This is a genomic window from Candidatus Binatia bacterium, from assembly GCA_029243485.1.
Classification (GTDB): Bacteria; Desulfobacterota; Binatia; order UBA12015; family UBA12015; genus VGTG01.
Genome location: JAQWRY010000028.1, coordinates 224223 through 269199 on the forward strand (window position 1 = coordinate 224223; position 44977 = coordinate 269199).

Genomic DNA, 44977 nt, shown 5'->3' on the forward strand with positions numbered 1-44977 from the left:
TTCCTTCTCGACCCACGCATACGATAGCTCTTCGTTCTGCCGGCCGTCCACGAGCTGACCGACGCCGATGTAGGCGTGGTAGAGATCCGGGCGGCGTTGCGCGGCGAGAGCGCCGACGAGGCTTCCCCAGGAGTGACCCAGGAGGAAGATCTTGCCGTCGTCCCCGAAGCGCGCCGCGAGGATCTCGCTCAGCTCGATGGTCTCGGTGACGATACCGTCGAGGCTGATCGTGTCCCACTCGGCGCCTTCGCATGACGCGCCTGCGCCGCTCTGATCCCAGTGGACGACGACGAACTCGTCCTCGAGCAGCTCCGAGTAGGTGCGGGCGATCGGAAGGTGTCCGGTGCCGGGCCCGCCGTGGACGTAGAGGAGGACCGGCGCCGCGGTATCCCGGCCGCGCACGAGGATCGCTTGCTCGACGCCGCCGAGGTGCACCCGTTCGATTGTCGCGATAGAGCTCGGTCCGTCGATGGCCGGGGTCGACGGTGGGAGGAGTGCCCAGATCACGAGCGCGACCGCGAGGCCGGCCACGAGAAGGCCGACCCCCTGAGCGATTCGTTTGAGAAGCTTCATCGGGCTCACTCGTTCGAGGGGCGCTTCCTCGCACGTCTACTGGGCGCGGTCGCCCGCCCGGGGCTCAGCGTTCGACCGAGTGTGTCCCCATGCAGCCCGTGATCATCGGAAGATCGAGATAGGTCTTGATCCCCGGATCGTGGGCTTCGCAGACGAGGGGCACCGCGTTCACCAGGTGGTATCCGGTGGTGGAGAGTCCTTCCTTTACGCGCTGTTCCTGTGGCATGCCGGGCGGGAAGTCTACGTCGATGACCAGGTTCGGATCGCCCTCGATGTTGATGCGCCAGCCCGACGAGCGGGGCAGGTCGTACTTCGATTCGAGCCGGTTCTGCTCGAAATCGTCCATGTACCAGATCTGTTCCTGGACGATCTCCGTTCCCTCTTTGGTCGTGCCGACGTGCTTGTAGTGGTTCAGCGCGATCGTTCCCTTCTCGATGATGCCGACCGCCGTCTCGATGTCTTCCTTCGCGAGGATCCAGTCGTTGAAGCCTTCGTAAGACACGACCTCGGAGCCGAGGCCCTCTGCGATCATGTCGATGGGCTCGTGCCAGCTGTTCGCGAGGTGCTCGAAGATCGGATTGTTCTCCGCTTCCTTCGGAGTCTTGCCGAGGTTCATCACTTCGCGAATGACCCCGGGGGATTGGTAGGCGCGGCAGTCCCCGCACTCGGTCATCGTGATGCGGTCGATCCGATTGCACCAACCGGAGAACGTCAGCGGGAAGCGCTCGGCGATGCCGCCGGGGTTGCAGCCGGACGCGTGGAAGTTGGCACCGCCTTTCTTGCAGGCTTCGGTAATCTGCGCTGCCGAGCTCGGGTTCTGAATGAAGGGGAACCAGTAGGGGCAGGGCGTCACCACGTGCTTGCCGGCTTCGAGGAGTCGACACATTTCGTCGAGGTCCCAGGGCATCGGGCAGTAGAGGATACAGTCCGACTCGAGTGCGAGGATAGCGTCCACGTCGCGGGTGGCGAGGATGCCGGTCTTGTCGATGCCGACGATGTCGCCGGCGTCCTTGCCTTCCTTCTCCTCGCTGTAGACCTTCACTCCGACGAGCTCGAGGCGGGGATGACGGACGGTGGCGCGGAGCGCGGCGCTGCCCACGACACCGGTCGCCCACTGGATAACCTTATACGTCTGACTCATCGGGATCTCCTACTTGCTGGTTGAAATGCTGGTTCAGGATTCGAGGCGTCGTAGTCGGTAGACGCGAATGTTTCGTTCGGTTCTGGTTTCGTAGATCACCATTTGGGGGATGGCCTGCTTTACGTCATCCCAGATACGGTCCTTCTCCTGATCGGTCAGAGCCTCGGCCCGAGCGGTGAACCTCTCGCCGACCGCCTGAACCCGAACCTCGGGATTCGCTTCGATGTTGTACCTCCAGGCGGGGTGTTTCTTCTGTCCCATCGCGCTGGCGACCACGTGGAGGTCGCCAGCGTGTTCCACGGACGCGAGGTGGACGGAGTGGGGCCGCCCCGACCGGCGGCCCAGGGTCGTGAGGGTCACCATCGGCATCGTCGGCGGGCCGAACGTCGTAAGGCGCCCGTTTGTCGCCTTGAATAGCACGGGGTCCAAGCGTGCCGCGACGTTCCTGATCCACCACGTGAAAGCGGGGGAGGTCGAAACCTTGACGATTCGGTCATCCATAGCAGTGCTCTCAGTCGTAGACGATGACCTGCCGGGCGACCTGCCCGCTGCGCATCTTGTCGAACGCGTCGTTCACCTGTTCGAGCGGGATGCGCGACGAGATCATCTCGTCGAGGTGCAAGCGGCCGTCGAGATAGAACTCGATATACTTCGGCATGTCGAAGCGGAACCGGTTCGAGCCCATAAACGAGCCGGTAATCTTCTTCTCCTGAAGCGTGAGGTCCGCGGCGGAGAAGGCCACCATCTCGGTCATCGGCACGACGCCGACGAGAACTGTCGTGCCTCCGCGTCCGGTCATCGCGATGGCCTGCTGCACGGTGGGCACGAGGCCGATGCACTCGAACACGAAATCGGCGCCGCCGCCGGTGAGTTCATGCACGGCCGCGACGGCGTCCTCCTCTTTCGCATTCACGGTGTGGGATGCGCCGAACGCCTTTGCGATCTCGAACTTCCATGGCTGAGCGTCGATCGCGATGATCTTGCCGGCTCCAACGATGCGGGCACCCTGGAGCGCGGCGAGTCCGACACCGCCGAGGCCGATGATGACGACGCTCGCGCCGGCGGGGATGTTGACCGTGTTGAGTGCGGCACCGAGGCCGGTGGTGACCCCACAGCCGATCAAGGAGGCGCGGTCCAGCGGCATGTCGTCGCGGATCTTCACGAGCGACCGCTCTGGACACAGCATCTTCTCGGCGAAGGAGGAGAGGTTGGCGAACTGGCCGAGCGGCGAGCCGTCGCCGGCGGTGAGCCGCGGCGCGGAACCCTCCTGTCGGCCCAGGAACTGCGTCAGACAGAGATAGGGTCGACCTTCCGTGCAGAACTTGCAGACGCCGCACCAGCTGTTCAGGCAGCCGATCACGTGGTCCCCCGGAGCGAAGTCGGTCACGCCGGCGCCGACCTCCTCGACGATTCCGGCCGGCTCGTGCCCGAGGATGCAGGGCGGCGGGAAGGGGAGGCCGCCTTCGATCACCGTCAGGTCACTGTGGCAGATCCCCGATGCGGCGGTCTTGAGGAGGACTTCGCCCGGGCCGGGGCTGTCGATTTGAACGTCTTCGATCTCGAGAGGGGCGTTGTTCGCCCGCATGACGGCTGCCTTCATGGTGTGATCCTTTCGCTACTGGTTCGGTATCTAGTGCACCGCCGTCGACAACGCGTCAACGGTGATGGACTCGCTAGCGGTTTGGCGAGGTTTTCAAATCGAACCCATCCGGGGTGGCAAGGCCGTATAGATTCACTGTGTTACGCCAGGTCATGTCATCGGTAGAGTCCTGGGGTACGCCGGCGAACTGCGTCTCCAGGACCTCCCGTGACTTCGGGTACGTGCCCTCGGGGTGCGGATAGTCAGAGCCCCAGAAGAGGCACGCATCGCCGGTCGTCGCTCGGTTCGTGATTCCGACGGCGTCGCGTTGGAACGTGACGCCGCCCTGCCGACGGAAGTACGCACTGGGTAGCTCGGCGAGCTTCGGCTTCACGAACATCTCGTGCTCGAGATAGGCCTCATCCATCGCATCGAGGGCCCACGCGAGCCAGCCGGCACCGCATTCCACCATCATCACGCGGAGCTTGGGGTGTCGTTCGAGCACGCCGGACGCGCAGAGGAGCGTCGCCGTTTCGATGGGACCGGAGAGCGTGACGACATAATTCGTGACGGCGCCGCCGGGCCCTCGGACCGGTGCCTGGTGACGACCGGAGCCGGCGTGAAAGGAGAGACTTATGCCGAGCCCCGCCGCGGTCTCCCAGAGCGGTTCCCACTCGGGAAGGTTGTACGGCAGCGCGTCGGAATGGGCTGGAAGGAGCCCCGCCACGACCCCGCGCGGTGCGAGGCGTTCGAGTTCTCGGGCGCAGACGTCGGGCTGCGCGGACGGGAGCATCGCGACGGGTACGAAGTGCGGGTCCTGAAATGCGTCCACGAGCCAGTCGTTGTAGACCTCGCATACGGCGGTCTGGAGGAGCCGGTCTTCGATGGAATAGGCCGTGAAGAAGGCGATCGTGGGGTAGAGCACTTCTCCGGACACGCCGTCGCTCGCCAAGGCCTCGAGGCGGGACGCCGGTTCGTTCTGGCCCCACGCGGCGAGGTCGGCGAGGCTCCCCTCGGCCATGCCGTCGGGTGCTTTCGCGAGCTTCCGGAGCAACCGGTTCTCGACGACCATCGAGATCATGCCCTCGCGGACTTCGACGCGGGGGCCCTGTTCGCGCAGGGAGGGGGTCAGGTTGGCGCTCCACAGGTCCGCGGGTTCGCTGATGTGGCCGTCGGCGGAGATGGCTAGTCGGATCATTTCAGTTCCTCATCGGGTGAGTGCGACGACCGCGATGTCGGCGTTGAGGTTGGGGTCGGTTTCGATCTCGCGGCCGGATTTCGAATCGACGTAAATGGCTTCCACGATGCGAATGTTCCTTCCCTCGCAGAGTTCCTGGAAGTCGAGGATCGAAGGGAAGCGTCGGTTCGGGGTGTCGTGCCAGTCGTACGCGTACAGGCCTTCTTCCTTGGGGAGCCGGCCTTGCTTCATGAACATGTCGCGCAGCGGCGCATGCGCGAAGTTTGGAAAGCTCACGATCGCGCGCCCGCCGATCCGAACGAGTTCGTCGAGGACACCGGCGACATCGACGATCGATTGTAGGGTCTGCGAGAGCAGGGCGACATCGAACCTCTGGTTCGGCACCGCCGCGATCCCCTGATCGACGTCGGCGTGGATGACGTCCAGGCCGCGGGCGATGCACTTGGCTACCTCGCGCTGATCACGTTCGACGCCGAGGAGCGAGGTGTGGCCCCGCTCGCGCAGGATGGATAGGAGTTCGCCGTCGCCGCAGCCGAGGTCCACGACGCTCGCCCCGCGGGGTAGGAGGCGCAGGATCATCTCGTAGTCGAGTCGGTCCGCGTAGAAGATGCTGGTCGGCTCCTCGACCCGCCGCTCATCCGGGCTGGACGTGGGCGTTACAGCTGCTGGCTCGCTTGCGAGGAACGAGGCCACCATGCGACCGCCCAACTCCATGGGCTGCGGGAGGAGGAACGAGTCGTGACCGGCGGGGCTGGTGATCTCGCAGCTGCTCACGGACTTGGATTGGCCGACCAGGGTGTCGCTTAGCTGCCGGGATGCAGAGGGAGGGTACAGCCAATCGCTGGAGAAGCTGAGGAACAGCCAGCGGCACGTCGACGGGGCCAGGCGTGCCTGCCTCGTCTCTTGTGTGTCGCCGAGGTCGAACAGGTCCATTGCGGTGGAGAGCGTGATGTAGCTGTTGGCGTCGAATCGTTCGACGAATCGATCGCCCTGGTGGGCGAGGTACGAGCCGACCGAGAAGGTGCTCTCGAATGCGCTGTCGACGGCGCGCGGCTGCAGGCGGGTGGGGTCGAACTTGGCCCGCATGGACTCGTCGGAGAGATACGTGATGTGTGCGAGCATCCGAGCGAGAGCGAGACCGGCTTCGGGTGCTTCGGAACCGTAGTACTGGCCCTCGGCGAAGTTTGCGTCCTGGCGGATTGCGTTTCGCCCTACGATGTCGAAGGCGATTCCCTGGCTGCTGAGGCGGGGGGCCGCGGCGATCACGATCGCGGACGCGACCCGGTCGGGGTGGCCGGCCGCCCAGGTGAGTGCCTGCAAGCCCCCGAGGGATCCGCCGACGACGCAGCGGAGCCGCTCGACTCCGAGGGAGTCGACGAGCTGGCGTTGGAGCTCGACCATGTCGGCTACGGTGATGACAGGGAAGTCGGCGCCGTACGGGCGGCCCGAGGCCGGGTCCACGAAGTTCGGGCCCGTGGTCCCTCGGCAACCGCCGAGGACATTCGCGCAGATCACGAAGTACCGCGACGTGTCGATCGGCTTCCCGGGCCCGACGAGGAGGTCCCACCAGCCGGGATCGTCGTCCGCATGGTGACGCGCGACGTGGGAGTCGCCGCTCACGGCGTGGCAGATCAGGACCGCGTTGTCGGCCGTAGGATTGAGAGTGCCCCAGGTCTCGAAACACACGCTCGGCTCCGGTAGCCGAGCGCCGTTCTCGAGTTCGAGCGTATCGTTCGATGTCCACGTCTGCGCGTGGCGAAGCGGCTTCGCGTTGCGGAGATCGTCAGAGCTGGTGGACGGGTTCAAGGTTGGTCGACCTTCAGCGGCTCGCGCGCAGTGCCTGATCCAGATCGGCGATGATGTCGGCGGCGTCCTCGATGCCGACGGATACGCGTATGTACTCTGGTGTCACGCCGGTCGACGCTTGCTCGTCGGCGGCCAGCTGCGAGTGCGTGGTCGAGGCGGGATGGATGACCAGGGTCTTCGCGTCACCGATGTTCGCGAGATGACTCGCGAGCTTCACGTTCTCGATGAACTTTTTCCCGGCGTCCTGGCCGCCACGGATTCCGAAGCCGAGAAGCGCACCGGCACCGTCGGGCAGGTACCGCTTGGCCGCCGCTGCGTGGGGGTGGTCGGGGAGGCCGAGGTAGTTCACCCACTCGACGTCCTCGTGTTTCTCGAGGAACTGCGCAACGGCGAGCGCGTTCTCGCAGTGTCGCGGCATCCGTAGGTGTAGGGTCTCGAGGCCCTGGAGTGTGAGGAACGCGCCGAACGGGCTCATGCAGGCGCCGGTGTCGCGGAGCCAGTGCGTTCGCATGTGCATGATGTACGAGATGTTGCCCATCGGGCGAAGGGCCTCCTCGAAGACCGCTCCGTGGTACGACGGCGAGGGGCCGCAGACTTCCGGCCACTTCTCAGGGTGGTCGGCCCACGGGAAGTTCGCGCTGTCGATGACCATGCCGCCGATGTGGACGCCGTGGCCGCCGATGAACTTCGTCGTCGAGTAGATGACGACGTCGACGCCGTGCTCGATCGGGCGGAGTAGGAGCGGCGTCATGACCGTGTTGTCACACAGAGTCGGGAGATTGTGCTGGTGCGCGATGTCCGTGATGGCCTTGAAGTCCGGGACGTCGTTCTTGGGATTGCCGACGCTCTCGAAATAGACGCAGCGCGTGTTCTCATCGACGAGGTCGGCGATCTGTTCGGGCTTGTCGGGGTCGAAGAAGCGGGCCTCGATGCCCAGGTTCTTGAACGTCTGGCAGAAGAGGGTCCAGGTGCCTCCGTAGAGGCTCGTGGAAGATATGAAGTTCTGTCCGGCATGGCAGATGGTGAGAATCGCAGCGGTGATCGCCGCTTGTCCCGACGAGAAGCTGAGTCCCGCCGCGCCTCCGTCCATGGCCGCGAGACGCTTTTCGAGCACGTCGTTCGTCGGGTTCATGAGGCGGCTGTAGATGTTCCCGAACTCGGTGAGGCCGAAGAGGTTCGCGGCGTGCTCCGTGTCGTTGAAGACGTAGGAGGTCGTCGCGTAGATGGGGACGGCGCGCGCGTTCGTCGTGGGGTCGGGCTCCTGCCCGGCGTGCACGGCCATCGTTCCCATGCTGTGGGGCTTGATCTCTTCGCTCATGGTTCCGTCTCCCTGAAGTTCGAGCCTGCGCGTATCGCGAGGCTACGAACGGCGACTTTATGGGAACGGGGAGAGACGCCGCAATCGACCCGGGGCGTTCGGTTCTACTCCGGTGCGAATGCGCCGCGCAGGAAGGCGCGCAGCTCGATCTTGCGGGCGCGCATGGCGGCTGCCGCGGTCGGCTCGCCCCCGACGAGCTCGTGCCCGAACTCGTCCGGCGCGACCGCCGGGTAGAGGAGGAAGACGCCGAGCAGGTTCACCAGAGCCTGGCGGACGTGGACGCGCCGGATGATCCCGGCCCGGCGGGCCTTCTCGAGCCACCCGCCGATGATGCCGAAGATCTCGCGTTCGAGACTGGCGAGTCCCTCCGGCATGGTGCTCTCTTCCAGATCCGGGCTGACCAGGGAGCGCAACAATACGGGCCCGGTGTCCGGCGTGCGTGCGAAGTGGTCGGACAGGGCATCCGCGACGTCGAGGAGGTGGTCGAGTTCGGGTGGTTCGTCGAGAGCGAGCGGCGCGACGACTTCGAGGATGCGCCCGAGCTCGCGGTGCAACATCATGTGCAGGAGCTCTTCCTTGCTCGCGAAGTGATGGAAGAGGGTGCTCTTGTGCAGGCCGACCTGGTCGGCGAGCATCTGCAGGCTCATGCCCGCGGGGCCGTGCCGGGCGAACAGCTGCGCGGCGGTTGCGAGGATCCGCTCGCGTGAGGCGTCGTCGCGGCGACGGGCGGGGAGGGCCATCCTCAGCTCTCCGCGAAGGGGCCGAGACCCCGTTCGCGCAGTCGCGCCGTCATGATCTTCTGGAAGCGGTCGTTCCGGAACATGACGAGGTAGTCCATCGCGAAGTAGCCTGTCGGCAGCTTCGGGCTCTCGTCCCAATGGCGGAGTTGTTGGAACGGCCTCGACGCGTACGCATGGTGATCTGCGTGCCGTGAAAGTCCGACCAGCGCGAAGAGGGTGAAGCTGGACTCGGTGTCCCACGAGTCGCAGGGGCTCACCTTCCGGCCGCTCCGAACGAGGCCCCAGTGCTCGAAGTAGTTGACCTGCTCGAGGGCGCGGATGGCCTGAGCCGCCTGCGCGAGAAACAAGACGAAGGCTGCAGGCCCGAAGACCGCCCACATGCCGAAGGCCAGGGTCAACTCCGCGAGGAGTCCGTGAACGACGCGGCTCTGGAGCATTCTTAGGTCCCACCATTTCATGTCGGCGTCGCCGAGGCGGGTGGCTTCGAGTCGCCAGGCGCTGCGGAACTGGCCTGGGAGTGTGCGGCGCAGGAAGGGCCAGAATTTCTCGCCGAAGCGCGCGGTCGCCGGATCTTCGTTTGTCCCGACGCGAACGTGATGGCCGCGCAGGTGCTCGGTGTAGAAGTGGTCGTACATCACCGTACATAGGAGGAGTCGGCCGAGGAGGCGCATGCGCGCCTCGCGCCGGTGCGTGAGTTCGTGTGCGACGACGATGCCCGAGATGCCCGAGTTCCCGCCGACGAGCACAATGGCGACGATGGCATCGACCGACCACAGGGATTGGATCGTGAAGAGCCATCCGAGGAGCACGATGTTCAGCACCTGGACCGCGACGAGGGCGTAGAGGATCCCGTTGAACGGGCCAGTTGGGGCTTCTTCGGCTGGTTCGTGTCGGGCGGAACCGCTGTTGTGGTCGAGCCAGTCGACCAGCGGCAGCGGCAGCAGCCACAGGAGGGCAACCGGCCAGGAGTGCGGCCCGGTCGCGAGAAAGCTCAGCGTGAGCAGTGGGAACGCAAAGCACAACAGGTGCTTCGTCCAGACCCGGACGGCGGCGCGTGGCCTGCGGGTGGCGGATAGCGTGGCTGTCGACATGATTCTCCCCCAACCGTTCGGTTGGGTATTACCAACCAATCGGTTGGGAGGCAATCCGGGGCGGTCTGGGCGTGCGTCGGGCCGCGGCGGAGCGCTATAGGATGCATCGAGGTCGCGGAAACCCGCGAGACGGAGGGATCGATAGATGTTTGCTTTGAAGAAGGCCCTGCACGCGATCGTGATTGCGATCACGAAGGTCGGAGCGAAGCTGCTTCCCGACCGGGTTCCGATGACCTTCATCGGAACGGACTCGACCAGCGAACTGTGCACGTCGCTGGCCCAGACGGCAAAGACCAAGGTCCTGATCGTCACCGACGCCGGCCTCGTGAAGGCGGGCATCGCGAAGCGCGTGACGGATGCGCTCGATTCGGCGGGAGTGGGCTGGTCGGTCTTCGACGGGGTCGAGCCGGATCCGACGTTCACGCAGGTTGATGCAGGTCTCAGCCAGTTGGCCCGCGACAAATGTGACGCCGTGCTCGCGGTGGGCGGAGGCTCCTCGATGGACGCGGCAAAAATCATCGCGGCGAGCGCGACAAACGGCAACGACGCGCACAAGCTCGAGGGCATGATGAAGGTGCGACGGCCGCCCCTGTCGCTCTCGGCGATTCCCACCACGGCGGGGACCGGTTCGGAGGTCACAGTGGCGGCCGTCGTCTCGGATAGCCAGACCCACGAGAAGAAGTTCTTCGTCGATCCGAAGCTGTTGCCGGAGATGACGGCGCTCGACCCCTCGCTCATGGCGGGCCTGCCCCCCGCGATCACCGCCGCGACCGGCATGGATGCGCTGACGCATGCGATCGAGTCCTTCATTTCCAAGACGAGCAACGCGCAGACGGAGCGTTGGGCGACTGCGGCTGTTCGCCTGATCTTTACGAATTTGCCGACGGCGTACGCCAATGGAAGCGATCTCGACGCGCGGAAGGCGATGGCGATCTCGTCGTACTACGCCGGGTTGGCCTTTACGCGCACGAGTGTCGGCTACGTGCACGCGATCGCGCACACGTTCGGCGCCTACTATCGGACGCCCCATGGAATGGCGAACGCGATCGCGCTGCCGCACGTTCTGGAGTTCTCGAAGAACGAGGCCCGGGAGCAGTTGGCGGCGCTGGGCGACCTGATCGGCGTCCCCGGCGGAAGCGAGGCGGAGAAGGCTGAAGGGTTCATTCGCGCGGTCCGTGAGCTGATGGCGCGAATCGGCATTCCGTACACGCTCGAGGCGCTGCGAACCGACGACATTCCCGCAATCGCCAAGCAGGCGCTCGCGGAGGCGCACATGAACTATCCGGTGCCTCGCTACATGGGCCAGCCTGATTGCGAGAGGCTCCTGCGCGACATCGTCGCCTGAGCATCTTCGTGCGAAGGCCGTTGCTTCTGACGCTACTCGGAATCGACCAAGCAAGATCTCAATCTCCCCGCCGAGCATCTGAGCGAGTTTCCCGTCGGGAAGTTCCTGCTGCAATACGGCATCGAGCAGCGAGAGTACCTTGACCGGCTTGAGGACCTTTACGCGGCGGACGATCCGGAGAAAAAGGGCCCCACTCTCGCCGCGATCTGGGATGGCGCCGGACACAACACGGAGGCGGTCCTGCAGACGCTGGCTGCAACGAAGGGGTCGTGGTTCGCACATCTTCGGGAGGTGACCCGGCTGCGGATCCCGTAGGGGAAGGGTGCGATCGTGTATCCCGTCATGCACAATCGCAGCTCGTGCCAGCGTGGCCTATATGTTCGACGAGTCGGCGCGGCTGGTTCCGGAGGGCGACACGTTGACTCTCGTCCAGGGCTACCTCGGCAGCTATCCGAACTTCGGGTTTGATATGCAGGCGGGCGATCTGGGGGAGTTCGGGAGGCGCCTCAAGACGGTAACCGAGGCAGCGGGGATCGAGGCTTTGGCCATCCGCCTCGGCGTGCGGCGGACGAGTCCGGAGTCCTGGACCACGATGGATTGGATGGCCGAGGATTTCGTCCGCAGGCAGCCGGCCCAGGCGGGGCTGCTCGATCTGGGTCGGTACGAGAACTTCTGAGGTGATTCCGCGCAAGAGGATCCCTCGCGCCGATTAGCGTGCTAGGGTGGTGAACGCGATGGGACGCCCTGACTCAAGATTTGATGGCAACTGCGGGATGTTTGCTATAGCGGTTGCCGATGCCTCCCGTTTGGCCGGCAAGACGCCGGTCATCGTGATCGCACATGATGCCGAGTCGATGGAGCACTTCCGGCGCGGGCAGTTCCATCTGTATCACGTCGCTATCGAGGTCGACGGGATACTCTGCGACGCGCGCGGCCGGATCCAAACGGACGATGAGATCCTGTCGTTCATGACGCCGCCGGTTCCTCAGGCGAAGGTCGACCGTTTCGCCGTCGACGCCGACTTGAAGTCGATCATCCGGCGAAAGACCCGTTGGACGATTTCGTTCGAGAAGTACGCGGACGAGGCGACGCGGCTTATCGTCGATCTGAGCTAGCCCCCGCCCCCGTGTCGGCACAATTGGGGCGCGGCTCGCTGGCGCACTGAGCCTGCTTCGTCCCCTGCGGCTTGCAGTCTGGGAACTCTCCGTGTTGGAGTGGTCCGCATGGCGACGCCGCAGACCGACGAAGCGTGGAAACTGTTCCGCAAGATGCTCGACGACATGGCCCAGATGGTCGACGAGGATGCGGAGTGCGATCTCGAGCGGCTGGAGGGGATGCGTGTCCTCGGTCGCGTGACGACGATGGCGCTCGAGCTCAACCTCGACGTCGAGGCCGACGCCCCGCGCTTGTACTCGATGGACACGCCGACCCGTTTCGTCGGCGGCCCGAATCCGGACGGCGAGTATTTCCTGTCCATGATCGACGCAACGCAGGCGTACCGGGTGCGTGGGCAGCGTGGGTCGTCGGTTTATCTGGGCTTTCAGATCCTCGCCGGAATCGGCCTCAACCCCCGCCGCATGGGGACCAACGTGCCGGACAAAGAGCTGGAAATTCGCCCGGACGGGACGTTCGCTCTCGTGTTCGCCGCGACGAAGCCGAGCGATGCGGAGCTGGGGGGCGATCCGTGGGTGGAGATCCCCGACGATTCGTCGGCCCTCGTCGTCCGCGAGTACTTCGCAGACCGCAGCGCCGAGACCCCCGCCGGTCTCTCGATAGACCGGCTTGAGCCGGCGAGCGTACCCGCGCTACCGCAAGATGGCTCCATCGCCGAGAGGTTCGCGAGTGCGGCCTTCACAATCGCGAAGATGATCACTCTCCACCGCACCGTGAAGCCGGAGATGCTTGACCATCCGAACGAGTTCTTGACGGCAGACGGCGAGGAACTCGGTTCCGAGAACACGACGCCCGACAATCTCTACATGATCGGTTCGTGGCGTCTCGCGCCCGACGAGGCGCTGGTCTTGGAACTCTCGCCGCCGGCGACCCGCTTCTGGAACGTTGCGATCGCGAACGTCTGGCACGAATGTATCGAGCCGCTGCGGCGCAGGAGCTCCGTCACGAACGCGGGTGCGGTCGCGCGGGCGGACGGCAGCGTGCGGGTCGTGATGTCGGCGACGAATCCGGGTGCGGCGAACTGGCTCGACACGGGCGGCCGGGGCCGCGGGTTCATGGTCGTTCGGTGGCTCGACAACCCGTCTGCACCTCCGGTGACGACCCGCGTCGTGCCGCTGGAGGACGCGGCCGACCGGTAGCCGCCCTGCGACGGGGACTGGTCAGTGATGTGGCGTCTCGCGCGCCTACCGAAGAATGTCGCTTCGCCGATGCAGGTGCCGCTCGAGTAGCCGGTCGCGCCTGCGCGATGTTCGAAGCACACGCTCCTGCGGCGCACAGACCGGGAATCGGGGTCCCGTCCGGCCGCAGGAACTCAGCATCGATTGAAGCCCGAAGGCCGCCCAGGGTGAGCCGACGTAGATGGCTTTCCCGACGGAGTACTCCAGCGCCGCGAACGGAGCCTGGTCGAGGGGCTGGAGCCAATCTGGGTGCTTGTGGAACGTGGGATCCTCGCCGCACGCGAATCGCGCCCGAGCCGTCGAAGTGTTTGTAGCGGACTCCGACGACCTGTCCGTCATCGACGATGAGATTTGTCGCGCCCGTGTCGTACTAGAAGCGCACTCCCGTGCGTTGGGCTTCGCTTTCGAGCCGTCCGGTCACGATCGACCCGCCTCCGCTGCCGGTCTTCTCGACCTTGTGCCCGCGCGGGGCGGGCAAGTTCATGCGCGGCTCCCTATCAGGTGGGTCGGGGCCCGCGCCACGGGACAGCGGCTGCTATTGCCGTTACGTTCCTGGCTCCATGGCGCGAATCCTCAAGATCGACGAGACCGGCGACCACGCGGTCGGCGGGAAGGCGGAAGGCCTCGCTCGCCTGCGGGCAATGGGTCTGGAGATTCCGCCGACCCTGGTCCTGGAGGGGGCCGTTCGCGGAGGGCTTCCCGAGGACCTTGAACGGGAGGTCGCCGTCCTCGGCGAAGGCCGGCTCGCCGTGCGCTCGTCTGCCATCGGGGAGGACGGCGCTGGCGCGTCGTTCGCTGGACAGTACGAGACCATCCTCGACGTTCGGCCCACTGAGCTGCGGTCGGCGATCGACCAGTGTCTGGCTTCGGCGCAGAGCGCTAGGGCCGTCGCGTACCGGGATTCGCGGGACGAGGCCGCGGGCGCCGCGGTCATGTCGGTCGTCATCCAGCGGATGGTGTCCGCCCGTGCGTCGGGGGTCTGCTTCACGGCGGATCCGGTGACCAGTCGTCGAAACCGGCTCGTGCTCGATTCGGTTGCGGGTCTCGGCGAAGCGCTCGTTTCGGGCCACGCGAGTCCGGACCACGACGAGCTCCGACGATCGGATGGCGTCTGGGAGCCGACGCAGCTCGCGGGCGCGACCCCTGTGCTCTCTCAGGAGGAGCGCGCTCAATTGGCCCGTGAGGCGCTCGAAGCCGAGACCGCCGCGGGCGAGCCGCTCGATCTCGAGTGGGCGATCGACGTGGACGGCACGCTCTTCTGGTTGCAGGCGAGGCCGATCACGACGCTGATGCTGGACCCGCAGTCGATCGACACGCCGCCGATGGAGGAGGGCGACGTGTACACGCGCTGTAACGTGGGCGAGATGATGCCGGGCGCGGTGTCCCCCCTCACGTTCTCGACATGCGCCCGCGGGATCGACGTCGGCTGGCAGGACAACATGATCGCGATCGGTGTACGCGCGCAGCGTTCGAGCGACAACGTCTACATCGGGATGAGCCACGGGCACCTATTCATCAACTTGAGTGAGGGTGCGCGCTTCTCCAGCGCCGTGACCGGCTCTCACCCGGATCAGCAGAGCCTCGCGATCTGTGGTCGTCTCGTGCCCGAGATCGTCGCGCCCGATGTGCCGGCTCTCCGCATCCGGTTACCGCGGGCCGTCCGGCAAGTCGCTTCCGTCGTCCGCGCCCAACCACACCTCCGGCGGATGGAGGCCCTCGTCGAGCGTGGGACGATCTCCGTCGGCGGCGACTCGAAGTCGACGTGGCAGAACATCGAGGCGGAGCGCGAGGTGCTCTACGAGTCCTATGCACGACATCTCACGGTGTCGTCGGGTGCGGGGGCGCTCGCACCGATCCTGTTGCGGGTTCTCGCGGGGGACGCCGAACCGTCGCCGGAACATCACGCGGCGGTCGGGCACCTTCTGTCCGGAGCGGAAGGCGTCGAGAGCGCCGACATTGCCGCGGGGGCGCGACGGCTCCTCGAGGCGCTCGAGCGGTCTGCGACACCTGCCGAGTTCCCCGAGTGGGACGTAGCCACGGCCGTCGCGTGGTTTCGCGGCGAGGCGTCCGGCGAGGCGGGGTGCGTCTACACCGCGTACCTCGCTCGTCATGGGCATCGTAGTCTCCGCGAACTCGACGTCCGTCAGCCCGAGTGGGCGCACGATCCGACCCCACTGATCCGCGCGCTTCAGGCACAGCTCCGCGCTCGTCGTGTAGCGGGTAGCGCCTCGGTCGGAGCCGAGCCGGTTCGTGTGGCGATGGATCTCGGCCGGCTGCGGTGGCTGGCCCCCATGGCGCACGCCGCAGTGCGCAACCGCGAGCGGTCGAAGTCGCTCCTGGTCGCGACGACGGTGCACTTCAAGCGGGCGTACCGCGCGCTAGCGGCGCAGTTCGTGGCCGAAGGTCGCTTGCCGGACGAAGACGCGGTCTTCTTTCTGCTTCACGAGGAGCTGGGCCTTCTCGCCGAATCGTCGCCGGGCGACCGGTGGGCCGACCTCGCTGTGCAACGTCGTGAGGCGCTCTCCTTCCAAGAGAAGCTCCGGTTCCCGGAGGTCAGCGTCGGGTTGCCGGAGCCCGAGGCGCCGCCGCCGGTCGAGGGCGACGAGCGGCTCGTCGTGGGTAAGCCGGTGAGCCGCGGTCGCGTCGAGGGCCGCGTGCGCGTCGTCCGCGAGCTGGTAGAAGCCGAGGCACTCGAACCCGGCGAAATCCTCGTTGCCGCGATCACGGACGTCGGTTGGACTCCCTACTTTGCGATCATCGCCGGTCTGGTGACCGACGTGGGTAGCGCGGTGTCGCACGGGGCGGTGGTTGCGCGGGAGTACGGTCTGCCGGCAGTGCTGAACACCGGCAACGCGACGCGCGTGTTGCGCACCGGGGACCGGGTCCGCCTCGACGGCGACGCCGGGACGGTGGAAGTCATGGAGCCGGCGGTCTGACGCGGCGTCTACTTGGCGGCGAGGAGCGGTTCGAGCTTCGGCCAGACGACGGCCGCGACTTTCTTCTGTCCCTCCGCGTTGGGGTGGATGTCGTCGGCTTGATTTAGGGACCGCTCGCCGGCCACGCCCTCGAGGAGGAAGGGGATCAGGGCGGCATCATTCTTCTCCGCCAACGCCGGGAAGCTCGTCTCGAACTCCTCGACGTAGCCGTCGCCTAGGTTCTGCAGAGCACGCATCCCGGCGATCACGAAGCGCGCGTCGGGATGAGCGGCGCGGGCCCGGTCGAGGATCTGCTGTAGGTTGTCGCGCATCATGGCGGGGCTGAGTCCGCGGAGCATGTCGTTCGCGCCCAGCTCGAGGACGAGGATGGCGATCGGCAGCTTGAGGAGCCAGTCGATACGTCGGAGTCCGCCGGCCGACGTGTCGCCGCTAACGCCGGCGTTCACGACGCGGTATTCCAAGCCGGCCGCGTCGATCCGCTGCTGGAGCAGCGCGGGGAAGGCCTCGTCCGATGGGAGCCCGTAGCCGGCGGTGAGGCTGGTGCCGACGAAGAGGACGACGGGCCGCTCGTCGGCGGCGAGAGCCGCGCTGGTGACCAGACATGCGAGGAGGGCCCCGAGCCAGTAGAGTCTCGGGAACCGTCGTGTCCGCTTCTTCATCGCCCATGATCGTCGCTCGGAATCTCCGCCAGCGCTACCCGCGGCCCGCCGGTGCCGAGTCGCTGACGGTACTCGACGGCATCGAACTCGAGGTGCCCGGCGGCGAGATCCTCGCGATCCTCGGGCCGTCGGGGAGCGGGAAGACCACGCTGTTTGGGCTCTTGGCCGGTCTGGATCGGCCCACCGAGGGGGAAGTTGAGCTCGCTGGACAGTCGCTCGGGCGACTGGACGAAGATGCGCGGGCCGCGCTCCGCGCCTCGTCGATCGGCTTTGTGTTTCAGAGCTTTCAGCTCGTGCCGACCCTCACCGCGCTCGAGAACGTGCTCGTGCCCCTTGAATTGCTTCCGGCGCCGGCGGTGGTTGCCGCGCGAGAAGCCCGGGCGCGGGAGCTTCTGGGGCGGGTTGGACTCGAGGATCGCCTCGGTCACTACCCGGCTCAACTCTCGGGGGGCGAGCAGCAACGGGTCGGGATCGCGCGTGCCTTTGCGAACGAGCCGCGTGTACTCTTTGCAGACGAGCCCACGGGTAACCTCGACGACGAGACAGGACAGGGGATCATCGAACTGTTGTTCTCCCTGAATCACGGGCAGGGGACGACGCTCGTGATCGTCACGCACGACCAGGGGCTCGCACGCCGCGCGAATCGCATCATGCACCTCGCACGCGGGCGCATTGAGAAGATCGAGTGCGTGGACTGAACCGCGTCTTCGTCAGCGCGATGTTGCGCCGTGAGCTGCGAGCATCGCGGCGTCGGCTTTTCCTCTACGGGTCGTGCATGGCTCTCGGGATCGCGGCGCTCGTCGGTCTGCACGGGCTGCGCGCCACGACGCGGACGGCGATCGACGTGCAGGCGGCCATGTTGCTTGGCGCCGATCTTCGCCTCTCGCGCCGGGCGCCTCTCCCCGACGATGTTCGGGACCGTGTTGGCGCTCTTCTCGCGGAGACGAAGGGTGCCTCGGCAGAACTGACGCGATTCGGCTCGATGGTCCTCGCACCGAATTCGGGACGGAGCCGCCTCGTGGACGTGCAGGCGGCCGACGCGGCGTATCCGCTCCGGGGCGAAGTCGTCACGACGCCTCCCGAAAGTTGGTCGCTCGTGCACGCGGGCGACGTGCCCCGCGCGGTCGTCGATCCGAGCCTCCTCCTGCAACTGGGGATCGATGTCGGCGCCGACCTGAAGATCGGGGAGGTGCGCTTTCGAATCGTCGGCACGGTGGGAAAGGCACCCGGCAGCTTCGGGGTGCAGACGCAGATCGCGCCGCGGGTTCTGATCGCCCGGGAGCACGTCGAAGCCACGGGCCTGCTGCGGCCGGGGAGCCTGGTCGAGTACCTCTTTTTCGTCCGGACTCCGAAAGGCGAGATCGGAAGCTGGGTCGCGGACAACCGCTCGGCACTGGAAGACGCGCATATGAAGGTGCAGACGGTCGCCGGCCAGCAGGCGGATCTGGATCGCGGGTTCGGGATGATGACGCGCTTCCTCGGTCTCGTCGGCCTGGCGGCGCTCGCCCTCGGCGGAGTCGGCGTTGCGGCCGGGGTACGGGTGCTTGTGCGAGACAAACTCGACACGACGGCGATGCTTCGCTCGCTGGGCGCTTCTTCGCGCGACATCTTCGCGGTGTACGGGATGCTGGCGCTCGTGCTCGGCGCCGTGGCGGGGAGCGTCGGGTCGGCAATCGGCGTTGGTTTACAGTGGGGTCTTCCGGTGCTCTTGCAGGGGCTGATCCCAGTCGACGTCGAGCCGACGTTCGAGGTGGGCGCGGTCGCGACGGGAATTGCATTGGGGTTGTGGGTGACGGTGTTGTTCGCGGCGGCTCCGCTGATCGACCTCGTACGCGTTCCGCCGCTGCGGTCTCTTCGCGCCGACTTCGTAGCCGAACCCTTGCCGCTTCGCGGCCGCGCGGCGGTGCTTGTCGCCCTGGCAGTCAGCCTCTTGGCGGTCTCGTGCTGGCAGGCGCCGACGATTCTGGTGGGTCTCGGATTCGCGGGTGGCCTCGCGGTCGTGCTCGGGATCTTGGCGGGTACGGCACAGTTGCTCGCGGGTGCTCTTCGTCGGCTCGTTCCGCGGCGTTCGCCGTACTGGCTTCGTCAGGGCCTCGCGAATCTCTTTCGACCGCGCAATCACACCGTCTCGACCGTGCTCACCGTCGGGTTTGGCCTGTTCCTCGTGACGACGCTTTACGGCGTGAAGAGCAACGTGCTTCACCAACTCGCAATGGATTCGGGGCCCGACCGGCCGAACCTGATCCTGTTCGACATCCAGCCGGATCAGGTCGCGCCCCTCGAGGCGTTCCTGGCCGAGCGAGGCGCGGCGATCGTCGATCGGGCGACGATTGTGTCGGCGCGCCTTTCTGCGATCGATGGGAAGACGGCCTCGGAACGGATCGCGGTCGATCCCGACGATCGAGAGGCGCGTTGGGCTCTTCTGCGGGAGTACCGGCTGTCGTACGCGGCCGAGCTGCGGGAGAGCGAGGAGATTGCGGCGGGCGCGTGGTGGACCGATCCGGAGGCGGGCCGGATCGAGCCGGTGCCGGTCTCGATCGAAACGGGTGTGGCTCGCTCGCTTGGCCTTTCGGTCGGGGATCGAATGACCTGGGACATCCAGGGTGTGCCGGTCGAGAGCTACATCGCGAATCTGCGCGAGGTCGATTGGAGCCGCCTCGCGACGAACTTCATTGCGCTGTTCCCGCCGGGCCTGATCGAGGAGGCCCCGAGCACGACGGTGTTCCTCTCGCGTCACGTCGACGCAAACGCTCGGGCCGAGATCCAGCGTGACCTCGTTCTCCAGTTCCCGAATGTCTCGGTTCTCGACGCGAGCCTGATCCTGCGTGCCGTCGACACGATGATGGCGCGCGTGGCTCTCGCTGTCCGCGTCCTCGCGCTGTTCGCCCTGGCGACGGGCTTCTTGGTTCTCGTTGCCGCCGCTGCAATGGCGCGCGACGAACGAATGCGGGAGATTCTCTTGCTGAGGACGCTCGGCGCTTCCACGCGCATCCTGCGTCGAATCATCACGACCGAGGCCGTCGCGCTCGGAGCCCTCGCGGCCCTGCTTGGCGTCGGGTTGGCGATGCTTGCGACCTGGGCGCTCACGCGTTTCGTCTTCGAGATTCCGTTCACGCCCGTGCTGACGGAGTACGCGGCCTTCGCGGTCGTGAGTTTCCTGATCAGCGCGGTGTTGGGCGGCGCGATCGGCCGCCCGACGCGCGCGGGCAGTCCGCTCGCGGTGTTGCGGTCGCAGTAGTCGACGGCGGAGAGATTTACTTTCACTGCCCGAAGGCGTTTGTCGCGCCAAGCTCTGGGCGGCCCGCGAGTCCTCCGAGCCGCTGAGTGGTGCGACCGCGGGCACGCGCGATCGGCTGGACTCCGTGGACGTCCGGTTCCTCGAAGAGGCGTCGTTCGCGCTTCTCGGCACGCACGATGGAGCGGGAGGGTTCGATCTTTCCCGGCGCGGGGACCCCGGCGGCCTGCTGCGGGTGCTGGGTGACCGCACGCTCTTCCTCCCCGATCGTCCAGGGAATCGAATCGCTGATAGCCTTCGCAACGTTCTGGCGACCGGCCAAGCGGGGCTGCTCGCGCTCGTGCCGGACCCGGTCCTGCTGGACCGCATGATGAAGAGGGATGCGGCGAAGAACCTCTATTGAACGCCGGCTCAGCCCGAGGCGAAGGATTTGTCGTACTCGATCACGTTGAACTTGGTTCCGGGGTCGCCGAAGACGTAGAGCCAGCAGTCGCCCCATTTCTCCGGGACGCGAGAGGCTTTTCCGGGCGTCGGCTTCCACGTCGCGCGGTGGTACTGACACCGGAGGTCGACGTGATCGATCGAGCCCTCGACATCTTCGATCCCGATGATGTTTCGCATCACGCCATGGCGCCTGCGGGTGTAGCCGGTTTCGCCCTCGCGTCTTGCGGGTAGGACCCGCGGAAACTGAAGGGGTGCATCGCGAGCGAGGAACTTGTCGATGCGGCCATTGGACTCTCGCATCGACTCGGGGACCCCTCCTTCCGGGTCCAGTTTCTGGAGCCGTGCGTACGCCCGCTGGGCCTCGTGGATGTCATGGCTCTTCACGTGGAGCACGAAGAGCGCGCGCAGGACTCCCGCGTGGGTGTTGTCGTCGAGGTGCGCGCCGTCTCCGATTCGGGTTCGCCACAGGTGGATCTTCTGACCCTCGGCGTCGCCCTGAATGCGCGCCACCTCCGCACGCAGTAGGGATGCCCGGACCGACTCGTACAGGTTGTTTTCCTCGAGCCGGTCGATGTCCTCTTGGGCCTCGTCGATCTCGCCGGCGTCGAGGTGCTCGCTCGCCTTCTCGTACCGCTTGATGAAACGCTTGGACGCTCCCACTTTGCCGTCGTCCTCAATGTTGTACGTGAGGAGGACCTCCTGGTGGCATTGGTGCACGTTCTCGCCATCGAGCCGTGCGGGCTCGTAGCGCCACTTCTTCATTGCAGCGCGGGCCGCCTCCTCGAACTCCTCGCCGCCGAAGGAAGCGTCGATCAGAATATCGCCAACGGTGCCGTCGGGGCGGATCACGAAACTGGCGAGGGTCCATGCCTCGGAGGGCTGCCGTCTTGCCTCGAGCGGATACCTCGGGTTCGAGCGTTCGAGGGGCTTGGCCGGTGTGCTGTTGCGGACCGTGCCACCGGGCTTGGCCTCTGCCGGCGCCGTTGGCGCGAGCAGAGTGAGGGCCGTGATCGTCGAAACCAGGAGTCGAATCGTCATGAGGTGGCCTCGGCATCGGCTAGGAGGAAAGCGTCGCCGAGGACCGCGCACCCATCGAGGCTCTTCACCGGTCGGCCAACCGAGTGGAGGAGGTCGCGGCTCAGCACGACGCGGCCGACGTGCCGTTCGCTGCAGAGCTCGAGAGCGGCTTCCGCCATCATCTCCACCGGTTCGACCCAATCCGGGTTCTTTCGCGCGATGTCGCGCACCCAATGGGCTCCGGCCGTCATCACGATCGCCACCGGGGCGAGTGCGTTCACGAAGACGTCGTACTCGGCGACCTCGTGCGCGAGCGCTTCGGTGTACCGGTCGAGCGCGGCTTTCGTCGCGCCGTACGGACCGATGATCCAGGCGGATTCTTTCGAGTCCCGGTATGGCACGGCGGGCTGCTTGCTGGTGGCGCTGCTGATGTTGAGGATCCAGCCGCCGCCGCGCTCCCTCATCGACGGAAGAGCCTGTTGGGCGAGGTCGATCGGGGCGTTTACATTCAGGTCGAACATCTTGGATCGTTCGGTCACCGTGATGACGCTGGGCATCTTCATCGTGCCGGCGGCGGCGTTGTTCACCACGATGTCGATCGGTCCGAACGGCCGACTCGCGCGCTCGATGAGGTCGGCGCGTGCCTCCGGTTCGGAGAGATCGCAGGCGATCGCAGCCGCGCGGCCGCCGGCTTCCTGAACCTCGGCCTCGGCCTCTTCGAGTGTGCCGGTGAGCCGACCGTGGGCGCCCATGCGTGACGCGTTCAGTACGACGGCCGCGCCCTCTGACGAGAGCCGGTTCGCGATCGCCCGTCCGATGCCCCGGCTGGCTCCGGTGACCAGCGCGACCCTTCCTTCACAGCTTCCCATTTCTTCTCCTCGGTCCCGACGTCGGTTCTCGTAGCGACGAATATACTACCACCGTGCCGAAGCCAGCCGCGCCGGCCGGACGTGGTGCGGGGGTGCGATCTGTGGTCTACCCGGTGCGTGCGGGACGGGCCCACTTGAATCGAAAGGGAGAGCATCGATGGGTATTCTCAGCTGGATCATCCTTGGCCTCATCGCGGGCGCGCTCGGCAAGTTCCTGATGCCCGGTGACGACCCTGGCGGTTTGGTCGTGACCATGTTGATCGGGATCGGCGGTGCGTTCGTCGGTGGCTGGATCGGTTCCGTGGTCGGCATCGGAAGTGTGACGGGAGTCAACCTCGGGAGCATCTTCACGGCGTCTCTCGGGGCCGTTGTTCTCCTCTTCGCTTACCGCAAGATGAGGTTCTGACGCGCCGGCCGGTCGGTTACTTACGTTGGGACCCGACCGGCCCACACTGGGCGCACCTCTCGCCGCCGTCGTGGCACTGCTCGGCCAGGCACCACGGCGCTATCCGCTGCCGGTTCGGTGGGTGCCCCTCGCGGCGATCGGCGTCGCGGCGAATCAGCCTTCGCTCTTCGAAGCCGCCTCGCGGACCGGCGATCGCGACGGTCATCCCGGCGTGGGGCTAGTCTCGGGGTCCTCGCGCTGACTTGGGCGATCCGCAAGTAGTTCCCACCTTCGTCCCAAGAACGTCCTGCGGCTTGCTGAGAGCGGTCGGGCCATTCGATTCGGAGGCGTCACGATGGATCACGTACGCATTCCTTTCGTAGTTGGTCTGGCAGTTTTGCTCGCCGCGGTGCCGGTCGGCGCCCAGATGGGGACTTCCCTGAGTTTCACCGGGATCCCGGCGACCAATGGCGTCGTCATCTCGGACCTCCTCAGTGTGGCGATGCCGAGCCCGGCGCTCGGCATCTTCCGCGGGCGCAGATTCTGAACGGCGGTGCGGTCACGTCCGCCGTGATCTCTATGACAACCGCTCCGCCCGCGGTGGCGAGAGAGACTCTCGGATTCCGAGTTTGCGAAGTGCAGAACGGTGAAACCGCCGGAGAGGTAGACTCGGCTGACGTTTCCGTGTCGGCCGTGGCCCTCGACATGTCGGTGCCGGGATTGTTCGGCGTCGACACGCTTGGGCTCATCCGGGGCGTGCGCCCGGATGTTCCGGAGCTCCTCGTTAGTGGCTACGCGGCTGAGGAGCTCGCCGGCCCCCAGTTCTATCCCGGGCCCGAGGGGTTTTTGCACAAGCCCTTCCGAGTGGATGAGCTGTTGCGCCGGTTGCGTGGCCTGATGCAGAAGTGAAGGAGCCGATCTCGAGTCGGTTGAGTCCGCTCGAGACCGGCCGGTGGTGCGATTCAGGAGGGCTGCGCCTCGGGCGAGCTGGAACCACGTCGGGGGCGGCGACGGGAGCCGCGCTTTTTAGCCTTCGGCGCGCCCTCGGGTGCGCCCGCCGCCGCAGCTGCTCCGTTGCCCGAGCCCGAGGGCTTGGAGGTCGAGGCGCCGCTCTTCGAGTCGCGTCGCGTCGATTCGCCGCGGCTCGAGCCTCGGGCGTTCGCTTCGCTTCGCGGAATTGCGAACCCGAGCTCCTTCTCGATCTCGGCGAGCTTGTCGCGCTCTGGCGCGGACACGAACGTGAAGACCTCACCGGCGGCGCCGGCGCGCGCGGTCCGCCCAGCGCGGTGGATGTAGTCCTCCGGCGAGTGCGGCACGTCGAAGTTGACGACGTGCGAGATGCCGTCGACATCGAGGCCGCGTGCGGCCACATCGGTCGCGACGAGTACGGAACAGTCGCCGCGACGGAAGTCTTCTAGCGCTTCCATGCGTTGCGCCTGCGTCCGGTTTGCGTGAATGCTCGTCGCTTCACGGCCGGCGCGGTTGACCTGACGGGCAAGTCGGTCGGCGTCTGCCTTGCGCTTCACGAAGACGAGGGCGGAGGTGATGGACTCACGACGCAGGAGTCTCGTGAGGAGCGCGGCCTTGTCGTCCTGGCCGACGGAGAACACCTTCTGCTCGATCCCGCTCGCGAGGCGCTGTCTATCGACGGTCACCGTGACCGGGTCTGTCAAGATCTCATCGGCGAGCTTGCGAATCGTGGGGGACATCGTCGCGGAGAAGAGCAGGTTCTGGCGAGTCTTCGGAAGTTGCTCGAGGATGCGCTTGATGTCGGGCAGGAAGCCCATGTCGAGCATACGATCGGCTTCGTCGAGAACGAGAACCTCGATGCCGCTCAGGTCGACCGAACCAAAGCGCATGTGGTCGAGCAGGCGTCCGGGAGTCGCGACGATCATGTCACTGCCGGCCTTGAGGGCGCGTTCCTGCGGTCGCATGTCGACCCCGCCGACCACGGCGACGGCGCTGAGGCCGACGTAGTAGCCGAGTGCCAACGCTTGCTCGTCGATCTGCAGCGCGAGCTCGCGCGTGGGCGAGAGAATCAGAGCGCGACAGCCATCCGGCTTGGCTCCGTTCAGTCGCTGTAGGATGGGCAGCAGGAAGGCGGCGGTCTTGCCGGTTCCCGTGGAGGCGCAACCGATCAGGTCGCGGCCCTCGAGGGCGACGGGAATGGCTTTCGCCTGAATGGGGGTCGGCTCGCTGAAGCCGAGGTCGGCCACTGCGTCAGTGAGGGCCGGGATGAGGTTAAGAGTTTCCATCGGGTGTACGTGTTCCTTTGCTTGAAGTTGGCGTCCGGCCGGCCCGGGCATTGCCTCGGGAGGGGCTCGGTTCAGTTCTCCGCCGGAAGGGTGGACGAGGCTGCGTCGGCGGTGCTTTTGAGGCCCGCAGCGTCGGAAGCGAATCGGAAGCCGTTTTCCGAGGGTCCGCCCAGTCGACAGCCCGAAGGTGCGAAGCCCGCGGCGGGTTTGTCGCCTGGCGGGCCGCTCAACATCGGTCCTATCCGACTCTAGATAGGATAAGGGGTGCCGAGGCTTCTGGCAATGGTGTTTCGCCCGAGCTTCGGTGGGGGTTTGGTCGGGTGTCCGGTGAGGCCCGAGCCCCGAGGGAGTCCGTTTTTCCAAATGTTTCTCCCCCTTTTGCTCCTCGGGGCCGCAGGGTGGGGGCGTTTTCGACCTGGTGGCCGCACCGGACGAGCCGACTGGGCTCTACGCAGCGACGACGGCGGGCGTGTTTCGGTCGTTCGACGGAGGCGAGAGCTGGGAGGCTGCCAGTCGGGGGCTGGCGGATGCGCGTGGTTTTCTGCCGCCGGGCGGGGTCCTCTCGCTCGCGATCGATCCGGGCGACTCCCCGATGGCCGCGGCGACCTTCGTGGGCTTCGTGTTCGATCCGAGCGACGACAACCGCATCGTCGGTGCTGCGTCGCGGGCCGAGTTTCAGGGCAAGGATGCGGGCGCGTCGTGGGAGCGTTTTACCCGGGGACTGTCCCCGGGCGATCAGGGCGTTCCCTCGGTCACGTCGATCGCGGTCGACCTGGCGCGACCTGAGCAGCTGTATGCGGGTACTCCGTCCGGTTTGTTCACTCTCACGTTGGGTGCCTTGCGACACTGGGAACGCGCGGGGCTCGCGGACCGGGGCATCGTTTACATGCTCTCGCTCCCCGGCGGGTCCTTCGCGACCTGGGAGAACCGGTCGGGGTCGACGAGTGCGTACGCGAAGGCCTGGGCGCGGAAGGCCTTTCTGCAGCGGGAGCAGTGGCAGGACCGCGCGTCGCGCAGAGGGCCGGTCAACTCGTATCGAATGGCGCCGCAGAAGCACTCGCCGGTAATCGTCATGGCCGCACGATAGGCCGCAGGAAGGCTTGGCGGCAACCGATGGTCGGTTCGCGGTCGGTTCCATGGATCCCCGGAACGAACCTGCCTATAGTGCGTGACACGGGTGGCCCGTTTGCGTCGCTCGGCCGCAGAGGTACGCGGAACACCCAAGGAGCCCGCCCATGATCTACGACAATCCAGGCCACGCGAACTCGCCGGTCAAGTTCAAGTCGCGCTACGAGAACTACATCGGGGGCGAGTGGATCGCGCCGGTCAAGGGCGAGTACTTTCCGAACATCACGCCGGTGACTGGTGAGGTCATCTGCGAGATCCCTCGTTCGTCCGCGGCGGATGTCGAGCGGGCGTTGGATGCGGCGCACGCCGCGAGCGATGCGTGGGGCCAGACCGCTGCAGCAGAACGTTCGGGGATCCTCCTGCAGGTCGCCGACCGCATCGAGGCGAACCTGGAGATGCTCGCGGTTGCCGAGACGTGGGACAATGGAAAGGGTGTGCGGGAAACCCTCGCGGCTGATCTTCCGCTAGCCGTCGATCACTTCCGCTACTTCGCCGGTTGCATCCGCGCCCAGGAGGGCGGTCTCGCGGAGATCGACTCGACCACGGTGTCGTACCACATCCACGAACCGCTCGGGGTCGTCGGTCAGATCATTCCGTGGAACTTTCCGATCCTGATGGCCGCGTGGAAGCTTGCGCCGGCATTGGCTGCGGGCAACTGCGTCGTTTTGAAGCCGGCTGAGCAAACGCCTGCGTCGATCTTGCTCGTGATGGAGTTGATTGGAGATCTCTTCCCCGCGGGCGTCCTCAACGTGGTCAACGGCTACGGTGAGGAGGCCGGCAAGGCGCTTGCGACGAGCGAGCGGATCGCGAAGATCGCGTTTACGGGATCGACCGCGGTTGGTTCGCAGATCCTGAAGTATGCCGCGGACAACATCATTCCGTCCACGGTGGAGTTGGGTGGCAAGTCGCCGAACATCTACTTCGAAGACGTCCTCGACCAGGAAGACGAGTACGTGAGCAAGGCCGTCGAGGGCATGGTGCTCGCGTTCTTGAACCAGGGCGAGGTTTGCACGTGCCCGTCGCGGGGCCTCGTGCACGAGTCGATCTACGAGCGCTTCATGGAGATGGTCGTCGCGCGCACCAATGAGATCAAACGGGGGAATCCGCTCGACACCGAGACGATGGTTGGTGCGCAGGCGTCCGCAGAACAGTTTGAGAAGATCATGGGCTACATGAAGGTCGCCCGGGACGAGGGCGCGAAGGTTCTGATTGGCGGTGGCGTCGAGGAGATGTCCGATGGCTTCTCGGGCGGTTTCTACATTCAGCCCACGATTTTCGAGGGCCGCAACGACATGCGCGTCTTCCAGGAGGAGATCTTCGGCCCCGTCATCAGCGTTGCGACGTTTAAAGACGAGGCCGAGGCGCTCGCGATCGCGAACGACACGATCTACGGCCTGGGTGCCGGCGTATGGACGCGCGACATGAACCGGGCGTACCGCATGGGTCGGAATATCAAGGCCGGGCGCGTGTGGACGAACTGCTACCACGCCTATCCCGCGCACGCGGCCTTCGGCGGTTACAAGAAGTCCGGCGTCGGCCGTGAGACGCACAAGATGGCCCTGGAGCACTACCAGCAGACGAAGAATCTTCTGGTTAGCTACGGAACGAGCCCGCTGGGGTTCTTCTAGAACCGATAGCTTAGCTCTCCGCCGAACGTTCGCGGCACCTGGTACCAGCGTTGGACGGACCCGAACGCGGAGGCGAGAGTCAACGACCCGAACGATACGGACCGGCCGGAAACCGCGGCCGGCGTTGCTCACTGGCTCTACCTGTTCAACGGCCTGACGGAGCTATTCACCGCGTACGCCCGGGTCCGCGAGGAAGGCATCACGCCGACACATACAAGGGCGAGGTTCCGGATTTCTCGCGTGCGATGGAGGAGCCGTCTTAGAAGACGACCACGCCTCGGGCGTCCTGGCCTTGGTGCATCTTCTCGACCGCTTCGTTGATGTCCTCGAGTGCGAAGTGGTGGGTGATGAGCTCGTCGAGCTTGAGGCGCCCCTGTTGGTAGAGGCCGATCGCAAGGGGGATGTCCTTGGTCGGTCGTGAGGTTCCGTACAGGCAGGCCATGAGCGTCTTCTCCGTCGACGAGATGTCGGCGGCGGGGAGGGTGATCTCGGCGGTGGACGGGTGTACCCCGATCGCGACCAGCGTGCCGTCGACGCACAGGGAGTCCCAGCCTGTCCGGACGACCTCGGGGATGCCGACGACCTCGAACACGTAGTCGGCACCCATGCCGCCCGTCAGTTCACGGACGCGGGTCGGGACGTCGACACCCGGCCCACTCTGGATGCTGTGTGTCGCACCGAACTCGCGCGCCATCGCGAGCTTGGCTTCGTGCAGATCGACCGCCACGACCTTGCCGGCGTTCGCCATCGCCGCGGTTTGAATCACGTTCAGCCCGACGCCGCCGCAGCCGAGAACGACGACGGACTTCCCGGCTTGCACCTTGGCCCGATTCAGGACGGCCGACATCCCGGTGAGCACGCCGCAGCCCGTGAGGCAGGCCGCTTCGAACGGGACTTCCTTGTCGATTGGGACGGCGTGCTTCTCGCTGCAGATGAGTTCCTCGGCGAGAGTGCCGATCGACGCGAACTGGTGGATGTCGCGCCCGGCGGAGTCCTTCGCCCGCAGCGAGCCGTCGGGGTTCTTGCCGGAGAAGATCGTGCTGAGACCCCAGAGGCAGAGGTTGGGGCGTCCCTTTACGCAGTTGTCGCACACGCCGCAGTGAATCAGCGCGGAGAGGACGACGTGGTCCCCGACCCTTGTTTGAGTGACCTCGTCACCGACCTCCAGCACGATGCCCGCGCCCTCGTGGCCGAGAATCATCGGCAACGGGAAGGGCAGGGCGCCCGTTTGGACGGCGACATCGGAGTGGCATAGCCCGGTGGCCTTCACCTGCACGCGGATGTCCCGGGGGCCGATGTCGCCGATCTGGATGTCGACGACCTCGATCGGCTGATTGTACTCGTAGCTTACGGCTGCCTTCACGGTGTGCTCGGGCTAGTCGAACGAGGGAAAGGGGCCCTTCGGCTCCTTCGGGATGATGCCTTGGAGGAGATCGATCGGATCGCGCAGGCTCACGATGTAAACGACTCGATCGGTCACTTCGCCCTCCGCATGCCAGGCTCCCTTCGGGATGTCGAGCCTGTCGCCCGAAGAGATGAGAACCCGCTCTCCTTCCTCGTCGAGGAGGTAGGTCTCACCCTCGATGACGTACCCGATCACGTCGTGGTCGTGGTAGTGAATCGGCAACTCCGGCGACTTGCCGGACACGAACGTGTGCGGCCAGAAGCCGGTCTTGCCGATGTCCGCCATGACTTCGTCTCGCGAGCTGAAGTAGCCCTTCTCAATCACCATCTTCGACATGTGGGTGCTCCTCCGTGGTCCGGGTGCATCTTGGCATGGATGGCGGCGCGAGTCCGCTCAGGCCGTCGCCGCCTGGTAGAATAGCCCAAGGCAGCAGCCCCACCCGGTCAGGAATACACCGGTCCGCGCCGAGGGAATGTCCGCGAGGTACATTGCCGCGTACGCAACGCGCGCGACGACGAAGGTGATCGCGAGTGTTGCGGATGCACCCGCCGGGTCCGCTCCTGCGACGTGTGCCGTGAGCACGGCCGCGGTGAACACCGCGAAGGCCTCCCAGGAGTTCGCCTGGGCTCCGAGGGCGCGGGCCGCGATGCCTCCGAGTTGGAGCGCCTGCACGCGCGGGTGGTTCGCGTCGAGCTTGCCGAGTTGCTGGACACGGAGGTAGGCGCCGGTCCCCGCCAGCACGTACGGGAGGAGTGACGCGACGAATACGCACCAAAGAGGAGTGGTCATCGGCCTCGCCTATAGGAATCCGGGCCGTTTGTAGAGCCCGGTGCGGCGCGCTCGGCGAGGGGCGCTACTCCGCGCGTTCGCAGTCCAGCACCTGGTCGCTCAGCCGGTAGCCCCAGTCGCGCACAGGGAACCCCAATTCGTCCGTGACCTCGCGCTGCGTCTCCGGGCAGAGACAGGAGTCGCGGATCCGAGACACGCGTCCGTCCAGCTCTTCGAGGCGGCAGAGCCACTCGACACTTTCTCCGCCGTCCCGGGGCAATCAGATCACGATGATGGGCTCGCCGAGAAAGATTCATCGCTCGCGCGCTGCTCACGCGCGGGCTTCTGCGCCTCGAGCGCGGCCGGCTCGTGGCCGAAGAGGGACTTCTGGACCCAGTCGTCGCGACTCACGGCGTGGTCGCGCTCCTGCGGTGGTAGCAACGTGAGGATCGTGCGCCCGGCGTCGCGAGTGGCCCCGGGAATCCGGTCTTCCGCGACGGCACGTCGGCCGATCATCCAACCGCATCGGGGCGCAAGGGGTGAGAGAAGTCCTGTTGGTGCGAGTCGAAATCTTTGGTGCCGTGGTGGTGGCGGCTGTCGTCGGGGTGGCGTCCTTCGCGCATGGGCCGGCGGAGGGCGGGGTCGGAGTGGAGGCCGCAGAGCTTCCGCGGTCGGGAGAGTACTCGGCCCGCCACCGCATCTCGGGTCGGTTTCAAGGTGTGAACCTCGTCGACGGTGTGGCCGCGGCGACGCTCGAGTTCGTCGTGGACGTCATCAGCGACGAAGCGCTCGGGTTCCTACACGGTGCGAAAGGGCATCGCATCGGAATCGCGCTCTATCAGAGTGACGGTCCCACCGGGTCCGGGGCCTGCTCGTTCAAGGATCCCGAGGGCGACGGCTTGTTCATGCGCTTCGTGGAGGGTCGGTACACGTCGAGTGCAACCGTGGAGTCGACCGGCGGGACCGGCAAATACGCGGAGATCGAGGTGCGGCAGACGCACCGCACCCTGTACTGCGGCGAGTTCCAAGGGGGCCGGTTCGAGGCGCGCGGTGTGCGCGCCGGAGTCTGGCAGAGGGCGGAATAGCGCACTTTTCTCGGGGCGGCTCCTCGCCGAGACTGGGAGGCTCGACCCCATGGCGTCCGCGCGTGCGTCCGCGGTGGAATCGGCGGATGACCTTGGGAAAGTGCCCGGCCGGCCAGCGTCGCGCCGCTCCGGCATTTTGCTGGGAAAACGGGCGATCCGGGCGCAGACGGCGGGGGCTCCCCTTGGGCACTAAAGAGCCCGCCTCTTGACAATTGCCCGCCGGATGCCCAACCGAGAGACCCAATGTCCCGGCCTCTCGTCGTCGTCGAGTCTCCCGCCAAGGCGAAGACCCTCTCCAAATTCCTGGGGGACGGTTTCGACGTCCGCGCCTCGGTCGGTCATGTCGCCGATTTGCCCTCCAAGGGCCTAAACATCGATGTCGACAACGGTTTCAAGCCGACCTACGAGCTGACCGAGCGGGGCAAGACGGTCGTCAAAGAGCTCAAGGGCGCGCTCAAGGAAGCCTCCGAACTCTATCTCGCGACGGATGAAGACCGCGAGGGTGAGGCGATCGCATGGCATCTGTTGGAGTATCTGAAGCCCAAGGTGCCCGTAAAACGGATGGTTTTCCATGAGGTCAACAAGTCCGCCATCGAACACGCGGTCGAGAATCCCCGCGACCTCGACTACGGCCTCGTGGATGCCGCCGAAACCCGGCGGCTTCTGGATCGGCTCTATGGATACGAGGTGTCGCCGGTGCTGTGGCGGCGCGTCAATCGAGGATTGTCCGCGGGACGGGTGCAGAGCCCGTCGGTCCGGCTGATCGTCGCGCGCGAGCGCGAGCGCATCAAGTTCGTCACCGCCGACTACTGGGACATCGATCTCGTGACCGGCACCACGCCGTCGTTCGACGCGAGGCTCGTCGCGGTCGACGGTGCGAAGGTCGCCTCAGGTAAGGATTTCGACGACCAGGGCAACGCATCGAGCAAGGTGGTCGCGGTCGGCGAGGTTCGCGCGCGAGCGCTGGCGGCGGGCCTCGAAGGTGCCGCGTTCGCCGTTCGTTCGGTCGAAGAGAAGCCGTACCGCTCGTCGCCGAAAGCGCCGTTCATGACCTCCACCCTCCAGCAGGAGGGCGGTCGGAAGCTGCGGCTGTCGGCCTCGCAGGTCATGCGCGTTGCGCAGGGGCTCTATGAGCGCGGCTTCATCACCTACATGCGTACGGACAACGTCGTCCTGTCGGACGAGGCGATGCAGGCGGCCCGCGGGGCGGTCGAGAGCGAGTACGGCGCGAACTACCTGAACGCGGCACCGAAGCAGTATTCCTCGAAGGTCAAGAACGCGCAGGAGGCGCACGAGGCGATCCGTCCCGCCACGCCGTTCCGCGGCCCGGACCTCGTCTCTGGGGAACTCAACAGCCAGGAACTCGCGCTCTACCGGCTGGTGTGGCAGCGTACGCTCGCGTCGCAGATGGCCGACGCGGCCGGTGTCACGGTTTCGGTTCGCGTCGCGGCGACCGTGACCGAATCAACCTCGGGCAACAAGGCTGATTGCGAGTTTGCGGCTTCCGGTACGACGATCATCTTCCCCGGCTACCGGGCCGTCTACGTGGCGTCGAAGGAAGAAACCGGGGAAGACGCCGCCGAGAAGGAGGCTCTGCTTCCGCCCCTTCAGCATGGCGACTCGGTTTCGATCGACTCGATCACCCCGAACGGGCACACGACGACCCCGCCGGCGCGATTCACCGAAGCCTCGCTCGTGAAACGGCTCGAGGAGTTGGGCATCGGCCGGCCGTCCACCTGGGCTTCGATCATCCAGACCGTTCAGGATCGCGGCTACGTCTGGAAGAAGGGCCAAGCCCTCGTGCCGACGTGGACGGCGTTTGCGGTGATCCGTCTCCTCGAAGAGCACTTCAACGCCATCGTCGACTACGACTTCACCGCTTCGATCGACACGGATCTCGATGCGATTGCCCGTGGCGATCGTCAGAAGGACAAGTGGCTGAAGCGCTTCTACTTCGGCGACACGGGTGACGGCGACACCGAGGCGATCACGGCCGAGGCCGGCGCGGGGGACGATGCGCTGCTCGGCCTGAAGCGCTTGGTCGAGGGAAACCTGGACCAGATCGACGCCGCAGAGATCAACACGTTCCCACTCGGAGACGATGCGGACGGCAACCTGGTCGTGGTGAAGCCCGGCAAGTACGGTCCGTACGTCAAGCGAGGCGAGGACACCGCCAGTGTTCCCGACGACCTGACGCCCGACGAGCTCACGATCGAGAAAGCGCTCGAGTTGCTGGCCGCGCCCAAGACCACCGATCCGATCGGTGAGCTCGCCGGACTGCCGGTGTACGCGAAGAACGGCCGCTACGGTCCGTACGTGCAGTGGGGCGACCACGACAATCCTCCTCCCGGCATGGAGAAGCCGAAGATGTCGTCGCTCTTCAAGACGATGGTCTTGGAGGCGGTGACGATGAAGGACGCGAAGTCGCTCCTCGAGCTGCCGCGGCACCTCGGTGACGATCCCGCGGACGGTGTCGGTATCTTTGCGAACAACGGTCGCTATGGGCCGTATGTCGTAAAGGAGAAGGACTACCGGAACATCGACACCGAAGAGCAGCTCTTCGAGATCTCGCTCGACGAAGCTCTCGGGATCTTCAGTGAGCCGAAGGTCTACAAGCGCCGCGGGCAGAACATGGCCGCGAAGGGACCGCTCAAGGAGTTCGATGCCGACCCGGTGAGCGAGAAGAAGGTCGTCGCCAGGGACGGTCGTTTCGGCATCTACGTCACCGATGGCGAGACGAACGCGTCGCTCGGCAAGGGAGACCGTCTCGAGGAGATGACCCCGGAGCGGGCGTACGAGCTGCTCGCGATCCGTCGCGAGGCGATCATCGCGAAGGGCGGCGTGCCGGGGAAAAAGGCCAAGGCGACGAAGAAGAAGGCCGCGTCGAAGAAGAAGGCGGCGTCCAAGACGAAAACGGCCGCGAAGAAGGCCGCCGCGAAGAAGAAGGCCCCCGCGAAGAAGAAGGCGTCCGCGAAGAAGAAGGCGGCGAAGGCGCTCGAGGCGGAGACCGTCACCGGGGAGGCCGGGGCCTGACGTTCTCGCTCGGCCGCGGCTCAGACCTCGCCGGTCAGTGAGGCGCGCTGCGAGAGTTCGATCCAGTTTCCGTCGGGGTCCCGCACGAAGGAGATTCGCGCGACCTTCCCCAGCGTGAGTGGCGGGAAGCCCTCCATGCCGCCGCGAGAGACGATCTCGCCGTGTACGGCGTCGACGTCCCACACCTGGATCGTCATGTAGCGAAACCCGGGGGCGCGCATCTTGCCGTTGTTCGCCTCGACCACGTCTCGGGGTACGCCGGGATCGTGAGCGAAGTGCAGGATCGATCCGCCGATCCCGTAGGCTCGCTCCCCGCGCGGCTGGAGTTCGAGCACCTCCGTGTAGAAGCGGTGCTGCGCGGCCTCGTCTCGGACGCCCAGGAAGAGCCCGATTCCCTCGACGCCGTCGGTTCCGGGCGGCACGAGCCGTACGTGGTTGCCTTCCGGATCGACGAGGCGACGCTCTTCGGTCAGCCCCGGGCGTGCGATCCACAGTTCACGGTAGCCCGATGGCCTCGCCGGCGGCAGCGGGTCTCGCGCGTGGTTGATCTTCATCACCGATCCGTTCATGCCGTGCCGGAGTTGGTGGGTCCCGCCGCCTGCCGGTAGCTTCTCTTGGAAGGGGAGCCCGACCTCGTTCTGCCAGAAGGCGAGCATGCGGTTGCGGTCGTTGGTGTAGAGCCCGAAGTCGATGACATCCTTCGCGAGCCTGATCGTCATTGCACGGTGATCCTCCTCGGTGACAGGGAAACACAAAGGCACCGGATTACGAGGCCGCCACGCGAGGCGGCAGGGATACGCGCGACCGTTTCGTGCTACCGAAGCTCGACTGCGAGCGCCGTAAGGTGCGCGCTGATGTCGTGCACGACCGTCAGGCCGGTCTCGAAGGTCGAGCCGCCCGCCGTTGGGCAGCATCCTCCGGGTGTCGTGAATGGGAAACCGCTCGGGATGCAGTCTGCCGGATCGATGATCTCCGAGTCGTCGACGCGGGGGAAGTGGCTGACGACGGTGCCGGCGGCGACCTTTGGAGGGATCTCCGTGTTGTCGCGCACGGCGAAATCGTTTCGGCTGGGATGGAAGAAGGTGGTCCTGGGGACCGGGCCACGGCATGGGGGATCTGCCCTACGACGAACGTTTGAAGGAACTCCGCAAACCCGAGGTGCGCGCGCACCCTCGCGGAAAAAGTCGTCCCGGCCACGGCGATGATGGCGATCATGCACGCGTCACTTGAGCGGATCTTCCCGCTTTCGGACTCGCCGAATTGCGAACCGGCGACCGAGATGAGTATCGCTGCGATCGCGATGCTCACGCATCCCAAGACGGTCCTGGGGCTGTCCGATGGCGGGGCGCATGTAGGCATCATCTGCTGCGGCTCGATGCCTACATTCATGCTGACCCACTGGGTTCGGGATCGCCCGGGTGAGAGGTTGTCTCTCGAGCAGGCGGTCCACATTCAGACCGAGCGCACCGCGAAGCTCTTCGACTTTGAGGACCGTGGCGTGCTCGCATCCGGCTATCTGGCAGACGTGAACGTCATCGACTTCGAGCGCCTGAGAATGGCCCCCCGGCGATGGCCTACGATTTCCCGGCCGGTGGGAAGCGCCTCACTAAGGGTGCGACCGTCTACGTGGCGACGTCGAAGTCGGGTGAGATCATCCGGGAGAACGATGCGAGCACCGGCGCGCATCCCGAGAAGCTGCTGCGCGGGCCGCAGGAACGACCTCACGCCTGACGCGTCCCAACCAGGCTCGAACGAGAGCGACGTGCAGCCATCCCTCAACGATGCGTTCGTCCGCGAAATGAGTCAGGCTCGGACGGCTTACGGCAAGGGCGATCTGGGTCGTGCGTTCGGATTCCTCGAACGCGCGCACGTTCTCGTCCAGGTTCTTCGCATGGCCGCGGTGATTCCAGGCTGCCTATTCGGTTGGGTGCCGATGGGGAACACTGGCGGTGCGAACGTGTCCCTCTTGAGGCGGGGCTCCACACTTTTGGTCTGGAGGCTTTCTGGGCGCGGGAGGGGCTCCGGGTTCGTGTTTGGTCGGGAGGCGCTCGTTTTGGCTGCCAGACCCGGCGACATGGTTTGGGCAGTCGGCGAACCACGTGACCCGGCCGGGATCGAAAGGAGGACCTGGGTCGGCAACTCGTCACAGCGTCGGCCCGTGGCGGAACCACCACATCGGATCGTCAGACCCATGCAGAGGGCGACGGTGCTTGCTATCGGTGCGGCACGCAATCTTCCATTTCGGCGTGTGCCGGAGGGCTTTTTATCGGCCCCTAGGGTCCGCAGTCGGCCACGGGAGAGGGCTCCCGCCCGTGTCTGGGGTCGGCCCGCGGCGTGACGATAGAGAAGAAAAATCTCGCTGGCCACGATGGGGAAACGACGATGAACGAGTTCGAAAACGCACTGCGCATACTCGCCGATTTTCACCAGCATCACCCCTGGTTCCGGGCCGTGTTGACCCTGGGCTTGACGGTGGTCGGCGTGGGCGTGGTGAATTTTGGAGTGCGCTTCGGCCTGCGGCGACTGGGGACGCGGTTCAAAGGGCGTCGGCCGTTTCTTCAGATCACCGCGGACGCCATCGATCGCCCTCTCAATCTGATCACCTGGCTTCTGGTTGCCTGGCTGGTGGTGCCGTTCGCCATCGGCGAAGCCGGCTCCGATCTGTCGGCGTACCTGCCGGTCCTGAACAACGGCGCCGCGGCTGTATCGGTGCTTCTGATGTCGTGGGCGCTCTGGCGTGTCGCGGCTGGTACGCGCCTCTACCTTCTGGCGAAGTATTCCCGGACCGACGGTGGATACAACGACTTCAGCGTCATCGAGACCGGGAACCTGGCGGCCCGCGCGTCGATCGTCCTCTTCGCCGTCTTCAGCTTGCTCGGCGCGCTCGGCATTCCGCTCAGGTCGCTCACCGCGGTCGGCGTGGTGGGGGGCTTCGGGGCGTACGCACTGACGATGGCGAACCAGATCTTGATCTCGAACATCTTCGCCGGCTTCGCGATCTACCTGGATCGTCCGTTCGCGGTCGGCGATTGGATCTCGACCAAGGACGGCGCGGTCACCGGGACGGTCACCAAGATCGGACTTCGCCTGACCACCATCGTCGGGTTCGACAAGCGACCGATCTACGTTCCGAACTCGGTGTTCAACGAGAACGCCACGGTCAATCCCTCGAGGATGTCGAATCGCCGGATCCTCCAGTACGTCGGCCTGCGGTACGACGACCTCCACCGTGTCGGCGGAACCTTGCAAGCCATCCGCTCCTACCTGGAGGGCCACCAGGAGATCGACCAGGACAAGCTGACGCTGGTGAATCTCGTGAACGGAAGTACGGACATGGGTTCCGCGGTGGAGGGGTGTTTCGGCGCGTCGTCGATCAACTTCATGGTTTACACCTTCACGAAGACCACGAACTGGGTTCGCTTCCAGAACATTCAGGACGAGGTGATGCTGAACATCGCCCGGATCGTAGAAGAGCAGGGCGCCGAGATCGCGTTCTCGACCATCACGCTCGAAGCGCCTAAGCCCTTGACCCTGGCTGCGGTTCCTCCGGCGGTGCTTCTCGAGCCTCCCAAGTCCGGGGCGTGAGAGCGGCCGTCTCTCGTTGACGCGTCGCTCTCGCAATCCTGGGCTAGAGTCCGAGGATGGACTGGGGGGGCTTGCGGCCACGAGAACCCGGAGCGGGACAAGCTTTGCGTGGAGTGTGGGGCAGGTTTCGACGATCGGTGTGGCACGCAGCTGCCGCCTGGCTCCAAGTTCTGCCTCGAGTGCGGCCGCGCGACCGAGGTAGTACGAGCGGCAATGCAGGGCCTGGAGGCTGCGGAGTTCGTGTACGAGATCGCGATCCATCTGGAGCTCGGGTGCGCGTTCAAGCGCCCTCTCACGCAGTAGGTGGCACTCGGGTCGCAGATCCAAGGCTGCAAGCAGCAGGCCCACGCCTCCGCGGCGCGCTCGATCATTGGCGTCGGGCTCGCTCTCTCGCGGGCGCGGAGCAAATCCAGCTGGCCGGCACTTCGTCCACCCAGATTGTCGCGCTGGGGTGGCGGCAGGGTGTCTCGGAATCCGAGTGTGAGCGACTGTTCGAGGAGGCGCGCTCGGGCGTACCTGATGTACGCGTACCTCCATGATGGGCTGGTGGACGGCGGTCTGGCCGTTTGTCACGAGCTCGAACCGCTGACGATCCTCACTGCGGCGTGGAGGCTGCGGGCTTCCGTGCGCTGCTCGGAGTCCGGAACGTTCGGGGCTCGCTCGAGGCCGTTGCGGGCAGCCGCCCCGATCTTCAGGTGGGTTTGCACGAACGCGGTTCGTCATGAGGGGACCGCGGGACGAAGAGGGATCGGATCGGTAGTACGTGCGATGACTAAGCTGACCAGGCGACCCTGAAGCGCGCGGAATGCCACTCGATTTTCGAGATGGTCGGGGGCCTGGCGGGCCGGACCGTCCTCGATCTGGCGTGCGGGACGGGCTTTTACACGCGCCGGTTGAAGGAGCGCGGCGCGTCTTCGGTTCTCGGGGTGGATCTCTCGCGGGAGGTGATCGAGGTGGCGAGGCGACACGAGGGCGAGAACCCCGTGGGTGTTTCATATCGAGTCGCCGATGCCTGAGAACTCGGCGGAGTCGGTCCTTTTCGACCTCGAGACTGCCGTGTGGCTGCTGAACTACTCCGAGACGCGTGAGCAGCTCGTTTCGATGGCATCGAGTGCCAGCGCGAACATCGCAAAGGGAGGGCGGCTGTGGATGTCCGTCGCTTGAGTCGAGAGGCGTATGAGACTTCGCTCGCGGAAGCGGATTTTTCAGATGTCGAGTGGGTGCCCGCGGGGGTCGCCGCGGAAGATCTCGATCACTACGGCGCGGAGTACTGGTGCGACTTTCTCGAGAACTGCGTCGGGATCCCTGCTCGGAAGCGTTGATTCGAGGCGTCGATGCCCGCGTATCGTCGGGAGCGGGGGCCGACGGCGCCTCCGGCACCTGCTAAGGACGATGCGGTGTACTCGCGATTCGTAAACTGGTTGTCGGCGACACGATTCGGATCGCTGGTGGTGAAGTACTTCGCGTCACGCGTCGATCCGGTCCTGTTCCGCGCGACGAACGGCCGATGGACGTCGACCGGCCCGCCGACCCTTCCAATGTTGACGGTGACGGTGGTCGGTCGAAAATCCGGCAGGCCGCGTTCGGTGCAACTCGCCTACCACGCCGCCGGCCCGGACTTCCTCGTGGTCGCGAGCGCAATGGGCCAGGCCCGACATCCGGCGTGGCGCTACAATCTTGAGGCGAACCCGGAAGTCGACGTACAGGTCCGCGGAGAGCGCTTCCGCGCCCGCGCCCACGTGCTCGATGACGACGAGAAGGCGCGCGTCTGGGCGGACATCAAGGGGACGATCCCGCAGATGAGCGTCTACGAGCAGCGAACGGACCGGAATATCCGGGTGTTCCGGCTGCGCCGGGCGGCGGGCGGGGACGGGGACGTTGGTTAGTCTCGCTGATTTTGTTTAGTCACCGACCGAGCCAAGCGTTTTGCTGTACGGCCGTTGCCGCGGTGACTAAACAAAATCAGCGAGACTAACCAACGTCCCCGGTCTGCGGTCAGGCGATGTTCCAGAGGGTCGCGACGCTCATTCCGACGAGGCAGAGCACACCGATGCCCCAGAAAATCGCTCGGGCCGGCTGCATGTTCCGGATGTAGACGAGGGTGTGCAGGATGCGCGAGACCGTGAACAGCCAGAAGTACGCCGTTGCGCCCAACGGCGAGGCGCCGAGGAGCACGTATACCAATCCGATGGCGAAGAAGAGCGGAATGTTCTCGAGATCGTTGCGTTGGATGCGGAGCGCTCGAGCCACGTCGGGCTGCTCTGCTTCGGCCGCCGTCACGCCGGCGCCGCCGGCCACGAGGGCATCCTCGGGGTTCACGTACCCCTTCACGCGGGAGCGCTGTGAGGCGGTGTAGACCGCCGAGGCGATCATCTTGATCACTAGGATCGCGACACAGACGGCGTAGGTCCGAAACGCAGGGTTACCAAGAAAGGGTTCCATCATTCGCTCCTCTGAATCCGGCTGACTGGGCTCTGCCAAGGTGTATCGATGATCTGCCCGCCGAATGATACCCCAGCGCGGATAGGAGGGCACCATCGGCAGCGTTGCGTGAACTCGGACGGGTCCCGACGAAACGGGCCCCGTAGATTCTCGGAGCGCTTCTGCGCGACCACGTGGCACAGATTGCATTCCAGGTCCTCGGCGGTCGTGCGGGCCTTGCGAAACACGTTCGAGCCGGCCAACCCGGAGTCCATCAGCTGATTGTCGAGTGGGGGAATCGGGTTGGGCAGCGGGACCACACCGAGCATGAGGGACGTGAACTTGAACATCTCGGTATCGGGGATGAGGCCGTCGGTCCCGAGAAGTCCCTCGAAGGCGACGATGAAGTTGTTGAAGGAGAGCTCCTCGTTGGTCGGGTCGCTTCCGAAGTGACCGACCGAGGGATCGCCACGCCAGTGCTGAGCGATGTGCGTTTTCATGCCGCGCAGAGTCTGCGTGGTCATCGGGCCCTTGAACGGGTGAAAGTCCGTGAGGCCGGTGTCTACGATCGGGTCGACGACCAGGAGATCGTTGACGGTTTGGGTGCCATCCGGATCGCCGAGGTCCCAGGCGCGGCTGTCGAGGTCGCCGAAGACCTGGCAGATCGAGCACGAAGCCTCGCCGTTGCCCGAAGTAGCGTAGGCGTCGTAGAGCACCGAGCGGCCATCGACGATGTTGGCCGGCTCGGGGTTGTAGATGGGCAAGTGGGCCACTTCGGTCGTGATGAGCGTGTCGATCACGGAGATCGAGTTGTCCAAGCGCGTTGCCACGTAAAGACGATTGTTGGTCTCGTCGAGGACGACACCGGTCGGTCCGCCGCCGTCGAGCAGGATGTGATCGGCGCAGGAGGGCACGAAGCTGTCGTTCTCGAGCGCCGCGGTCTCGAAGACGCCGACCTTCTGCGAGCCGAAGGCGGCGATGAACAGGATCTCCAGGCGATCGTCCGGCGTGTTCACGGCGAAACAAGCGCGTGCCGTCGGGCGACATTGCGAGCGGCCGAACCTGGCCGCTCTCGAAGGCGACGAAGGGCTGGGCCTTGGCGGCTGTCATCGAGAACGCGGCGAAGAGCGATACGCCGGCGCAAAGAAGGGCCATCCGGGTCAGATTGCGTCCACTTACGTGGCCCTTCTCGATTCGTTGGACTCTCGCTGGTGGGTGGGCTCGAAGTCCAGAACGCATTTCGTGCGGAGTCGGCACGAGCCTCGGGCCATGCTTACTGCAAGCACAAGGAGCGGTTAACACCGCGTGCGGGGCTGTTGGACCGGGCTGGTCTTCGCAGGCCGGCCCATTCTCAGATCTGCGTGGATGCCACGTAGTCGACGAAGATCGGGGACGACGACGCCCGGGCTCGGCCGCAGACGAGCCCAATCGTCGGCCGTTGCCCGGTTCGCGTTAGGAGCCCGGCAGATCTTCGCAGGGGAGGGCGGTCTGCTGTGGAGCGCCGACGTAACGGCTGGTCGTGTCGGTGGCGGCGACCGTCGTTGCGCACCACGGCGCGCCGTCGGCGAGGCGCACGCGGATGGAGAAGCCGCCGTGCGGAGCCCCGGCGAGATCGAGTAGGGCGGCCCCCGTTGCAATGACCTTGAGCTTGTTGCTCTTCAACAGGACTTTGCGAACGGGCCCGTGCACGCCGGTCTTGTCTTTGTACTTGTAGCTCTTCGGTACATCGGTGCCGATCGAGAGCCAGCCCTCGGCTGGGAGATGCATGCGTTGGTAGTCGTTCGGATCGCCGGTCGATGCGTAGAGGTCGATGACCATGCCGTGCGCGGTCGGGTCCTCAGAGGAGCCCACCGCGGGCAGGGACGTCGCACTCGAGGATCCATCGCCGATGGCGACGAAGCTGAGCCTTCGTTTCTGGGGCTTCGCGGCGACATCCTTCACGATGAGTCGTCGCGCCAGCATAGGTTCGGGTTCGACCTCCCAGACCATCCGGTTCAGAAATCGAGTCGAGAGGTCGGTGACGGTCAACCCGTCGACGAGTCCGCCGAGGAACGTGCAGTGGCCGCCGCCATCGAGACGATAGTACTCGTGCGGCGCCGGGGCCGAGTCGTACCAGGATGCGATGACGTCGGGGAGTAGGACGGGAACGGTGCCGTCCCCGGTGGTGTGAATGAGGAGCAGGGGGGCGTCCGCGGCGTCGGGGACGGACGGGCCCGCTCCGCCGCAATAGCTCAGGACACCCTGGACCTGAGAAGAGTGGCCCGGGTTGTTGACCGGCAGCGCTACGTCGCCCGGCAGTTCGGTCTGATACGCGTCTTCGCCGGCGGGTCCGGCGATACCGAGATTACCCGCCGTGATACCCCCCGCAGAGATGCCACCGGCCATGACGAAGTTAGGGTCGATCCCGAGGGTCGCGGCGTTGGCGCGCAGCCACCGGACGGCGCGCGCGCCGTCGACGGCCGCGGCGTGGACCGCGGGTGCCAGCCCAGGGTCGGTCGGCCAGAATGCGTACGCCGGATCGGCCGTCGGATTCTCGCCCTGCAGCCGATAGCTGATCGACACGGCGACGTAGCCTCGGCTTGCGAAGTAGTTGCCGTACGAGGTCATGCTACCTCGGTTCCCTCCTGTGAAACCGCCTCCGTGGATCAGCACCATCGCGGGTTTCTTGATGTCGGGATTTCCGATGGGCTCGTACAGATCCAGCAGCAGGTCCTTCCAGGTTGCCCCGTTGTCGATCCGTCCCTGGCCATAGACCACGCCGGTGGTCTTCTGGACGGTCCACAGCGCGTCGTCGTATGCGGCCTCGGCGGTGTGCGGGGGACCGGAAGACAGAAGTGCGATCAGCACAAGGGGAACGGTGGCTAGATTAAGACCGGCGGGCATGAGGGGAAGCGTAGACTGCTGCTGGGGTTCATGGAAGCCCAGTTCCAGCCCTCCTCACAAGACGGTCTCCCGCGGGCTGGGCGCGACCCGAACTGGATGTAGACCCCCAGCCCGACTTTGCACGAGCGGCCATGCGGCTTGGCGTCGATCGTGCAGCCTCCGTCGTCGATACTTCGCAGGAGTTGTCGGCACACGACGGCCATCACGGCCTGTGCGTGCTCGAGTTTGTTCTCTGCCATGTAGGATGTGTAGGCCGTGACGTCGGCCAGCGTGAGGAAGTCCCGTCGAACGGCGATGTTGCTCATGCCAGGAGATTGTCTCGCAATCGGCGCGGGTTGTTACATGAGGCCGGGTCATCCCTAGCTGTGCCCGTCTTGCGGGCGGGGGTGCACGAGTCGTGCGTCGTCGGCGGCTCCCATCTCCGACAGAAGCCGGTGTACCGCACGCTCAGTGCTCCCGATGCGTTGCGCGAGGTAGCGAAGCCGGGCTCCCGGGCCTCGGCGAGTGCGAGCAGAATGTGCCGGGAGTTTGCTCAGGTGGCCGATGCGGCTCGCCACGGAAAGGAAGCGAGGAATCCGCAGAGGATGACATCGCGAACTACCGGTCTCGCGCGAGTTTGGAGTGCTTCTTGGAGGAGTTCGGGTTCCAGGGCGCGGAAGACCGCGAGCACGATGTCCTTTGTCGGCTCCTCCAGCGGGGGTTTGCTGCCGAGGTCCACTTCGCTCGGCAGGCCGCTTTACCCCGTCGTCGGCGGGATTCAGGGCTGGCGGAGGGTGCGGGAGGCCGGGTTGAACTCGTTGCCCGGATCACGTTAGCCGTAGACCTGAAACTTTAGGGAAGCCTCCTGAGTTTGGGGATCGATGGAGCGCGTTCCGGCTTGACGAGTGCTCACCCGCATTCGACGGGCTCGGCGAGGTGTCGCGTTCTGGCCGCCGCTTCCGGCTCACGTCGCGTGGGCACTTCTGCACACGCCAGGGCGACCAGTTCTACTTCCGGAATAGAGAGTGAAAACCGCTAAGATGAACCGATCCGCCGTTCTCCTCATTTGCCTGGTATTGGTTTCGGCCCTAGCCCCGGCGCGGGCAGGCGCAGTCGATCCGGCGGTCCAGAAGCAACTCGACGCGATGCGCGAGATGCTCGAGAAGCAGAACGAAGTCATTCACAGGCAATCGGAGCTCATTGAACGTCTGGAGAAGCGCCTCGATGCCGATTCGATCGGTGCGAAGCCGATCAGCGCGCCGGTCCCCGAGCCGAAGCCGAAGCCGAAGCCGGCACCCGCGCGAGACGTGGTTCCGCCGAAGCCGGCTGCGCCGAGCCCGCTCGAATTCGTTTCTCCGCCGGTGCACGAGGAGGACCCGATTCCGCTCGTCTCGCCCGATCAGCCCGCGTTGCTCGAGGCTCGAATGGATGGCGATACGGACCAGATGAAGGACGAGGAGGGGTTCGCCGGCTTCGAGGCCGGCTACCAGAAGGGCTTTGTGATTCGATCCAAGAATCCGGAAGAAACGCGCACGCCCTTCGAGCTGCGAATCAACGCGCGCATGCAGTTCCGGTATACCTTGTTCGACCGCACGGAAGACGAGTGGGTGGATGGTACGGGCCGGGTTCGGCCCATCCAGAATCGCAGCGACTTCGAGATCGAGCGGGCGCGCTTGGTCTTCTCGGGATACGCGCTGTCGCCGAAGCTCCAGTACTTCATCAACCTCGACGGTGACACGGACGACAATCACCGCATCGTCCTTCACGACATGTGGTTCAACTACGAGTTCAACCGCTACGCCAACCTGCACATTGGCAAGGCGATGATCCCCGGCAGCCGCGACTGGCTGAACGGCTCGACGCGAACCCGTTTCGTCGATCGCTCGCTCACGACCACGTTCTTCCGGCCAGACCGGTCCGTCGGAATCTTCTCGACCGGTGAGCCGGTGGACAACCTCTACTACGAGGCCATGATCGCGAACGGCATCGCGACGAGCGATCTCGATTTCGGGGAAGTCGACAAAAACTTCGCGTATTCGGGCACCGTGTTCTGGGATCCGTGGGGCAACTACGGCAAAGGCTACACCGATCTCGAGTGGCACGAGGACATCGCCGCGCTC

At 65.6% G+C, this 44977-nt stretch carries 46 protein-coding genes and 2 pseudogenes (1 of these 48 running past the window's edge); 22 read left to right on the forward strand and 26 right to left on the reverse strand.

All coding sequences use genetic code 11. The features are described 5' to 3' along the window. The 9 genes from P8R42_10035 to P8R42_10075 all read right to left on the reverse strand — a co-directional run. A protein-coding gene (locus tag P8R42_10035; protein ID MDG2304980.1) for an alpha/beta hydrolase crosses the window boundary here: on the reverse strand, positions 1-573 show its 5' portion. It extends 489 nt beyond the left edge of the window; 573 of the gene's 1062 nt are visible here — the first part of the coding sequence; its start codon is at positions 571-573; the stop codon falls past the left edge of the window. A gap of 64 nt (positions 574-637) precedes the next feature. Next, positions 638-1714 carry a hypothetical protein gene (locus tag P8R42_10040; protein MDG2304981.1) on the reverse strand — a complete coding sequence of 359 codons (1077 nt, stop codon included), beginning with the start codon at positions 1712-1714 and terminating at the stop codon, positions 638-640. 33 nt (positions 1715-1747) lie between these two features. After that, positions 1748-2215: a nitroreductase/quinone reductase family protein gene (locus P8R42_10045; GenBank protein MDG2304982.1), complete on the reverse strand. Its 468-nt coding sequence runs from the start codon at positions 2213-2215 to the stop codon at positions 1748-1750. 10 nt (positions 2216-2225) lie between these two features. Continuing rightward, the gene (locus P8R42_10050; protein ID MDG2304983.1) at positions 2226-3314 is read right to left on the reverse strand and encodes a Zn-dependent alcohol dehydrogenase; all 1089 of its coding nucleotides are present in this window, start codon (positions 3312-3314) and stop codon (positions 2226-2228) included. A 73-nt stretch (positions 3315-3387) separates the two neighbouring features. Further along, positions 3388-4491 carry an amidohydrolase family protein gene (locus tag P8R42_10055; protein ID MDG2304984.1) on the reverse strand — a complete coding sequence of 368 codons (1104 nt, stop codon included), beginning with the start codon at positions 4489-4491 and terminating at the stop codon, positions 3388-3390. A gap of 9 nt (positions 4492-4500) precedes the next feature. Continuing rightward, complete coding sequence (locus P8R42_10060; GenBank protein MDG2304985.1) at positions 4501-6297, reverse strand: homoserine O-acetyltransferase; 1797 nt, start codon at positions 6295-6297, stop codon at positions 4501-4503. Between the two features lie 13 nt (positions 6298-6310). Then, on the reverse strand, positions 6311-7615 hold the full coding sequence (locus P8R42_10065) for an O-acetylhomoserine aminocarboxypropyltransferase/cysteine synthase (protein MDG2304986.1): 1305 nt from the start codon (positions 7613-7615) through the stop codon (positions 6311-6313). Between the two features lie 104 nt (positions 7616-7719). Beyond that, positions 7720-8355: a TetR/AcrR family transcriptional regulator gene (locus P8R42_10070; protein MDG2304987.1), complete on the reverse strand. Its 636-nt coding sequence runs from the start codon at positions 8353-8355 to the stop codon at positions 7720-7722. Positions 8356-8357: 2 nt separating this feature from the next. Beyond that, positions 8358-9446 carry an alkane 1-monooxygenase gene (locus P8R42_10075; GenBank protein MDG2304988.1) on the reverse strand — a complete coding sequence of 363 codons (1089 nt, stop codon included), beginning with the start codon at positions 9444-9446 and terminating at the stop codon, positions 8358-8360. 145 nt (positions 9447-9591) lie between these two features. Here P8R42_10075 and P8R42_10080 point away from each other — a divergent pair, with 145 nt between their 5' ends. The 4 genes from P8R42_10080 to P8R42_10095 all read left to right on the forward strand — a co-directional run bounded on the left by P8R42_10080 (position 9592) and on the right by P8R42_10095 (position 13103). Continuing rightward, positions 9592-10791: an iron-containing alcohol dehydrogenase gene (locus P8R42_10080; GenBank protein ID MDG2304989.1), complete on the forward strand. Its 1200-nt coding sequence runs from the start codon at positions 9592-9594 to the stop codon at positions 10789-10791. A gap of 367 nt (positions 10792-11158) precedes the next feature. After that, positions 11159-11467, forward strand: coding sequence for a fatty acid cis/trans isomerase (locus P8R42_10085; GenBank protein MDG2304990.1), 309 nt, complete (start codon positions 11159-11161; stop codon positions 11465-11467). 97 nt (positions 11468-11564) lie between these two features. After that, positions 11565-11906, forward strand: a complete 342-nt coding sequence (locus tag P8R42_10090; protein ID MDG2304991.1) for a hypothetical protein — start codon at positions 11565-11567, stop codon at positions 11904-11906. A gap of 108 nt (positions 11907-12014) precedes the next feature. Further along, entirely contained in the window at positions 12015-13103 is a 1089-nt protein-coding gene (locus tag P8R42_10095; GenBank protein ID MDG2304992.1) for a DUF1214 domain-containing protein, read from the forward strand. Between the two features lie 38 nt (positions 13104-13141). On the opposite strand, the pseudogene P8R42_10100 reads toward P8R42_10095, so the two are convergent. Next, positions 13142-13418 (reverse strand): annotated as a pseudogene (locus P8R42_10100) (FAD-binding protein). Positions 13419-13702: 284 nt separating this feature from the next. Here P8R42_10100 and P8R42_10105 point away from each other — a divergent pair. Further along, positions 13703-16078, forward strand: coding sequence for a PEP/pyruvate-binding domain-containing protein (locus P8R42_10105; GenBank protein ID MDG2304993.1), 2376 nt, complete (start codon positions 13703-13705; stop codon positions 16076-16078). A gap of 8 nt (positions 16079-16086) precedes the next feature. On the opposite strand, the gene P8R42_10110 is transcribed toward P8R42_10105, so the two are convergent. Then, positions 16087-16737: an arylesterase gene (locus tag P8R42_10110; protein ID MDG2304994.1), complete on the reverse strand. Its 651-nt coding sequence runs from the start codon at positions 16735-16737 to the stop codon at positions 16087-16089. Between the two features lie 5 nt (positions 16738-16742). Between P8R42_10110 and P8R42_10115 the strand changes: the two genes are divergently transcribed. The 3 genes from P8R42_10115 (at position 16743) to P8R42_10125 (ending at position 20375) form a co-directional block, all read left to right on the forward strand. Beyond that, positions 16743-17435, forward strand: a complete 693-nt coding sequence (locus tag P8R42_10115; GenBank protein MDG2304995.1) for an ABC transporter ATP-binding protein — start codon at positions 16743-16745, stop codon at positions 17433-17435. Beyond that, a complete protein-coding gene (locus P8R42_10120) occupies positions 17423-19975 on the forward strand; it encodes an FtsX-like permease family protein (GenBank protein ID MDG2304996.1) in 2553 nt (850 codons plus the stop codon). The genes P8R42_10115 and P8R42_10120 overlap by 13 nt, the downstream gene beginning before the upstream one ends. A 124-nt stretch (positions 19976-20099) precedes the next feature. After that, positions 20100-20375: a hypothetical protein gene (locus P8R42_10125; protein ID MDG2304997.1), complete on the forward strand. Its 276-nt coding sequence runs from the start codon at positions 20100-20102 to the stop codon at positions 20373-20375. An 8-nt stretch (positions 20376-20383) separates the two neighbouring features. Here P8R42_10125 and P8R42_10130 read toward each other — a convergent pair whose 3' ends face one another. After that, positions 20384-21454, reverse strand: coding sequence for a TonB family protein (locus P8R42_10130; GenBank protein MDG2304998.1), 1071 nt, complete (start codon positions 21452-21454; stop codon positions 20384-20386). Continuing rightward, positions 21451-22302, reverse strand: coding sequence for an SDR family NAD(P)-dependent oxidoreductase (locus P8R42_10135; GenBank protein MDG2304999.1), 852 nt, complete (start codon positions 22300-22302; stop codon positions 21451-21453). The genes P8R42_10130 and P8R42_10135 overlap by 4 nt, the downstream gene beginning before the upstream one ends. A 157-nt stretch (positions 22303-22459) precedes the next feature. On the opposite strand from P8R42_10135, the gene P8R42_10140 reads away from it, so the two are divergent. The 4 genes from P8R42_10140 (at position 22460) to P8R42_10155 (ending at position 23596) form a co-directional block, all read left to right on the forward strand. Beyond that, positions 22460-22708, forward strand: coding sequence for a GlsB/YeaQ/YmgE family stress response membrane protein (locus P8R42_10140; protein MDG2305000.1), 249 nt, complete (start codon positions 22460-22462; stop codon positions 22706-22708). Between the two features lie 70 nt (positions 22709-22778). Beyond that, positions 22779-22949 carry a hypothetical protein gene (locus P8R42_10145; GenBank protein ID MDG2305001.1) on the forward strand — a complete coding sequence of 57 codons (171 nt, stop codon included), beginning with the start codon at positions 22779-22781 and terminating at the stop codon, positions 22947-22949. 93 nt (positions 22950-23042) lie between these two features. Beyond that, positions 23043-23234 carry a hypothetical protein gene (locus P8R42_10150; GenBank protein MDG2305002.1) on the forward strand — a complete coding sequence of 64 codons (192 nt, stop codon included), beginning with the start codon at positions 23043-23045 and terminating at the stop codon, positions 23232-23234. Between the two features lie 32 nt (positions 23235-23266). After that, a complete protein-coding gene (locus P8R42_10155) occupies positions 23267-23596 on the forward strand; it encodes a response regulator (protein ID MDG2305003.1) in 330 nt (109 codons plus the stop codon). Between the two features lie 53 nt (positions 23597-23649). Here P8R42_10155 and P8R42_10160 read toward each other — a convergent pair whose 3' ends face one another. Beyond that, on the reverse strand, positions 23650-24942 hold the full coding sequence (locus P8R42_10160) for a DEAD/DEAH box helicase (GenBank protein MDG2305004.1): 1293 nt from the start codon (positions 24940-24942) through the stop codon (positions 23650-23652). 936 nt (positions 24943-25878) lie between these two features. Next, positions 25879-26016, reverse strand: a pseudogene (locus P8R42_10165) (GFA family protein). A gap of 161 nt (positions 26017-26177) precedes the next feature. Here P8R42_10165 and P8R42_10170 point away from each other — a divergent pair. Next, positions 26178-27698: an aldehyde dehydrogenase gene (locus P8R42_10170; protein MDG2305005.1), complete on the forward strand. Its 1521-nt coding sequence runs from the start codon at positions 26178-26180 to the stop codon at positions 27696-27698. Positions 27699-27957: 259 nt separating this feature from the next. Here P8R42_10170 and P8R42_10175 read toward each other — a convergent pair whose 3' ends face one another. The 5 genes from P8R42_10175 to P8R42_10195 form a co-directional block, all read right to left on the reverse strand. Next, the gene (locus P8R42_10175; protein MDG2305006.1) at positions 27958-29061 is read right to left on the reverse strand and encodes an alcohol dehydrogenase catalytic domain-containing protein; all 1104 of its coding nucleotides are present in this window, start codon (positions 29059-29061) and stop codon (positions 27958-27960) included. A gap of 12 nt (positions 29062-29073) precedes the next feature. Further along, positions 29074-29439 carry a cupin domain-containing protein gene (locus tag P8R42_10180; protein MDG2305007.1) on the reverse strand — a complete coding sequence of 122 codons (366 nt, stop codon included), beginning with the start codon at positions 29437-29439 and terminating at the stop codon, positions 29074-29076. A gap of 57 nt (positions 29440-29496) precedes the next feature. Next, positions 29497-29892, reverse strand: a complete 396-nt coding sequence (locus P8R42_10185) for an MAPEG family protein (GenBank protein MDG2305008.1) — start codon at positions 29890-29892, stop codon at positions 29497-29499. A 64-nt stretch (positions 29893-29956) separates the two neighbouring features. After that, a complete protein-coding gene (locus tag P8R42_10190; protein ID MDG2305009.1) occupies positions 29957-30088 on the reverse strand; it encodes a hypothetical protein in 132 nt (43 codons plus the stop codon). A gap of 68 nt (positions 30089-30156) precedes the next feature. Continuing rightward, on the reverse strand, positions 30157-30387 hold the full coding sequence (locus P8R42_10195; protein MDG2305010.1) for a hypothetical protein: 231 nt from the start codon (positions 30385-30387) through the stop codon (positions 30157-30159). A 41-nt stretch (positions 30388-30428) separates the two neighbouring features. Here P8R42_10195 and P8R42_10200 point away from each other — a divergent pair, with 41 nt between their 5' ends. After that, positions 30429-30956 (forward strand): hypothetical protein, encoded by a 528-nt coding sequence (locus tag P8R42_10200; GenBank protein MDG2305011.1) that lies wholly within the window; start codon positions 30429-30431, stop codon positions 30954-30956. A 243-nt stretch (positions 30957-31199) separates the two neighbouring features. Next, positions 31200-33989, forward strand: coding sequence for a type I DNA topoisomerase (gene topA, locus P8R42_10205; GenBank protein MDG2305012.1), 2790 nt, complete (start codon positions 31200-31202; stop codon positions 33987-33989). A 20-nt stretch (positions 33990-34009) separates the two neighbouring features. On the opposite strand, the gene P8R42_10210 is transcribed toward topA, so the two are convergent. Together P8R42_10210 and P8R42_10215 are read right to left on the reverse strand one after the other, a co-directional pair. Further along, positions 34010-34708, reverse strand: coding sequence for a VOC family protein (locus P8R42_10210; GenBank protein ID MDG2305013.1), 699 nt, complete (start codon positions 34706-34708; stop codon positions 34010-34012). A 95-nt stretch (positions 34709-34803) separates the two neighbouring features. Next, positions 34804-35040 (reverse strand): hypothetical protein, encoded by a 237-nt coding sequence (locus tag P8R42_10215; GenBank protein MDG2305014.1) that lies wholly within the window; start codon positions 35038-35040, stop codon positions 34804-34806. A 518-nt stretch (positions 35041-35558) separates the two neighbouring features. Between P8R42_10215 and P8R42_10220 the strand changes: the two genes are divergently transcribed. The 6 genes from P8R42_10220 to P8R42_10245 all read left to right on the forward strand — a co-directional run bounded on the left by P8R42_10220 (position 35559) and on the right by P8R42_10245 (position 39460). Further along, entirely contained in the window at positions 35559-35720 is a 162-nt protein-coding gene (locus tag P8R42_10220) for a hypothetical protein (GenBank protein MDG2305015.1), read from the forward strand. A gap of 651 nt (positions 35721-36371) precedes the next feature. Further along, entirely contained in the window at positions 36372-37574 is a 1203-nt protein-coding gene (locus P8R42_10225; GenBank protein ID MDG2305016.1) for a mechanosensitive ion channel family protein, read from the forward strand. Positions 37575-38398: 824 nt separating this feature from the next. Further along, the gene (locus P8R42_10230; protein MDG2305017.1) at positions 38399-38590 is read left to right on the forward strand and encodes a class I SAM-dependent methyltransferase; all 192 of its coding nucleotides are present in this window, start codon (positions 38399-38401) and stop codon (positions 38588-38590) included. Next, positions 38583-38738 (forward strand): hypothetical protein, encoded by a 156-nt coding sequence (locus P8R42_10235; GenBank protein ID MDG2305018.1) that lies wholly within the window; start codon positions 38583-38585, stop codon positions 38736-38738. The genes P8R42_10230 and P8R42_10235 overlap by 8 nt, the downstream gene beginning before the upstream one ends. Beyond that, positions 38720-38896 carry a hypothetical protein gene (locus P8R42_10240; protein MDG2305019.1) on the forward strand — a complete coding sequence of 59 codons (177 nt, stop codon included), beginning with the start codon at positions 38720-38722 and terminating at the stop codon, positions 38894-38896. Before P8R42_10235 ends, P8R42_10240 begins: the two co-directional genes overlap by 19 nt. Positions 38897-38971: 75 nt before the next feature. After that, positions 38972-39460, forward strand: a complete 489-nt coding sequence (locus P8R42_10245) for a nitroreductase family deazaflavin-dependent oxidoreductase (GenBank protein MDG2305020.1) — start codon at positions 38972-38974, stop codon at positions 39458-39460. Between the two features lie 109 nt (positions 39461-39569). Here P8R42_10245 and P8R42_10250 read toward each other — a convergent pair whose 3' ends face one another. From P8R42_10250 to P8R42_10265, 4 genes are all read right to left on the reverse strand, one after another. Next, positions 39570-40016, reverse strand: coding sequence for an MAPEG family protein (locus tag P8R42_10250; protein MDG2305021.1), 447 nt, complete (start codon positions 40014-40016; stop codon positions 39570-39572). Beyond that, the gene (locus P8R42_10255; protein ID MDG2305022.1) at positions 40016-41011 is read right to left on the reverse strand and encodes a hypothetical protein; all 996 of its coding nucleotides are present in this window, start codon (positions 41009-41011) and stop codon (positions 40016-40018) included. Before P8R42_10255 ends, P8R42_10250 begins: the two co-directional genes overlap by 1 nt. 436 nt (positions 41012-41447) lie before the next feature. After that, the gene (locus P8R42_10260) at positions 41448-42878 is read right to left on the reverse strand and encodes an alpha/beta hydrolase (GenBank protein ID MDG2305023.1); all 1431 of its coding nucleotides are present in this window, start codon (positions 42876-42878) and stop codon (positions 41448-41450) included. Continuing rightward, on the reverse strand, positions 42857-43183 hold the full coding sequence (locus tag P8R42_10265) for a hypothetical protein (protein ID MDG2305024.1): 327 nt from the start codon (positions 43181-43183) through the stop codon (positions 42857-42859). The genes P8R42_10260 and P8R42_10265 overlap by 22 nt, the downstream gene beginning before the upstream one ends. Positions 43184-43897: 714 nt before the next feature. Between P8R42_10265 and P8R42_10270 the strand changes: the two genes are divergently transcribed. After that, on the forward strand, positions 43898-44977 hold a 1080-nt coding region (locus P8R42_10270; protein ID MDG2305025.1), incomplete at its 3' end, for a porin.

Bases quoted from the DNA above. Each gene is read 5' to 3' on its own strand.
- P8R42_10155 (MDG2305003.1), top strand. From the start codon at position 23,267: ATGACAACCGCTCCGCCCGCGGTGGCGAGAGAGACTCTCGGATTCCGA.
- P8R42_10225 (MDG2305016.1), top strand. From the start codon at position 36,372: ATGAACGAGTTCGAAAACGCACTGCGCATACTCGCCGATTTTCACCAG.
- P8R42_10045 (MDG2304982.1), bottom strand. From the start codon at position 2,215: ATGGATGACCGAATCGTCAAGGTTTCGACCTCCCCCGCTTTCACGTGG.
- P8R42_10135 (MDG2304999.1), bottom strand. From the start codon at position 22,302: ATGGGAAGCTGTGAAGGAAGGGTCGCGCTGGTCACCGGAGCCAGCCGG.
- P8R42_10050 (MDG2304983.1), bottom strand. From the start codon at position 3,314: ATGAAGGCAGCCGTCATGCGGGCGAACAACGCCCCTCTCGAGATCGAA.
- P8R42_10220 (MDG2305015.1), top strand. From the start codon at position 35,559: ATGGCCTACGATTTCCCGGCCGGTGGGAAGCGCCTCACTAAGGGTGCG.
- topA (MDG2305012.1), top strand. From the start codon at position 31,200: ATGTCCCGGCCTCTCGTCGTCGTCGAGTCTCCCGCCAAGGCGAAGACC.
- P8R42_10160 (MDG2305004.1), bottom strand. From the start codon at position 24,942: ATGGAAACTCTTAACCTCATCCCGGCCCTCACTGACGCAGTGGCCGAC.
- P8R42_10065 (MDG2304986.1), bottom strand. From the start codon at position 7,615: ATGAGCGAAGAGATCAAGCCCCACAGCATGGGAACGATGGCCGTGCAC.
- P8R42_10095 (MDG2304992.1), top strand. From the start codon at position 12,015: ATGGCGACGCCGCAGACCGACGAAGCGTGGAAACTGTTCCGCAAGATG.
- P8R42_10265 (MDG2305024.1), bottom strand. From the start codon at position 43,183: ATGAGCAACATCGCCGTTCGACGGGACTTCCTCACGCTGGCCGACGTC.
- P8R42_10250 (MDG2305021.1), bottom strand. From the start codon at position 40,016: ATGGAACCCTTTCTTGGTAACCCTGCGTTTCGGACCTACGCCGTCTGT.
- P8R42_10235 (MDG2305018.1), top strand. From the start codon at position 38,583: ATGCCTGAGAACTCGGCGGAGTCGGTCCTTTTCGACCTCGAGACTGCC.
- P8R42_10170 (MDG2305005.1), top strand. From the start codon at position 26,178: ATGATCTACGACAATCCAGGCCACGCGAACTCGCCGGTCAAGTTCAAG.
- P8R42_10130 (MDG2304998.1), bottom strand. From the start codon at position 21,454: ATGACGATTCGACTCCTGGTTTCGACGATCACGGCCCTCACTCTGCTC.
- P8R42_10150 (MDG2305002.1), top strand. From the start codon at position 23,043: ATGGATCACGTACGCATTCCTTTCGTAGTTGGTCTGGCAGTTTTGCTC.
- P8R42_10140 (MDG2305000.1), top strand. From the start codon at position 22,460: ATGGGTATTCTCAGCTGGATCATCCTTGGCCTCATCGCGGGCGCGCTC.
- P8R42_10080 (MDG2304989.1), top strand. From the start codon at position 9,592: ATGTTTGCTTTGAAGAAGGCCCTGCACGCGATCGTGATTGCGATCACG.
- P8R42_10115 (MDG2304995.1), top strand. From the start codon at position 16,743: ATGATCGTCGCTCGGAATCTCCGCCAGCGCTACCCGCGGCCCGCCGGT.
- P8R42_10110 (MDG2304994.1), bottom strand. From the start codon at position 16,737: ATGAAGAAGCGGACACGACGGTTCCCGAGACTCTACTGGCTCGGGGCC.
- P8R42_10055 (MDG2304984.1), bottom strand. From the start codon at position 4,491: ATGATCCGACTAGCCATCTCCGCCGACGGCCACATCAGCGAACCCGCG.
- P8R42_10195 (MDG2305010.1), bottom strand. From the start codon at position 30,387: ATGATCGGCCGACGTGCCGTCGCGGAAGACCGGATTCCCGGGGCCACT.
- P8R42_10070 (MDG2304987.1), bottom strand. From the start codon at position 8,355: ATGGCCCTCCCCGCCCGTCGCCGCGACGACGCCTCACGCGAGCGGATC.
- P8R42_10180 (MDG2305007.1), bottom strand. From the start codon at position 29,439: ATGTCGAAGATGGTGATTGAGAAGGGCTACTTCAGCTCGCGAGACGAA.
- P8R42_10230 (MDG2305017.1), top strand. From the start codon at position 38,399: ATGGTCGGGGGCCTGGCGGGCCGGACCGTCCTCGATCTGGCGTGCGGG.
- P8R42_10210 (MDG2305013.1), bottom strand. From the start codon at position 34,708: ATGACGATCAGGCTCGCGAAGGATGTCATCGACTTCGGGCTCTACACC.
- P8R42_10075 (MDG2304988.1), bottom strand. From the start codon at position 9,446: ATGTCGACAGCCACGCTATCCGCCACCCGCAGGCCACGCGCCGCCGTC.
- P8R42_10260 (MDG2305023.1), bottom strand. From the start codon at position 42,878: ATGCCCGCCGGTCTTAATCTAGCCACCGTTCCCCTTGTGCTGATCGCA.
- P8R42_10105 (MDG2304993.1), top strand. From the start codon at position 13,703: ATGGCGCGAATCCTCAAGATCGACGAGACCGGCGACCACGCGGTCGGC.
- P8R42_10090 (MDG2304991.1), top strand. From the start codon at position 11,565: ATGTTTGCTATAGCGGTTGCCGATGCCTCCCGTTTGGCCGGCAAGACG.
- P8R42_10185 (MDG2305008.1), bottom strand. From the start codon at position 29,892: ATGACCACTCCTCTTTGGTGCGTATTCGTCGCGTCACTCCTCCCGTAC.
- P8R42_10040 (MDG2304981.1), bottom strand. From the start codon at position 1,714: ATGAGTCAGACGTATAAGGTTATCCAGTGGGCGACCGGTGTCGTGGGC.